Origin of the sequence: Campylobacter coli LMG 9860 (assembly GCF_000254135.1) — a bacterium.
Classification (GTDB): domain Bacteria; phylum Campylobacterota; class Campylobacteria; order Campylobacterales; family Campylobacteraceae; genus Campylobacter_D; species Campylobacter_D coli.
The window spans coordinates 1-57671 of sequence record NZ_AINS01000001.1 but is presented as its reverse complement, the minus strand read 5'-3'; the positions used below and the strand labels follow the sequence as shown (position 1 = coordinate 57671).

The following is a 57671-nucleotide window of genomic DNA, read 5'->3' as shown; positions in this document are numbered from 1 at the left end:
CCCCCCCTTAAAAATAAGCTTAAAAATAAAACTATAAATTTTTAATGAAAAATTATAAAATCCAATATATCAAAGTTTTAAGGGTAATAAATCGATCTTAACTTCATATAAAAAATTCTAAAAATTTGAAATAAACTTATGATTTACTTAAAATTAGCGTGATGGTGGAAGCGAGGGGAATTGAACCCCTGTCCAAAAATAACCCCACAAAGACTTCTACATGTTTAGCAAAGATGACTACTTCACCCTACTTCGCTCATCTTCCAAAACTCAAAAGCAAGGCTAAGACCTTATTTCACCTCAACGCTTGTCAAACGCAAGGCTACACTATCAAAAATGACCGAAAATTAAGCTAGATAGTATGACTTAAATTTCAGGCTCAACTGAACTTACGCAGCTTTAGCGTAAGCAGGAGCGAATTTAACGTTATTTGCGTTTAATTTTATTTGGGCTTTTTACGCTTTGCCCAAAGCGACATGCCATCTAAGCAGACTTACTCCTGTCGAAGCCAAGTCGCTCCCTTATTTAGAAATAATATTTGGAACATTAACAATTAAAGGATTAAAAACCGCTAAAACAGAATCATCATTTTCATATGAACGACAATATTTTTCAAATTGATCACTCATCAAAAGCATCCAATCCGTAAATTCATCACTAGCAGGCCCATTAAAGCGATTTGCTTGCGCCATCATCTCTTCACAAAATACACAAAAATCAGTCACTTCTTCAAGATTTAAGCGTCTTGCTGCCCAAGCGGTATTGTGTGCTAAAGTTTCAAGCTCTTTTATGGCTTCTTTATAACGCACGCTATCGCTTCCAAGCTTGATGATTAAAGGTTCAAACCTATCGCACATGGTTCTAAAAAATTGTAAAAATTTTTCTATATCGTCAATTTCATAATCTAATTCTAATTTTGTTAAAATTCCCATTTTTAAACCGCATTGCTAAAGTTTAATGCAAATTGTAGCAAATTTTAGCTAAAATCTTATTTTAATTTTCCAAAGTATAAGAATGAAAATATGGACAGAATAGTAGAAATAGAAAAATATTCTTTTGACGAAACTTATGAAACTTCTCTGCGTCCTTCAAATTTCGATGGCTACATAGGACAAGAAAACATTAAAAAAAATTTAAATGTTTTTATTAGCGCTGCAAAAAAAAGAAATGAATGCTTAGACCATATACTTTTTAGTGGGCCTGCAGGACTTGGCAAAACTACATTAGCTAATATTATTTCTTATGAGATGGGTGCAAATATCAAAACAACTGCGGCTCCTATGATAGAAAAAAGCGGGGATTTGGCTGCAATTTTAACCAATTTAAGCGAAGGAGATGTGCTTTTTATCGATGAAATTCATCGCTTAAGCCCTGCTATTGAAGAAGTACTTTACCCTGCAATGGAAGATTATAGGCTAGATATCATCATCGGTAGTGGCCCTGCAGCACAAACTATAAAAATCGATTTGCCTAAATTTACACTTATTGGCGCTACAACCCGTGCAGGAATGCTTAGCAATCCTTTAAGAGATCGTTTTGGAATGCAATTTAGACTTGAATTTTATAAAGATGAAGAGCTTGCTATCATACTTCAAAAAGCTGCACTAAAGCTCAATAAAAGCTGTGAAAATGAAGCTGCACTTGAGATTGCCAAAAGAAGTCGCTCTACCCCTAGAATCGCACTTAGACTTTTAAAAAGAGTGAGAGATTTTGCAGATGTAAATGACGAAGAAACGATCACCAAAGAAAGGGCTAAAGAAGCATTAAATTCTTTAGGTGTCAATGAGCTTGGTTTTGATGCGATGGATTTAAGATATCTAGAGCTTTTAACAGAGGCTAAAAGAAAGCCTATAGGACTTTCTAGTATAGCGGCAGCTTTGAGTGAAGATGAAAATACTATTGAAGATGTAATCGAACCTTATTTGCTTGCAAATGGCTACATAGAACGCACTGCCAAAGGTCGTATAGCAAGTACAAAAAGTTTTAGTGTACTTAAGCTTAATTACGAACAAACTTTATTTGATGAAAATTGAAGGAAAAAAATGCAAACTGGAAAAATTTTTCTTATCTGTTTTATTTTAGTGGTTTTATCCCTTTTACTTTATCTTTTTAAGGGTTTTTTACTTGTTATTATCATTGCAAGTTTAATGGCAGTTGCTACCTCAAATGCAAATGCTAAATTTTTAAGCCTAACAAATGGGCGTAAATTTTTAGCCTCTATGCTAACAACTGCATGTATGGTTTTACTTTTCTTCGCTCCCTTTGTCTATGCGATGATCGAGCTAGCTAAGGCTTTAAAGAATTTTGATATCAATCTTGTCACACAAACGCTCAATTATGTTAAAAATTATCAATTTACCCTACCCGAAAGCCTTAGCTTTTTAGAACCTAAAATCAAAGAATTTCTAGCTTCTATAGACTTAAATAGCATTTCTAAACAAATTTTAAATTATGCTTCAAGTTTTACAAAATCAGGAGCTAAATTTCTTATAGATATGGTGTTAATCTGTATATTTTATTTTTTTGCTAATCTATATGGAACAGAATTAGTAATCTATATAAAATCTGTCATTCCTATCGACAAACAAGAACTTGATGATATTTTAAGCGAAGTGGGTAATGTTATGGCCGTGGTGCTTTATTCTATGATCATTATCGCCATACTTCAAGGAGCACTTTTTAGCATCATTGCTATGTTTTATGGATATGATGCCATCTTAATGGGTGTAATTTTTGCTGTAAGCTCTCTCATACCAGCTTTGGGTGGAGCTTTGGTGTATATCCCTATAAGTCTTTATGAATTTGCTTCAAGCGGTCTTGGTTCTGCACTTGTTATTTTTATTTATTCTGTTGTTGTTATCTCTTTTATCGCTGATACCCTAGTTAAGCCTTTAATCATTAAATGGATTAATGAAAAACTCGTAAAAACACCCGCTAAAATCAATGAACTTTTGATTTTCTTAGCCATGATAGCTGGAATTTCAACTTTTGGTTTTTGGGGTATTATTTTAGGACCTGCAATTTTAACTTTTTTTATTTCAACAATAAGACTTTATATGATTTTAAAAGATAAGAATTTAATTTAAAATAAAAAATGTTTCTCTCGCGTAAGAGAGAAACATCAAACTAGATTTAAGCTTTTGGTCCTATCATTTTAGCAGGATCAACGAATTTAGCAAAGTCTTCTTCGCTAACCAAACCTAACTCCATAGCACTTTCTTTTAAAGAAATACCTTTTTTATGTGCATTTTTAGCTACCTTAGCAGCATTTTCATATCCAATGTGTGGGTTTAATGCAGTCACTAGCATTAAAGAATTGTGTAGATTGTATTCTATTTTTTCACGATTTGGCTCTATACCTACAGCACAATGAATATTAAATGAATGCATAGAATCAGCAAGTAAATCAAGACTTTGTAAGAAATTATAGATAATCACAGGTTTAAATACATTAAGTTCAAAATTTCCTTGACTTGCAGCAAAACCTATAGCCGCATCATTTCCCATCACTTGAACCGCAACCATAGTAATAGCTTCACATTGTGTAGGATTAACCTTACCTGGCATGATAGAACTTCCTGGTTCATTCTCAGGGATATTAAGTTCACCAAGTCCGCATCTAGGACCCGAAGCTAACCATCTGATATCATTTGCTATTTTCATTAAATTTGCAGCCAAGCCTTTCATAGCTCCATGAGTAAAATTAATAGCATCATGGCTTGTTAAAGCATGGAATTTATTTGGACTTGAAACAAATTTTGTACCTATAAGCTTACTAAGTTCTTCGCTCACTTTTTCACTGAGTTCTGGATGAGCATTAAGTCCTGTTCCCACCGCTGTTCCGCCTATTGCCAATTCTCTTAAGGTTGGTAAAGAAGCGATAATTTGCTCTTTTGAATGTAAAAGCATAGAAAGATAACCGCTGAATTCTTGCGCTAAAGTAAGCGGTGTAGCATCTTGTAAATGCGTGCGTCCTATTTTGATAATTCCTTCAAATTCTTTTACCTTTTTTTCAAAAGTAGCAATAAGCTCATCAAGTGCAGGAATAAGCTTTTTCTCCACTTGTTCTACTGCAACTATACTCATAGCAGTTGGGAAAGTATCATTAGAACTTTGAGACATATTTACATGATCATTTGGATGTACAAGTTTTTCTTTACGAAAATCTCCGCCCATGATTTCAGTTGCACGATTTGCAATCACTTCATTCATATTCATATTGCTTTGTGTGCCTGATCCTGTTTGCCAAATTGCAAGTGGGAAATTATCATCAAATTTACCTGCGATAATCTCATCGCAAGCTTGAACTATAGCACTTTTTTTAGCATCATCTAGCTTGCCAAGTTTATTATTTACCAAAGCCAAGGACTTTTTAAGATTTGCAAAAGCATAGATTAGCACCTTTGGCATCTTTTCGCAACCAATTTTGAAATTTTCAAAACTTCTCTCTGTTTGAGCACCCCAATATTTGTCATTTGGAACTTTAATTTCGCCCATGGTATCATGTTCAATTCTATATTCCATTAGGTTTCCTTTCTAGAAAATTGTTATGCAATTATTTAAACAAAAATAAGCATAAAATTAGCTTATAATTTAAAATTTATTTATTTTTTTGGAATTTATGAGAGTTTATGTGCAGTTTTATAACTGCACGGGGTTTATTCAACGGTTACACTTTTTGCTAAATTTCTTGGCATATCTACATCATTGCCAAGTCTTATAGAAATTTCCATCGCTAGAAGTTGAGTGATCACCATCATTTCAAAAAATTCACACATATAATGATCTTGCTCGTTGGTTTTTATAAAATCATCACTTAAATCAAAATCCAAAGGAGAAACGCAAAGAACAGTAGAATCCCTAGCTATCAATTCCTCAACATTTGATTTGGTTTTTTCATAAAGTAGGGTTTTAGGCATTAAAGCTATAGTATAAAGCTTAGAATCAGCCAAAGCTATAGGTCCGTGCTTCATTTCTCCTGCAGGATAACCTTCAGCATGCAAATAAGAGAGTTCTTTTAATTTTAAAGCTCCCTCTAAAGCCAAAGGATAGAACACATCTCTACCTATAAAGAAAAATCCATGGCCGTCTAAGTAACGCTTAGATAAACGATGAATTTTTTCATGTAATTTAGCACTTACCGCAACGCAATTAGGAGTATGTAAAAGAGCTTTGATTTGGGCACTCATATCAATTTTTTTCTTTTGAGCAATAAAAATTGCCAACATCCAAAGTGTTAAAACTTGAGTTGCAAAAGCCTTGGTTGAAGCTACACCTTTTTCAATGCCTGCGCGCGTTAGAAGACTTAAGTGTGCCAAACGGACTATATTGGAATTATCCACATTACAAATAGCAAATGTTTTAGCTCCTTGCTCTTTTGCAATTTTTAAGGCTTCTAAAGTATCTGCGGTTTCTCCGCTTTGAGAAATTACGATAAATAAAGAATTAGGCTTAATAATGGCTTCTCTGTAGCGAAATTCACTAGCAATTTCTACCTTAGCCTTAACCCTAGCCAAACGCTCAAACAAATACGCGCTTGCCATAGCAGCATGATAGCTAGTTCCACAAGCACAAAGTGTGATTTCATCAACTGTACTTAAATCCTCATTTTCAAGCTCATCAAAAACCACCTCATCACCATTAATGCGCCCCATCAAAACCTCGCTCATTACGCGACTTTGCTCATAAATTTCTTTTTCCATAAAAAAGCGAAAACCATCTTTTTTTGCATAAGCTTTATCGCCTGAAAGCTTGGTAAAGGAATTTTGTTTTAATTGATTATTTTCATAAATAACAAGTTCCTTTTCATTAGCATAGCCTAAGCTTAAATCCTCAAGATAAATTACCTCATCGCAAAGCCCTATCAAAGGCGTATCAGCACTTGCAAAATAAAATTCATTATTTTGAGATTTTCCTACGATTAAAGGAGCGGCATTTTTAGCAAAAAATACACGAGTAGGATCTTTTTTACTCACTAAAAGTGTGGCAAAAGCACCTCTAAGTTCTTCTATTGTTTTTTTCCAAGCCTCGAAAACTTCCATTTTTTCTGCATAAAATTCAAAAAGTTGAACTATAACCTCTGTATCTGTTTGGCTTAGAAAACTCACTCCTTGGTCTTCAAGCTTGTTTTTAATCTCTTTATAATTTTCTATAATACCATTATGAATCACACAAGAATACTGACCCAAATGAGGATGTGCATTGATTTCAGTAGGTTTTCCATGGGTTGCCCAGCGTGTATGACCTATAGCAAAACCAAATTCCTCACTTGTAAAATTTGCACATTTATTGGCCAAATTTTCAAGCTTACCTACAGCTTTGAAAAAATCAAGCTCTCCATTTTTCATCACTGCTAAACCCGCACTATCATAACCGCGATATTCAAGCTCTTTAAGCCCACTTAAAATGGTATGTTTTTTTTCATTTTTTCCTATATAACCTACAATTCCACACATGATTTACTCACTTATTAAAGAAATTAACAATTTTTCTTCATTTTTCTCCAAATTTTCATTTTTTTGAAAAATAAAGGTATTACGCGTTCTTTGGCGTATGGTTTGAATTTTTGCTGCAGATAAAACCAAACCTAACTCGTTAAAAATATTCATCATATATGCCATCAAACCTTGTTGATCTTTAGTATTTAAACTAAGTTTTGCATAAATTTTAGAATAATTTAAATCCAATTTTAACTCATCTTTTTTAATGATTGGCTTTTTGATCTTTCTTGAAGAAAAACCACTTAAATTTGAATTTAAAAGCTCGCAAAGTTTGTTTTTTTGCTCATCTGTAATGATATTATCATACTCAAATCTTAAATAAATTTTATCATCAAATAACTCAAATAAATTCATAAAAACTAAATTTAAATTTGCTAAAGCGGTCAAAACAATTTCTATTTTAAAATCCTTAAAAGCAACAATTTGAAGACTTAAATTTGTACTATTGCTAAACCAAAATTTAAAATCATTTTCCTTTGCAAATCGTGCAATTTCAACAATATCTTCAAAAGTATTTTTGATGATAAAAAGATTGGATTTTATATGAGTGATCTTATCTTGTAAAATAGCATTTTGCTCCAAGAAAAGCTTTGTTCTTTTGAGTGTTAATTCTTTTTTTACACGCCTTGCGGTTTCATCAAGTAAATTTTCATCATCAAAACCTTGTTTAGCATTTTCTAAAATTCTATCTATAACCTTATAAAAAAATGGATTACGATTTAAAGCTTTTGCTTTAAGCCAAGTAAGAGTATGTAAAAGCTCTAAGGTTTTTAAATTTTCAACCTTAGAAAGCAAAGCACATATAATGATAGGATTATAAACGTCTTCTTTTTCGGCAAGCTCTTTTAAAGCATTGTGATTTTTAAAAATCCTAAGCCCAAGTTCAAAAATATCATTTTTTAGATTAAATTTAATACAATAAGCCCTATATATACTCGCTAAAGAAATTTCATTTTCATTGTTAATTGCGCTTAAAAGTATGACTAATTTTAAAATCATTTTCTCATCTGTATTTAAATTTTTCAAACTCTCAAGTTCGTCTTCGTATTTTTCAAATTCTTTTAAAAGCAAAAATGCTTGCTCATCAAAACTATAATCCCCCTCCTCATCGCTTAAAAAACGCACCATACCAAAAGGCTTGCATAATTCTTTTAAAATTCCACTATCAAGTAAAAGTTTTAAAATACAAAAACTATGTCTTTTATAAAATATTTTTTCAAAAAGAGCTAAAGCTTTCTCTAAATCCTTTTTTCCATAACTTAAATTTTTAAGAGCAAAAACCAAATCTAAATCAAAAGCAATATCTTGATCTTTAAAACCCAACAAAAAAGTTAATGCTTCTGCTAAATTTTTAAATCGGTATTGTTTTTGTGCAATATTTTGTAATTCATTTTGAATTTTATAAGCTAAAAAATGGGTATAAAAACCTATAGTATGCATACTTTGCAAGGCTTTTTGCGCTAAGATTTTTTCAGCATCTAAATTTTTCTTGCCCTTTCTATACATCAATTCTGCAATCTCGTGAATATTGCTAAATAAAAATTCGTCTTGATCTTTATTGCTTTGCAAATTTATAGCAGATTTTAAGGACAATAAAAAATCCGCCGCTAAGCGCAACTCGCTTACATTTTTTTCATCCATAAAATTTAAAGCATAGTTTTTAGGGGAATTTTTAAAAAGAGTTAACAAGCTTTCTAAAGCTCGTAAGTGATCTAAGCCCCCAAAATCTTTTTTTATGTTGAATTCTTGCTTGATAAAAGGAAGGTTAAAATCTTTAAAATTAGCAAGTAAAATTTGAGCAAATTCATTTTTATTTGTTTGGAGTATGCTATCAAATTTTTCCTTGACTGGTTTAAATAAAATTTTAGATCCACATATAAAGCGAGCACCTATTATGGTTGTTTTAAGCTCATTGCTAGCATTATAAAGTCCATTTAGTTCTAAAACCACATAATCAATTTGCAAATGCACATCATTTAATATCTCTATAAAAGCTTTAATCATAGGTTTTAAATGATAAGCTTTAATATCCTTATAAACAAAAATCAAAGAAACGCTTTCATTTGCGCAAAGATTATTTTTTGCATATCCTTTGCTTGCCAAAACACAAAAGGGTATATTATCGCTTGTAGGCAAAAAATTTTCAAAACATTCCTTTAATACTATATCATAAGTTTTTTTTAAAAAATTATCCATATTTTTAGAATGATACAGACTAAATGATCCTTGTTTTAAAAAAAATTTTCTATAGTTTTGCGCATAGGTATTGAGATTTTTCTCAAAAAGTTCTAATTCTTTATTTAACAAATCTTTACTCTCTTTTAAAATTTCATTTATAAGATTTTAACAAAAATATCTTTTATTTTGGCTTTGCTATAAACTCTTTTTCAGTAAGCAAAATTTATAATGTTTTTTCAAAAATTCTAAAAATTTATAGAAGTGAAAATCAATGAAAAATCTACTTGAAAAACTAGAAAATGAAGAAAGATTAAATGAAAATGAAGCAAATGCTCTATGGGATTTAGATCTTTTTACCTTAGCTAAATTTGCTCACAAAAAACGCACTAAGTTTCATGGAAAAAAGGTGTATTTTAATATAAATCGCCATATAAATCCTACAAATATTTGCACAGATACATGTAAATTTTGTGCTTTTTCAGCGCACCGAAAAAATCCAAATCCTTATCTTATGAGCCATGAAGAAATTATGAAAATAGTTGACGATACTATCACTCGTGGCACCAAAGAAGTACATATTGTTTCAGCACACAATAAAGACACAAGTTGGCAGTGGTATTTAGAAATTTTTAAAATGATTAAAGAAAAATACCCCCAAATGCATATAAAAGCCATGACAGCAGCAGAAATTGACTTTTTGCATCGCCGTTTTAAAATGAGCTATGAAGAAGTGATAGAAAAAATGCTTGAATACGGCGTGGATTCTATGCCTGGGGGTGGAGCAGAAATTTTTGATGAAGAAATACGCAAAAAAATCTGCCATGGAAAAGTAAGCAGCGAAAATTGGCTCAAAATTCACAAACTTTGGCATGATAAAGGCAGACAAAGCAATGCTACTATGCTTTTTGGACATATCGAAGAAAGACACCATAGGATAGACCATATGTTAAGACTTCGTGCTTTGCAAGATGAAAGTGGAGGTTTTAACGCATTTATTCCTTTGGTTTGGCAAAGAGATAATAGCTATATACAAACAGATAAGATAATGGATAGTGAAGAAATTTTAAAAACCATAGCTATTTCTCGCTTAGTACTTGATAATATCAAAAACATTAAAGCTTATTGGGCGACTATGACTTTAAATTTAGCCATGGTTGCGCAAGAATTTGGTGCAAATGACTTAGATGGCACTATAGAAAAAGAAAGTATACAAAGTGCAGGAGGAGCAAAATCTGCTAAGGGTACTAACCTAAAAACCTTTATCGAAATGATAAAAACAGCAAATTTAACTCCTGTAGAACGCGATAGTTTATATAATGAACTACAAACCTACTAAGGATTAAAAAAATGGATTTTTTTAAACTCAAAGAAAATGGTACCAATGTTCGAACTGAAGTTGTAGCAGGATTAACAACTTTTTTAGCCATGGTTTATATCATTCCTGTAAATTCAAGCATAGTAGGCAATACAGGCATGCCGATAGAAGCTTTAATTACTGCAACTGCTTTAATTACTATTGTTGCAACTGCTTTTAATGCCTTTTTTGCTAATACTCCAGTAGCCATGAGTGTTGGAATGGGTTTGAATGCTTATTTTACTTTTGCAGTTTGCTTAGGACAAAAAATACCATGGCAAAGTGCCTTAGGGGCAGTCTTTATCTCAAGTATTATTTTTCTAATCCTTTCTTTTACCCCCTTTCGCCTTTGGGTTATACGCAATATACCTAAAGATTTGCGCTTAGCCATTTGCGCAGGGATTGGATGCTTTATCGCTTTTTTAGGCTTAAGTCAAATGGGCATTATAACGCCAAATAAAGATACTTTAGTCAGCATAGGAAATTTTAAAAATCCCCGTGTGCTTTTTGGAATTTTTACCCTCATTTTAATTGTATTTTTTTGGGCTATAAAACTAAGAGGGGCTTTTATTTTAGGAGTTTTAATAAGCTCTATTATAGCTTGGATTTTTGGGATTGATAATGCAAGTTTTCCTAAGCAAATCCTTTCTTTACCTAATTTTAGTAGTGACAATGGCTTAGGAGCTATTTTTTTAGAACTTAATATCAAAAGTGCTTTAAATATCACTATGATACCTATTATCCTTACTTTTTTTATCACTCAACTTTTTGATAGCATAGGCACTATCACGGGTATAGGCGAGAGGGGTAAAATTTTTGATGATGCAAAAGATGGAGAGAAAAAACTAGGTAAAACCCTTATGGCAGATGCTACAGGTTCAGCTCTAGGTGCACTAGGCGGAACTTCGACTGTAACTGCTTTTGTAGAAAGTACAACAGGGGTTGAAAGTGGAGGTAGAACAGGACTTACCGCTTTAGTTGTGGCTATTTGCTTTGCTTTCACACTTTTTTTGCTCCCACTTTTTAAAGCTATTCCCGCAAATGCTATATATCCTGTACTTGTAATGGTAGGAATTTTAATGTTTATGGAAGTTAAAAATATAGACTTTAAAGACAGTGCTATTGCAGTAGCTAGCTTTTTTACTATCATTATGATGCCTTTTACTTATTCGATTACCACAGGTTTTGCCTTTGGTTTTCTTTCTTATTTATTGGTTCGAATTTTTAAGAGAGAATGGGATAAGATTAATCTTGGTATTATAGTTTTAAGCTTAATTTCCTTAGGAAATTTCTTACTCATTGCTTTGCAATAAAAAAAGGGGGACAAAAATGATTTTTTATTCTTATGAAGAATTTAAAGAAGATGTAAAAATTTTGGCTAAAGAAATCAAAGAAGATTTTAATCCTGATGCACTTTTAGCCATAGCAAGAGGAGGAATGAGTTTAGGACATTCTTTAGCAGTTGCTCTTCAAACACGCAAGCTTTTTGCTCTAAATTCTATCCACTATGATGATACAAAAAAACTTGATACTATTGAGATTTTTAATATTCCTGATCTTAGCAAGTACAAAAAAATTCTACTCATTGATGATATTGTAGATAGTGGGGAAAGTTTGGCTGAAATTAAAAAGGTTTTACTTGAAAAATTTCCACATATAGAACTTAAAGTTGCTACGATTTTTTATAAAAAAACTGCACTTTTAGAACCCGAATTTAAGGTAAAAGAAGCTAAAGAATGGGTTGAATTTTACTGGGATATTCATATTGATTAGAATCTGCTATAATAACGGCTTTTAATCTTAGGAGTTTTATTTGAAATTAAAATTAATATCCTGTATTTTACTCTTTAGCACAATCTTTGCTTTTGCAAATGAGCTTGATTTAAATGATTTTGAAGAAGAGTATCAAAGCTATAAAGTAAATGACCCACTTTATGGGTACAATAAAGCAATGACAAGCTTTAATGTAGCTTTGTATGATTATAGCCTTCGTCCTATTCTTAAAGGCTACAATGCTATCACTCCTGAATTTATTCGCACGGGCGTAAGAAATTTTTTTGATAATTTATTTGCACCCCTACGCTTTGTAGGCAATGTCTTGCAATTTAAATTTGAAGAAGCAGGAGAAGAATTTAAAAGATTTAGTGCTAATACCATTATGGGTTTTGGTGGGATTATGGATCCTGCAAGTAAAATGGGACTTAAAAAACACCCTGCTGATTTAGGAACTGTTTTAGCGCATTGGGGAGTGGGAAGCGGTTTTCATATCGTTTTGCCCATACTTGGACCTAGCAATTTAAGAGATACATTAACCCTACCTGCAACTTGGTATGCAAGCCCAACAGCTTATATCGATCCCACTTGGGCAAGCATAGCCATAAGCGCCTATGGCTTTGGAAATGAACTTAGCTTTAGACTTGATGAGATTGATGAGATTTATTATAATACTCCTAACTTATATCCGTTTATACGCGATGCTTACGAGCAAAGACGCAATGAACTTAGTAAATAAAGGAAAAAAATGAAAAAAATATTTTTAATTCTAGTTTTATCTTTAAATATTTTTGCCTTACAATTAGATGAAATTTCTAATACCATGCAAAAAAATATCAATAAAAGCCTACAACTTCTACAAAACAACAAAGAAGATAAAAAACAAGCTGCTGATGGAATTTTTCTAATTTTTGATCATATAATTGATTATAAACTCATGGCTCAACTGAGCCTTTCTAAAGATTATGCTAAATTAAACCCTAAAGAACAAGAAAAATTTGCTAGTGCTTTTGAGGCAAGCCTTAAAAAAAGCTTTACAGATAAACTCGATCTTTATAAGGATCAAGTTTTAATGGTAAAAAATGGAGAATTAAAAAACGCAAAACGATATTTTTTAACCTCTTCGATGATAGTAGATGGGGAAGAAAAAAATATCATCTTTAAATTTTATAACAATAATAATGATTGGCTTATCTACGATATCGATGTTTTGGGTGTTAGTATAGTTCAAACCTATAGATCTCAATTTGGGGATATTTTAGCAAACCAAGATTTTGATACTCTACTTCAGAAACTTGAGAATATAACCATAGAATAATGTTTGCGAAATTCTTAAAAATTTTTATTTATCATCCAAAAAGTACTTTTTTTGCTACTCTTTTTATATGCTTATTTTTAAGCTTTTTCGCTTCTAAATTAAGCGTAGATGCAAGTGCTGAAAGCTTGCTTTTAGAGGATGATAAAGATTTAAAAATTTTTAGAGAACTTTCTAAACATTATAAAAGTGATAATTTTTTACTTTTAGCTTTTAAACCTGAAGATGAAAACCCTTTTTCAGGTAAAAATTTAAACAAATTAAAAGAGCTTCATCAAGAATTAGAACAAGTTTCATTAGTCGAGCGTGTTTTTAGCATTATCAATGCTCCTTTGCTCCAAAGTTCAGAAAATACAGACTTAAAAGAACTTTTAAAAAATATTCCCAATATACAAAGCAAGGATATTAACCTCACCAAAGCTCAAAATGAAATTTTAAACAGTCCTTTTTATAAAAACAATATCATTTCAAAAGATGGCAAAACAACAGGACTTATCATCTATCTTAAACCCGATACAATCTATAATGAACTCATAGAAAAACGCGATCTTAGCACAGATGAGAATAAAAAAGAGCAAATTCGCTTAGCAATTAAAAAACACCAAGAACAACAAAAAATCATTACAAAACAAGGCTTAGATACAATCAAAAATATCATCAAAAAATATGAAAAAAATGAGGATAGATTCTATCTTGGCGGGGTGAGTATGATTGCTGATGATATGATAACTTATATAAAATCTGATCTCATGCTCTATGGAATTTCTCTTGTGTTTTTATTAGCATGTGCACTTTATTGCTTTTTTCGTGCGTGGCGTTTTGTATTTTTACCTCTCTTTATTTGTTTTATAAGTTTAAGTGCGGCAAGTGGCGTTTTTGCTCTTTTAAATTTTCAAATCACGGTTATTTCTTCAAACTATGTTGCTTTGGTCTTAATCATCACTCTAAGCGTAGTCATTCACCTCATCACACATTTTATAGAAATTAGCAAGCTTTATCCAAAAGCTAAAATCGAACGCCTTGTACTTCAAACCCTACTTGCAAAAGCAAATCCTAGTTTTTATGCCATCATTACAACCATGATAGGCTTTTTCTCCCTCATGCTTTCAAATATAGAGCCTATCATAAAACTTGGTATTATGATGAATATAGGTATAGGACTTGCACTTATTTTTAGCTATTTATTTTTAGCAAGTATTTTAGTGCTTCTTAAACTCAAAAAATATTACAAAAAAGAATTTAAATTTAATTTCTTAGCTTTTTGTGCTAAAACAAGCCTAGATCCTAAAAAACGCTCTATTATATACATACTCTCCATTACTACTATTATCTTGGCTCTAATAGGAATTTCTAAACTAAGAGTTGAAAATTCTTTTGTAAATTATTTTAAAGATGGAAGTGAAATCAAAAAAGGCTTATTGGTTATTGATAAAAATTTAGGCGGAACCCTGCCTTTGGATATTATCATTCGTTTTCCTGATAATAAAAACAACCCTAGTTTAAATGATGTATTTGATAGCTTTGAAAGCGAATTTGATGCTCTAGCAACAAAGGATACTTATTGGTTCAATTCTCAAAAAACGCGTATTGCAAAAAAGGTGCATGAATTTTTAGAAAATAAAGAATTCATAGGTTCGGTTTTAAGTCTTAATAGCCTTTTAAGTCTAGGAAAAAATATCAATGATGGCAAGGATTTAGATGATTTTACTCTTGCGTTTTTAAACGAAAATTTACCCCCAGAACTTAAGCAAGAACTTCTTTCACCCTTTGTTAATATAGAAGAAAATGAGTTAAGATTTAGCATACGTATTATAGATTCTGATCCAAAACTAAGGCGTAATGAATTTCTAACAAATCTCAAGCAAGAGCTCGAAACACTTTTAAAAAATGATGGTGTGGAAATTCAAATCACAGGCATTATGCTACTTTATAATAATATGCTTCAAAGTCTTTTTTCATCACAATTTGATACACTTGTTTTTGTTATCTTAGTTATCTTTGTATTGTTTATCATTATTTTTAGAAGCTTGAAATTTTCAATTATTGCCCTACTGGTTAATATCATTCCTTTAAGTATGGTTTTTGCCCTTATGGGAATTTTAGGCATACCTTTAGATATGATGAGTATTACCATAGCTGCTATAGCCATAGGTATAGGCGTGGATGATACCATACATTATATCTATCGTTTTAAAGAAGAAATAAAAACCAAAAGCGTAGAAGAAGCGATTTTAGCTTCACATCTTAGCATAGGATCGGCACTTTATTATACAACCATTGGTATAGTTTTAGGTTTTAGCGTTATGATGAGTAGTAATTTTATTCCTACGATTTATTTTGGAGTTTTAACTGTATTTGTGATGATTTTACTTTTAAGTGGAAGCTTATTTTTGCTTCCAAGTCTTTTGGTTACAATTTATACTAAGAAAACCAAAGCTTTAAACCCGCATAAAGCACATAAATAAATATAACCGCTAAAATATACTTGATAAAATTTCTCACCCTTTTCCTTTATTTAAAACTTTTAAAACAATCCTTGTAAGTTCCAAAGCTTTAAAACGATGCGAAAGTTGGTTTTTTTCATTATGGCTAAGTTCTGCTAAAGTTTTATCAAAGCCTTTAGGGATAAAAAGGCTATCATAGCCAAAGCCATTTTCACCTCTTTCTGTGTTAATTACATGTCCGTGCATAGTTCCATGCATTGTCCATTCACCCTCTAAGCTTACCAAAGCGATAGCAGCTACATAATGAACCTTACTTTTTTCAAAGCCCAAAACTCTCATTTGTTTTACAAGCTCATCACGATTGCTTTTATCATCTCCCTTACCACTAAAACGCGCAGAATAAATTCCTGGCTTACCGCCCAAAACATCGACACAAATTCCGCTATCATCGCTTAAAACAATAAATTCATTTTTTTGATTTTCATCCAAAGCATTAAAAACCGCTCTTGCTTTTATAAGAGCATTTTCTTTAAAACTATTGCCATTTTCTTCTATTTCAAAGGTGGTTAGAATTTCATCAAAGGCATAAATTTCAAATTCTTTTAAAAGTTCTTTTAATTCTATAACTTTGTGTTTATTGCTTGTTGCTAATAAAATTTTCATTATCTTGCTCCAAAAATTGAATTATTTTCGCTAAATTATCATTTTTAATCCCTTGCCAAACTAAGAAAAAATCAAGTATATTCCATATAAAAAGAGCGACGATATTAAAAATCCATACTACAAGCATAGAAGATGAATCAAAAAAACCTGCAATAAGTAAACCTATAAAAATAAAAGCCCACATTGCCATTTTTGCAAAACCAAGCCCCATATCCCCTTTATAAAAACGATCAAAAGTAAGCCCTGATAAAATAAAAGCAGGTACTACGCCTAAAATAAGCCCTATAATAGGATTTTTCAATTCTAAATACCAAAAACGAAACAATGTTTCATCGCTTAAAGTTTCAATTTTATCTTTATAAGCTGCCAGCAGCTCTATATTTACTTTACCTTCCATTGCCAAAGAAAAAGTTTGAAAACGATTCATAAACCCATCCTTTTAAAAAATTAAAATCTTACTTTTTTAAGCCTTTTAAAAAGATAAAATAAAAAACTTAACAATCCTTAATATAATTCATAGTAAAATTATCTTTTTTTGTAAAATTTAAGATTTTTAGGAAACCAAATAATGCTAAATAATGTCTTACCCCTATCTTTTATCGTTGGAACAAGATTTTTTGGACTTTTTATAGTTTTGCCTGTGCTTAGCTTTTATGCTCTTGAACTCCAGGGTGCAAATGAATTTTTAGTAGGACTTCTAGTGGGTGTTTATGCTCTAACTCAAATGGCTTTACAAATGCCTTTTGGAATACTAAGTGATAAAATTGGACGCAAAAAAACCATGCTTATAGGACTGATTATCTTTATCATAGGCTCTTTAATCTGCTCTTGGGCTGATAATATTTATACAATGCTAATAGGCAGAATGCTTCAAGGTGCAGGGGCTATTGGTGCAGTAGCTACAGCAATGATTAGTGATTTTATCACTGAAGAAAATCGCGGTAAAGCTATGGCAATAATGGGATCTTTTATAGGACTATCTTTTGCAGCTTCTATGGTAATCTCGCCTTTAATGAGTGCTAAATGGGGGCTTTCTAGTCTTTTTGATCTTAGTGCTGTTTTATCGCTTTTGTGTATTATCTTGCTTTATACCGTCGTTCCAAAAGAAAATAAACTCACCCATGAAAATACCAAAACTCCTTTTTTTCATCTTATTAAACAAAAAAATTTAGCCCTAATGAATTTTACTAATTTCATGCAAAAAATGCTTATGAGTATAGCGTTTTTAAGCATTCCTATCATTTTAGTAAAACATTTAGGCTTTGATGAACATAAACTTTGGATTGTTTATACAGCATCTATGATAGCAGGCTTTATCGCCATGGGATTTTCAGGAAGTTTAGGCGAAAAAAGAGGCTTAGCAAAGCAAATTTTACTTTTAGGGATAGCTTTTTTTATCCTTTCTTATATCTTTTTTGTTTTTTCTAGCACAATTACTTTCTTTATCGTTGCGGTTGTGATATTTTTTATAGGTTTTAACTTGCACGAGCCCATTATGCAAAGCTGTGCTTCTAAATTTTGTAAAGTACATGAAAAAGGCGCAGCTTTAGGACTTTTTAATGCTTTTGGATATGGTGGAAGTTTTATAGGAGGTATAATAGGAGGTATATTTTTACATCTTAATAAATTAGAATTACTGGCTATTATTTTAGTGATTTTGTCTATTGTTTGGTTTATAGCTTTGTTATATTTAAAAAATCCTTCTGAATTTAAAAATATTTATTTGCCTTTAGAAACGACTTTAAATTTGAGCGAATTTGGTAAAAATTTAGGCGTTGTAGATATATACAAAAACTCAAAAAATCTAGTCATTAAATTTGATAGCAAGCTAACAAATAAAGAAGAATTAGAAAGTAAAATTTAAATCAAAAATAAAAAAAACTTGAAATTTGATCTATAATTTTATTTTCTAAGGAAAGCTGACAACGCTTTTTATCACTAAGATAAGCTGTGCGAGTAAACAAACTCGTTTTTTGCAGAGTATTTTTAAAGCCAATTTGTATATTTACTTGCATGGTATAATAATTTTCAATATACCATTCCCCATTATTTTCAAAAGGATCAAAATCATAAAAAAATCTTCCCGAACTTGTAATTCTTTGAGCGTAGGAATGCTTTTTAAAATCTACAAGATTGATTAAAATTTCATAATCGGCATTCAAAGATACTTCTTTTAATCCTAAATTTTTAAGTCTTAAAGCTAATTCATCTTTTAGAGTACTTTGAATTTTGCTTGGATTTTGCAAAGTGATACTAAAACTTTGCCCTTGTTTAGCCTTTAAAAAAATGCCTTCATTGCTTGTTTGTATAGAGCTTTGAACAAAGGCAGGCTTTGCGCAAGCACTCAAAAAGAGTGCTAGAAATAAAACTGAAATTAGACGAATTTTTCTCATTATTTGATGATGGTTGGAGTAGCACTAAGGCCTAAAGAACGATATTTTTCATAAAGAGAAAATACTTCTTTTAACTCGCTATCGCTCACCTTTGGATAAGATTTGATATTTGCATCATAATATTTATTTAAAATAGCTATTTTCTCATCATCACTCTTAGCTTTTTTACTCTCTTTGTAAATCAATGCTGATTTTTCAAAAGCTGATTTACCATGCACTGGGGTTAAGATATAATTGACTTGATAATTTTTAAGCTCATCTTTAATCTGTGCCAAATGATCTCTACAATAAGGACATTCTGGATCTGAAAATACATAAATAGCGGGTTTGCTTTTATCGCCTAAAGCTATAAGCATTGTTTCTTTTTGAACTACAGGTTTAACATTTTTAGTGAAATTTGCTCTAGCCTCTTGGAATTTTTTCATTTCATATTCTTGAGCATAAGAAGTTTTAGTTTTTAAATCAATAATATCAGGAACGATAAGATTATCTTTTGTAAAAAGAATTTGCTCTTGCTTTTGTCCTTCAAGCGTTATCGTAACAATTACGCTTTCAAAACCTGTATTTCCAACCTTTTGGCGATTACCTACACTCACTGTTGCATTTGGAAATTGTGCTTTAATGCTTTTGGAATAAAAATCACTGATTTCAGAATTGCTAGCAGCAAATAAAGACATTGAGCAAGCAAGGATTAAGCTTATTTTTTTCATTTATTTTCCTTAAAATCAAATATTAAGATTTTATTTTATAATGATATTCTAAATATTTGTTTTTAAAAATCTTTTTTCATCCTTTTTTTGCACCCTCTCATCTTTATCAAGATATTCTAAATAAGCTATGGCATATTTTCTTGAAAGATTAAAACGCTCTTTCATACTTTGTATATCAAGGCTTTGACTCTTTAAAATTTCTAAGCACTCTTGCATAAGCTTATCTAAGGCATTTTTTTCTATAAAAAGATTATGAGAAAGTCTTATAACGCGATTTTGCTTGGTAAGTTTTTTTAAAATTTCATCTCCACTTTTTCTGTCTAATTCTAAAAATTCGTATAAATTATAAGGTGCTTGAGGTTTTATGCCTTGTTTTTTAAGTATATTGTATAGCTCATCGTTGTTTTTTTCCCTAAGCTTTTCATAATCAATTCCTTTTTTAAAATACACTCCCTTTTCAAATTCAAGTAAATTTGATAGATTTTGAAGTCCAAATTCACAAAATTCCGCACTAGCCCAAGGAAGTCTTAGAGCTAAAGAGCTTGCTGAAAGCATGGCATAAGGATTTTTTTCAAGTATAAAAGAAATGAATTTTTTAAGCTCATCTAAGGCTAAGAGATTATAAATATTAAGATTTTTTTCATCTATAAAAACTCCATTTAATTCTTTGGCTAAATTCAAAGCTTCTTCATGACTTAACTTAAATCTTTGATAACTTGAAAGCAAGCCAAAGCCATATTTATGCGTATTTTTTAGAAATTTGAAAGCTTTTTTTAATTCTTTATTTTTCAAAAGCATTAAAAATTTGTTTTTTTGCTCCTTTTTCAAAGGCTCACTCACAGGATTTAAAACCTCTCCTCCGCCCACAACACGATTATTTTGCAATAAAATAAATTTTTCATTAAAACATAAAAAAAGATTTTTTTCAAATTCAAGATGAGCAAAAAATTCATTATTTTCTAACTCTTTTAAAATGCTTATCTTGCACTCTATGCTTTTTGCACCCACGCAAAAAAGCATTTTTTCATTTTTTAATCTTTTAGCTTTAATCAAAACATCACATTCTTTAAAGCCCTTAAAAAAACCTTTTTTACTTAAAACATAACCTTTTTTTAATTCTTTATAATCACAATTTAAGCTCAAAGCCACACGGTTAAAAGCTGAAATTTCAGCAAAATTACTTTCATGATTTTGTATATTTTTAACCACAAGTTCTTTTTGATTGTCAAGACAAATGATTTTTTCATTGAGGGAAATTTTGCCCTCATTAAGGCTTCCAGTAACTATAGTTCCTATACCTTTTAAAGAAAAAACCCTATCGATATAATAACGAAAAACAAGATTTGCATTAGCATTCTTACATTCTAAATTTAAAAGATAATTTTTTAAGCGCTCAATGCTCTCTTGATCCTTTATCGAAGTGTGAAACACTTTCATAGGTATAAACTCAAGTGAGTTTAGAATTTTTTGCTCTTGTTCCTTAGGATTTTCACATAAATCGCATTTGCTAAGCACCAAGATAATATCTTTGACACCTAAAAGTTCAAGTACTTCTAAATGCTCTATACTTTGTTCTTTTAAGCCCTCATTGATATCAACTACAAACAAACAAGCACTAAAACCAAAAGCCCCGCTTATCATCGTTTTAACCAAGTCTTTATGACCTGGCACATCAATAAAAGAAAGGTGTTTTTGCTTATAGTTTAAATTAGAAAAACTTAAATTAATGGTAATTTGTCTTTCTTTTTCCTCTTTTAAACTATCTCCTTCAAAACCATTTATAGCTTTAATCAAAGAAGTTTTTCCATGATCAATATGCCCTGCAGTACCAATTAATAGCGAATTCATAAATTTTCCATAGTATTGATAATTTGAATTAATTTTGATAAATCTTTTTCTCTAATTGTCCTAAAATCCAGCACAAAAGCTTCATTTTCTATGCGACCTATGATATTTTTTGCTCTAAATTTTTCTTGCAGTTTTAAAGCATTGCCATTAAAAGCTAAAACATAAGTTTCTAAAGTTTTATCAGGCATAGAACCACCCCCTACCAAACTTTTACTCATTTTCAATTCACTTTTAATCTGAATTTCATTTTGTACCCTTAAAGCTTTTTCTTTAATATGAGCGATTTCATCATTTAAAAGCTTTAAACTTGTGATTTTTTCATAATCTTTTTCAAGATAAATCTTAAGACTTTCATTTAACAAAGCAAGTGTGATTTTATCTACTCTTAGCATTCTTAGCAGTTGATTTTCTTTAATTTTATCAATCAATTCTTTTTTACCCAGTATAATTCCAGCTTGCACACTACCAAAAAGCTTATCCCCACTAAAGCTCAAAATATCGCAATGCTTTATCAAATCTTTGATTTTAGGCTCATTTTTTATTAGTTTTGGATTTAAATTCTCACACCAACCCGAACCTAAATCATAATAACTCAAAAGTCCTTTTTCTTTTGCCAAATTTCCTAAATCCTTGATGCCAACCTCGCTATGAAAACCAATCAAAGCAAAATTAGATTTATGGGTTTTTAAAAGCATTTTAGTATTTTCGTTTATAACTTTTTCATAATCTTTTAAATGCGTTTTATTGCTCGTACCTACTTCACAAAGCTTTACTCCTGCAGCTTTAATCACTTCACTCACACGAAAACTTCCGCCAATTTCAACAAGCTCACCCCTTGAAGTTACAAGTTCTTTGTCAAAACAAAGAGAATGAAGTACCAAAAAAACTGCTGCGGCGTTATTATTTACAACCAAAGCATCTTCGCATTCAAAAAGCATTTTAAGTTTTTCAAGCACCAAGGCATAACGACTTCCTCTTTTACCGCTTTCTAAGTCAAATTCGATATTAGCATAATTACAAAGCACATCTTTGGACTTTTCAAAAATACTCTCATCAATAACACTACGCCCCAAATTTGTATGAATAACCACACCCGTAGCATTAATGACACTTTGTAAATCTTTGCGTAAATGTTTTTGAATTTCTTGCTGTATTTTTTCTAAAATAGTATTTTTATCTAGCAAATCTTCGCTTATATTCGCCTTGAGTTTAGCGACAACACTTTTGCAAAAATAAGATCTTAAATAAAAAGGATATTCTTTTAAACTCTCATCATCAATCAAGCTTCCAATTTGTGGAAAAGTTCTAAATTTGTTCATCTTAAGCCTTAAGAAAATATTTGGTTATTTTACCATAGAATTTGGCAAATTGACCATCAAGGAAAATCAATGAAAGACTTTGTTTTCATACAAAATGAAAATCTTATTCCCTTGCCCGATGAGATAAATATTTGGGAAAATTGCAAAGATGAAGAAGTTTTAATTTCTAATGAAAAAGCACAAAAAGCACAAATTTATGCTCCAGAAATCAATTTTTATCTTAAAAGTTCACAAGATGAAATTTTAGAAAAAAGTAAAAATATATTAAAACTTTATGAAGCTAGGGCAAATGTCTATGATTTAGGGCTTGATTTAGAACAAAACAAAGAAGTAAAAAACCGCATTATTTTAGTAGATTCTGATGATACTATGGCTGATTTTTTAAAAAAACAAAACTTTAAAATCATAAGCTTAAAAAATGAAGAAATTCTAGCAGTATTTGGCAGCATAGGCGAGCTTTGTGCTGTGATTTTAAATCAAGGAGAAGAAGTAGAAATTGATTTTGATATTTTACTTTTTAATACAAATTCTAACGACATTCGCAAGGATTTTACAAGACAAAGTGGCTGTTATAATATTAGCAATTTTAAAAATCAAGAAAGTTTACTGAAATTTTTACAAGATAAAAGCCCAAAATACACATACAAAACCTATATTACCTATGATTCTAGCGTATGTCAATACCACGAAAGACGCAGTGAGCATTGCGCAAAGTGTGCTGAAATTTGCCCTACGATAGCTATTTTAAAAGATGATGAAAACAAGCATTTAGAATTTTCTCAAGTAGATTGCCTAGGCTGTGGAGGCTGTATCAGCGTGTGCCCTAGTGGTTCGCTTGATTATGCACCCATGCCTAGGGAAAGTTTTTTTGAACTTTGTGAATTTTATAAAGAAAAAAAGATTTTAATCATACCTAAAAAAATGTCTTTAGAAAATTTAAATATAAAGCTACCCAAAGATGTTTTGCCTTTTATGATAGAAGGTGAAAAGTGGCTTTCTTCTATGCATTTTCTAACTCTTTTGCAAAGCAGTGGTGCAAATTTGGTTTTTTACACGGATTTTATTTCACGAGGAAGTGCTGAAGCAATAGATCTTTTAAATACTTTTTTTGAAAGAAAATTTCAAAAAGAAGCTATTTTTACCGCTAAAGATGAAAAAGAATTGCAAAATGCTTTAGGAAAGCAAGAATTTATAGAAAATTTAAGTTTTGATTTTCACAATAACACTCTTACTACTAGAGAAAATTTTGCCAAAAGAATGCAAAATTTGATCCAAAATGATGATTTTGGCGTAAAAGAAAGTGGCGAATGGTTAAGATATGGAAAAATAGAAATCAATGCAAATACCTGTACTCTCTGCCTTTCTTGCGTAGGAGCCTGTAATGTAGGAGCTTTGATTGCTGATACTAAAGAAAATGCACTTAAATTCAATGCTTCATTATGCACTACCTGTGGATACTGCGAAGTAAGTTGTGCTGAAAAAGATACTCTAAAACTTACGCGTAGTGGAATGGAATTTAATCCCAACTATTTTGAATACCAAACCATGGCAAAAGATGAACTTTTTGCTTGCATAGAGTGTGGAAAAGAGTTTGCCACTAAAAAAGCGGTAGAAAAAATTGCGAATTTGATGAAGCCTAAATTTGGCAATGATGAGAGCAAGATAAAAACCCTTTATTGTTGTGCAGACTGCAAAGCAAAGGTAATGATAGAAGCAATGAGAAAAGGATAAATAATCAATCAATTGGCTCTGATTTGATATTTTCTATAGCCCAAATCATAGCCTTTTCTATTACACTCCCATGAGTTTCATTCTCAAAAAGTTTAAATTCAACTTCACAAGCACTATGATTTAAAATTTGCATACCAAGTTCTTTAACACTTATTTTAGCTTTAGCTTTCTTAATGCTAGAATTACTCTCAGCCGAACCTAAAGCCATATAAATTTGAGGACAATTTGATAAAGAAATTCGTTTAGGTATAAATTCACTACCACCCCACCACAAAGAAGGTGAAATAATAAAATAATGGCTAAAAAGCTTTGTATCATTAAATAAAGTATCTAAAGCAAAAAGTCCGCCAAAAGAATGTCCAAAAAGAATTTGAAAATCTTCACTGGTTTCATAATGTGTATTAATATAAGGTAAAAGCTCTGTTTTGATAAATTGTCTAAATTCAAAGCTACCTCCTCCATTTTGAAATTCCAAACCTTGAACCTTAGGAGTATAATCTTTTGTCCTATGGGTAGTATCAAACGCCAAAGGGCTATCATAACCTATACCAACAATTAAAATATCTTCTTTAGGCAAATAATTATAAAGATTTAAAAATCTCGAAAAAAACGCATTGCCATCAAGCAAATAAATTACCTTATATTTTTTATATTTTATTTTACTTTTTGCCACAAAAATTCGATAACTTGTATGATAATGCGTTAATTTTAAATCTTTCTCTATAAAAAAGTAATCTTTTGCTTTTTCTATAATAGGAGTAATTTTTTGATCTGGTTTTGAAAAAAGTGGAATAGTTAAAATTAAAAATACAATACAATATCGGCAAAGAAAGCCGATATTTTTAAAAATTAAGCAAAATGAGCTTTGATTTGTTCTACCCAAGCGTCAATTCTTGCTTCAGTTTGATCTTCTTGATTGTCATTATCAAGTGCAAGACCTACAAATTTTCCATCAACAACTGCATCGCTTGATTCAAATGTATAGCCATCAGTTGAAACTTCACCTACTAAATTTGCGCCTGCATTTTTTAAATTTTCTGCAAGTTTTCCCATACCACCGCAGAAAGTGTCTGAATAGCTTTCACTATCACCCATTCCAAATACAGCTACAGTTTTTCCACCAAGGCTAAGACCTGAAAAATCAAAACCATCCCAATCATCTTGTAAATCACCACTTCCCCAAGTAGAAGTTCCACAAATTAATTTATCATAAGAATTAATTTTAGCTGCATCAATATCTGCAACATTTAAAACATCACTAATTCCTAATTTTGAAGCGATTGTATTTGCTGCTCCTTCTGTATTTCCCATAGCACTTCCATAAATTACTGCTACTGACATTATTTTCTCCTTATAAGTTTATTTGTTATTGAATACGGAACTAATTTTAACATAGTTTTATTTAAATCGCATAAAAAATGTTTTATTTGAATAAAATGTGTGAATTTTTTGTTACGCGGACAAACTATGTAGATTTGTTCAAATTGATTTTGATATATAAATTTAGATATTTTTTGAATTTCGTTATCGATATTTAAATTTTGAAGATCCACTTCCTTGCAAAGAGGTAAAACGGCAATTTTATTATCTATGATAATCAAATTATCATTTTGAACAATGCTTCGATTTTGATTTTGATGAGAAATTTTATCATATACATAAAAATCAAATAAAACTTGCGCATCAAAACAAATTCCTCTAAAATAAGCTCTTAAAAGCCTTAAAATATCGACATTTTGAAATATCTTAGTCTTAAAAATCAAACTCTTTCTTTTTTGAAAATAAGAAATGTTCAAAGTAAGATTTTTATCGATATTTTTTATCTTGCCAAAAGGCGTATGTATCACATCTTGCAAGAAGTTTTGAAAAGGCATTTTTAAATCCTTTGCACTTTTTGCATATGAAAGCGGGATTCTTAAAGCACTATCAATACTAGCATTGTATTGAATCAAAAAAGTTTTGACAAGCTCTTGCTTGCACAAAGAACTATAAACCCGAGGGATAAATTCTCTTTTATCATCAAATCCAAATAGCATTATTCAACCTTAGAGCAAGAAAATTCTTTATCTAAATTAAATATCTTACAATACTCACAATACACGCAACTTACGCTTCTTTTTGCGCAAACTAATGGAATTTTTCGTTTTTTAGCCTCGTTTTTAATTTTTTTCATAGTATTGTGATTTAAGAAACTCGTAAGCATTACTATACATTCTGTATCACAAGGAATAGGTTTGCGATTGACTCTATTTTCATTGCGCGCATCCCAATGCTCTATTTTTTTTGCACCTAAATCATACAAAACAGCCTTAATAGGTGTTATTTCATCTGCACCAATAACCAAAACTGACATAAGCTCTCCTTTGTGATTTTTATTTTAAATTATTTTGATAATTATTATTATAATATAATCAAACTAAATTTATTTTGAAATTTATTATCATTAATATTTTTTATTAATTTATATTAATTCAGCTAATTTTAATTTTTAATAGATATAATTTCTCAACTAATAAAAATTATTATTTAGGAGAAAATAATGAAAAAATTAACTAACGACTTCGGAAACATTATAGCCGATAATCAAAACTCTTTAAGCGCAGGTGCAAAAGGCCCTTTACTTATGCAAGATTATCTTTTACTTGAAAAACTTGCTCATCAAAATAGAGAAAGAATTCCAGAAAGAACAGTGCATGCAAAAGGAAGCGCAGCTTATGGCGAAATAAAAATTACAGCAGATTTAAGTGCTTATACCAAAGCTAAAATTTTTCAAAAAGGTGAAGTTACTCCATTGTTTTTGCGTTTTTCAACAGTAGCTGGCGAAGCAGGTGCAGCCGATGCTGAACGCGATGTTAGAGGTTTTGCTATTAAATTTTATACCAAAGAAGGAAACTGGGATTTAGTAGGAAACAATACCCCAACATTCTTCATCCGTGATGCTTATAAATTTCCTGATTTTATCCACACTCAAAAAAGAGATCCAAGAACGCACTTAAGAAGTAATAATGCCGCTTGGGATTTTTGGAGTTTGTGTCCTGAAAGCTTACACCAAGTAACTATTCTTATGAGCGATAGAGGAATTCCGGCAAGTTATCGCCATATGCATGGTTTTGGAAGCCATACTTATAGCTTTATCAATGACAAAAACGAAAGATTTTGGGTGAAATTCCATTTTAAAACCCTACAAGGTATTAAAAATCTTAGCAATAAAGAAGCTGCTGAACTTATCGCCAAAGATAGAGAAAGCCACCAAAGAGATCTTTACAATGCTATAGAAAATAAAGATTTCCCAAAATGGAAAGTTCAAGTTCAAATTCTTGCTGAAAAAGATGCTGACAAACTAGGCTTTAATCCTTTTGATTTAACTAAAATTTGGCCACATAGCGTAGTGCCTTTAATGGATATAGGCGAAATGATCTTAAATCAAAATCCACAAAATTATTTTAATGAAGTAGAACAAGCAGCTTTTAGCCCAAGCAATATAGTACCTGGTATAGGTTTTAGTCCTGATAAAATGCTACAAGCTAGAATTTTCTCATATCCTGATGCACAAAGATATAGAATAGGAACTAATTATCATCTTTTACCTGTAAATCGTGCTAGAAGTGAAGTAAATACTTACAATGTTGCAGGTGCTATGAATTTTGATAGCTATAGAAATGGTGCTGCGTATTATGAGCCAAACAGCTATGAAGAAAGCCCAAAAGAAGACAAAAGCTATCTTGAGCCTGATTTAGTTTTAGAAGGTAATGCGCAAAGATATGCTCCTTTAGATAATGATTTTTACACTCAACCAAGAGCGTTGTTTAACATCATGAATCAAAACCAAAAAGAACAACTTTTTGAAAATATAGCAGCTTCTATGGAAGGTGTAGAAGAAAAAATCATTACTAGAGCTTTAGGACATTTTGAAAAAATTTCACCTGATTATGCACAAGGTGTTAAAAAAGCTTTGGGAAAATAATTTTTACTTGCCACTTTTTAGGTGGCAAACTAAAGATTATAAACAAAGGAAAAACGATGATGACACTTAGCTTAGAAGAAGAAAAAAGATTTGCCGAGCTTTGCAAAATGGCTTTTAATTTTGCTAGAAATAACGAATATGAAAATCTTAAAATCATGATAGAAGCAGGACTGAATGTGAATTTAAAAACACATAAAGGCGATACCTTGCTTATGCTTGCAGCTTATAATAATTCTTACGAATGCGCAAAAATGCTTTTAGAAAAGGGTGCGCTTGTTGATGAAAAAAATGATCGAGGACAAACACCTTTAGCAGGAGTTTGCTTTAAGGGCTATTTGCCTATGTGCGAGCTTTTAGTAAAATATGGAGCAAATATAGATGAAAATAATGGCTTAGGTATGACACCTTATAGTTTTGCTATCATGTTTGGCCGTAAAGATGTAGCCGAGTTTTTACTCAAAAGCTCTAAAAAAAGCCTAAGTAAACGCCTTTCTTTAGGAATTTTAAAATTATTTAAAAAATAATTTCTATGATTTAAAATTTTTTAAATACCTATAGACACTAGGCTCTGAAATTTTTAAGAGTCTAGCCACTATAGGCACAGAACCCTTGATATTAAAAATACCCTTTTGATATAAAGTTTTTGTAATCTCTTCTTTTTGTGCCATGCTAAGTTGATAATCCGAATTTAAATAATTCATATCAATGCTTTGAGCTAAAATTTCTTCTATAGAATGACTTAGGGTTTCTATATTTCCTAAACTATCTACACTGGTATTATTTTCTTTGTCTTGATTTAAAAATTCACTCATATCGCCTAATTTTTCTATATCTATAATCCTACAAACCAAGTCTCTCATCATGCTCGTATCGTGATTGATACACAAAATTCCTACCAATTCATCAGAATTTTTTATAAAAAATGTCGAACCTCTAACAAGTTTTGATTTTCCAATCAAAGCCTTATAATCACACAAAAAATCTTCTTTTAAATAAGCCTTATTTTGCACAAGTTCACTTGCAAAAGCACTCAAGGGAGATTCAAGAGTTCTACCGCTGACATGACTATTTGCAATAGCTGCTATATAAGCACCCTCTTTAGAAAGAACATGAAAAACCACTTCATACTGCTTACCTAAAACTTGTCCTAAAAAATTCGTGAGCTTTATAAATTGCTCTTTTTGTTTTTCATCCATGAAAATATTCCTAAAATAATAAAATTTAGAATCCAAAGCTTAAATTTTAACTTTAATTTTTTAAAAATATTCTTAAAGATAATATTTTATTATCGTGATAATAAAATATTGACAAATTATTATTATCGTGATAAAATACGTTTATTTAATTTACATTAATAAAAAAGGAGAGAAAATGTCAAATTATCCAAAGGCTATCGGCCCTTACTCAGCTTATAGAGAAGCAAACGGTTTGCTTTTTATCTCGGGACAAATCCCTATCAATCCAGCATCAGGAGAAATAGAAAGCTCTGATATTAAAGAGCAAACTAAACAATCTCTAAAAAATATAGGGGCTATATTAGAAGAAAATGGAATTTCTTACGATCAAGTCATCAAAACAACTTGTCTTTTAGCAGATATTTCAGATTTTGCTGCCTTTAATGAAGTGTATGCGCAATTTTTCAAATCTCCCTATCCTGCAAGAAGTGCATTTGCAGTAAAAGATATACCAAAAGGAGCTAAAGTAGAAATAGAAGTTATTGCTCAAAAAGGATAAAACATGTTAGGTTTAACTTTTTCTTTATTTAGTGTTTTTTTACTTGTATTTATGCTTTATAAAAAAATCAATGCTCACATGGCATTGCTTTTAAGTGGTTTACTTTTGCTTTCCCTGGCTGCTATTTTTGGACTTTCGCCACATATTGTTGCAAAAGGTTCTTTAAATTTAGGTTTTTTTGATATTTTTCAAGTTTTTAACCAAACCATGTCAAACACCTTAGCAGGTCTAGGACTAACACTAATGGCTATAGCAGGTTTTTCTGCTTATATGGATCATGTTGGTGCATCTTACGCACTCTTTAAAGTTTTTGAAAAACCTTTAAAAATGGTAAAATCCCCTTATGTTTTACTTTTAGTTGCATATTTTATCGTGCAATTTTTAGTTCTTTTTATCCCTTCTCATGCAGGCTTAGGACTTTTACTTATGGTTACTATGTATCCTATATTGGTTCGCTCTGGAGTTTCTAAACTTTCAGCTCTAAGCGTAATTGGTATTTGTCAATATATCGATCATGGTCCTGGAAGTGGCAATGTAATCATGGCTTCAAAAGTAGCTGAAATCGATCCTGCTATTTATTTTGTTCATTATCAACTCCCTACAACCCTACCTATCATTGTAGCTGTAGGTATTGCTATATATTTTTGCAATAAATTCTTTGATAAAAAAGATAATTTTGTTTTTAATGCTCAAGAAGTAGAAAAAGAACTCAGTGAAAATAAAGATAAAGAAAATGAACTTAAAAAACCTCCAAAAATTTATGCTATCTTGCCTGTTATACCTTTGGTATTAATACTTGGATTTAGTTCTGTACTTGATAGCATTTTAGTTTTAATGGGAATTAGTAGTGAAGAAGAAGTAAAAGCTGCAGCTAGTTCGGCTATCAAAATGAATGTTCCTGTGGCTATGGTGATTTCAACTTTTGTTGCGATTGTTTTTGAAATGATACGCTATAAAAGCGTAGTAGAAACACTCAATTCTATTATGATATTCTTTAAAGGAATGGGACATTTATTTGTTATCACTGTTTCTTTGATAGTATGCGGTCAAGTATTTGCAAGCGGGCTTTTATCGGTTGGCTTTGTAGATACCTTAATAGAATTTTGTAAAAATGCAGGATTTGGAGTACTTGCTATCATCATCGCAGTTTCAATTTTACTTGCAGTTTGTGCTTTCTTAATGGGTTCTGGAAATGCAGCATTTTTTAGCTTTGCCCCACTTATCCCAAATATAGCAAAACATTTTGGCATTGAAACTATCACCATGATAGCACCTATTCAAATCATGACAGGCTTTGGAAGATGCGTGAGCCCTATAGCACCTGCTATTTTAGCTATCTCAGCTATCGCAAAAGTAAGTCCTTTTGCTGTAGTTAAAAGAACAGCTATTCCTATGCTTGTAGCGGCTATTGTAAATATCATTATGACTTATATTTATCTTTAAAAGGAGACAAAATGAACTCAAAAACCAAACTTATTCATTGCGGTAGAGGTGATCAAAATGTTGAAGTAAGATCAGTCAATCCTACACTTATGCGTGCATCAACCATACTTTTTAAAGATCATGCCACTTGGCAAAAATATAGAGAATTAAGAAAAACTGATCGTGTATTAAGCTATGGTGCTAGAGGAACGACAACTAACTTCGAACTTGAAAAACTTATCTGCAGCTTAGAAGGCGGCTACAGAGCTCAACTTTTCCCAACAGGACTTGCAGCACTTGCTATGGTACTTTTAAACTATGCTAGTAAAGACGCACATTTTTTAATCACTGATGCAATCTATGGGCCTGTAAGAACAATTTGTGAATTATTTTTAGAAAAAATGGGTGTTGAGATTGATTTTTTAAAAGCCGATGCAAGTGATGTAGAAGAAAAAATCAAGCCTAATACCAAACTCATCCTATGCGAAAGCCCTGGTTCTATACTTTATGAAATCATAGATTTGCCAAAGCTTTGCAAAATTGCACACTCTCATAATATTCCTGTAGCTATTGATAATACTTATTCAAGCGGATACTTCCTAAATCCACTTGAGCTAGGCGTAGATATTTCGGTTATAGCTGCGACAAAATATCTTAGCGGTCACTCTGATGTTACCATGGGTGTAGTGGTTATCAATGAAAAAGAATGGAAAAATTTTGACAAACTCCCTGAAGCTTTAGGCTTTACAACAAGCCCTGATGATGCTTATTTAGTTCTTCGTGGTATGAGAACTTTAGATGTAAGAATGAAAGCTCATGAAAAAAGTGCAGATGAAATCGTAGAGTTTTTACAAACAAGAAAAGAAATTAAAACTATTTTCTATCCAAAACTCAAAACCCATCCAAACCATGAAATTTTTATGCGCGATCATAAAGGTGCTAACGGTATGGTTACTATCGAATTTGCAGAGGGTTATAGTAAAGAAGATGCTATTAAATTTGTAGATGAGTTAGAATATTTTTCTATAGGTGCTAGCTGGGGTGGCTATGAAAGTTTAGCAACTGTAACTACTCCACCAAGAACTGCAACAGACTGGAGCAAAAGAGGTCCATTTGTAAGATTTCATATAGGACTTGAAGATACTAAAGACTTGATTGCTGATTTAGCTAAGGCTTTTGATAGTATTAAAAAATAAGGAAATAAAATGACTGGAATTAGCGTATTTGATCATAAATTATTAGCAGATTCATGGAGCACGCAAGATATGCGTGCTGTTTTTTGTGAAGAAAATCGCATACAAAAATGGCTTGATGTTGAAGCAGCATTAGCAAAAGCACAAGCAAAACTTAATATCATCCCCCAAGAAGCAGCAGATGAAATTGCAAAAAAAGCTTATTATAAATTTATGGATATGGATTTTATTTTTAATGAATTTAAAAAAACCAAACATCCTTTAGTTCCTACTGTTAGGGGATTAGAAAAAGCTTGCTATAATAATCTAGGCGAATATGTACATTTTGGGGTAACCACTCAAGATATCATTGACACAGGACTTGTTTTGCAATTTAAAGAAGCTATGACTCTTGTAAAAAGCGAATTAAAAGCCATTGCAAAAGCTTTAGTAAAACTTGCTAAAACGCACAAAAATACTGCTATGATGGGAAGAACTTTAGCACTTCAGGCTTTGCCTATTACTTTTGGACATAAAGTGGCTATTTGGTTAAGCGAACTTGAGCGTCATTTTGAAAGAATACTTGAACTTGAAAAAAGACTTTATGTAGGCAGTATAGTAGGAGCTGTTGGAACCAAGGCTAGCTTAAGTGATGAATGTAATGAAGTAGAAAAACTCACTTTAGAAAATTTAGGACTTGATGTGCCTAATATTTCTTGGCAGAGCGCACGTGATCGCTTTATAGAACTTGGTTTTGTACTAGGCAATATCAACGCAACCTTTAACAAAATCGCTCATGAAATTTTAATCCTTTCACATAATGAAATTGATGAAGTTGCTGAACCTTTTGGCAAAGGACAAGTAGGATCAAGCACTATGCCACACAAAAGAAATCCTGCAGTAAGCGAAAATGCAGTTACAGTAAGCAATGCCTTTAAAGCAAATTTAGCCATTTTAAGTGATATTGAAAGACATGAGCATGAAAGAGATGGACAAGTTTGGAAAATGGAATGGAAACTTTTACCTGAAATGTTTTTAATGCTTTCTGTGGTTTTAGCAAATATGAAATTCGCTCTTAGTGATTTAGAAGTAAAAAAAGACAAAATGCTTAAAAATTTAAATACTCTTAATGGTTTTGTTTTAGCAGAGCGTGTTATGTTTGCATTAAGCGATCATTATGGAAAACAACACGCCCATGAAATTGTTTATGAAAATGCTATGCTAGGTATCGAAAAACAAAAAACCTTTAAAGAAGTTTTACTTGCAGATAAAAGAGTATCTAAGGTATTGAAAGAAAAAGAAATCGATGCTTTGCTTGATGCAACAACCTATGTAGGATATGCACCTAAACTAGTGGATGAATTTTTAGAAAAAATTCAAAATCATGCTATTTTACAATAGGAAAAACGATGTTATATAGCGAAATTTTAGCGGATTTTATTTTCAATCTTCAGTATGAAAATATCCCTAATACAGTTGTTCAAAGAGCTAAAGAACTTATGCTTGATAGCCTTGGAACAGCTATAGCAGCAAGCAAGGAAGAATGCATTTTAAACGCCTTTAAAGCTTTTGAAAATTTAAGCACAGAAAAAAATACCCCTGTATGGGTAAATGATAAAAAACTAGATCCTATTTATGCAGCCATGCTAAATGGCATTGCTTCTCATGCACTTGATTTTGATGATACACATACAGAAGCGATTTTACATGCAAGTGCGATTTTAACTCCTCTTTGTTTAAGTTATGGTTTTCATATCAGTAAAGATGCTAAAAAAATTATAAAAGCTTTTATTGTTGGCTGGGAAGTTGCTGCTAGAGTAGGTATTGCAAGTAAGGGAACTTTTCATAAGCGTGGTTTTCACACTACAGCTATCGCTGGGATTTTTGGAAGTGTGAGTGCGAGTGCAGTTTTACTTGATTTAAACAAGCAACAAATCATCAATGCTTTAGGACTTGCTGGAAGTTTTGCAAGTGGGATTAATGAGTTCTTATCCAATGGTTCTAATTCAAAAGTCTTACATATAGCAAATGCCATTAAAAATGGAATTTTAGTCGCTAACTTTGCTAAAAATAACATGAGTGGACCTCTAAGCATTTTTGAAGGTAGGGATAATATCTTTAAATGTTTTGGTATAGAACAAGAATGCGATAAAACAGAACTTGATAAAGGCTTGGGTGAAATTTGGCAAAGTATGCAAGTTTCTATAAAGCCTTATCCAAGTTGTCACTTTGCTCACGGTCTTATTGATTGTGCCATAGCTTTAAAAAATGATGGCTTAAAAGCAGATGAAATCAAAAGCATTCGTTGTTTTGTAGATGAAGTTCCTATTTCTTTTATTTGTGATCCTTTAGAAGCAAAATACACTCCAAACAGTGCTTATGAGGCCAAATTTTCTATGCCTTTTTTAATGGCTTTAGGTTTTTTTGATGGTAAGATTACTCTTAAATCCTATCAAGATTTAAAACGAAAAGAAGTACTTGAATTTGCACAAAAAATCACTTATGAGAAAAGAAAATCTCAAGGTTTTCCAAAATATTTTCCTGGACACATGGAAGCTATCTTACAAGATGGAAAAGTGATTTGTAAGGATGTTTTTATCAATAAAGGCAATTTTGACAATCCTTTAAGCTTTGAAGAATTAAAAGATAAATTCATCAATAACGCAAAAGAAAATCTTACCATGGATAAAATTCACGATATTTTAGAACAAATAAAACATTTAGAAAAGCAAACTGCTCTTTCATTGTAAGTCTTAAAAAGACTTACAAGACTTCTAAACATTTTTTTAGTGTATATTTTATACAATTTCACCAAAGGAAATATATCAATGACGCTTAATGAATTAAAAGATGGACAAAGTGCAATTATCAAAGAAGTCAAAGCTTATAAAGAACTTCATTCTAGACTTTTGAGCTTTGGTTTTATGAAAAATAAAACATTAAAAAAATACACTCTTCTTTAAAAAATGCGACCATTATGGTAGAGTTTGAAAGCACTTGCGTGATTTTAAGATCAAATGAAGCTGAAACTATACAAGTGGAACCCCTATGAAAAAAATTACTATTGCGCTAGCAGGCCAACCTAATGTTGGCAAAAGCCTACTTATCAATACACTTTGCAAAGCCAATATGAAAGTGGGAAATTTTAGCGGAGTTACCATAGAAAAAGCCGTAGCAAAAACACGCTATAAAGATTATGAGCTTGAATTTATAGACTTGCCTGGGACTTATTCTTTAGATGGCTATAGCGAAGAAGAAAAAATCGCTCGTCAATTTCTAGAAAGTAAAAATTACGATATCATAGTTAATGTTTTAGATGCTACCAATTTAGAACGCAATCTCATCCTTAGTGCAGAACTCCTAAGCCTCAATAAAAAAATGCTTCTTGCTCTAAATATGTGTGATGAAGCCAAAAAAGAAGGTATAGAGCTTGACACTTCGATTTTAAGCAAAGAATTTCAAATCAATGTTGTTGAAATTTCAGCTAAAACAAAATTTAGAACTTTTACTTGAAAAAATCATTATTTTATTTGAAAATAAATTTACACCCAAATCAAGATTTTCTACTCCACTTTGCGAAAAGAGCTTAGAAAAAGAAGATATACTAACCCTAGTAAATGGGCTTTCAAGAAAGATCATCACCTACAAAAAAGAAGAAAGAAATCTTACTAAAAAAATTGATGCATTGCTTATCCACAAATTTTTTGGTTTGCCTATATTTTTATTTTTAATGTGGCTTTTGTTTCAACTCACTTTTACCCTAGGGCAAATTCCTATGGATTATATAGAATCAGGCTTTAATACTTTAGGCGAATGGGTCAAAGGCAATATTCAAAACACTTTCATTGCGTCAGCTTTAGCTGATGGAGCTATTGCAGGTGTTGGAGCTGTGGTGCTTTTTTTGCCTAATATCATTATTTTATTTTTAGGCATTGCTCTTTTAGAAACTACAGGCTATATGTCAAGAGTGGCTTTCTTACTAGACGGAATTTTACATAAATTTGGTACATGGAAAAAGCTTCATTCCGCTCATCACTGGTTTTGGCTGCTCTGTGCCTGCTTTTATGGCTACGCGCACGCTTAAAAATAAAAGAGATAGACTTTTAACACTCTTTGTGATTAATTTTATGAGTTGTGGGGCAAGACTTCCTGTTTATGTATTGTTTATCGGTGCATTTTTCCCAAGTGAAGAAGCGGGGAATTACCTTTTTGGAATTTATCTTCTAGGTGCTATTTTAGGGCTTATTGCGGCCAAATTCTTAAGATCCACTGCATTTCGCGGTATTGATGAACCCTTTGTGATGGAAATGCCAAAATATCGTATGCCAAATTGGCATTTAGTATGGTTTATGGTCTTTAATAAAGCTAAAATGTATCTTAAAAAAGCAGGGACCTTTATACTTGTAGCTTCCTTACTTATATGGTTTGCAAGCAATTTTCCAAACAATGAAAGCAATTTAGATGATTTTAGCGCTCAAGAAAGAGCTGTTGAGCAAAGTTATCTAGGGCAATTTGGCAAAACAATTGAGCCTATTTTTTCTCCGCTTGAGCTTGATTGGAAATTAAGCGTATCTTTAGTCAGTGGTTTGGCCGCAAAAGAAGTAATGATTTCTACCATGGGGGTGCTTTATTCTCTTGGAAAAGAAGTGGATGAAACAAGCAGTGATTTAAAAGGTATTATTGCTAAAAATATTCCTTTGCCTAGTGCGGTGGCGTATATTTTATTTGTAATGATTTATAATCCTTGCTTTGCTGCAACCATAGTCTTTTCAAAAGAAAGCGGAAAAATAAAATATACTTTTTTCCTTTTTCTTTTTACTTGCATCAGCGCCTATATAGTGGCTTTTATAGGGTTAAATATTACAAAATTTGTAATCAATTAACCCGCTTTTTGTTTATTAAAGTCTATCACGCTTTTAATATTTTTTTCAAAAGCCTTCAAAACGCTATAAGCAAGAGCTTCAAAATCAAGCCCTCCGCAAAGATAAATCAAAGGCATACGAAAAGATTTACTCACATCAAGTTTTGATTTTTCATTAAGAGTAAGTTTAAAATCATAAGGACTTGCATGCTTAAAGCTATAATTTTGCGCCGCTTTTAAAAAATCGTTTTTATCTTGTAAAAACTCACCCTTTGCCAAAATAAAATTGATCTCAAAATACTTCCAAATATCACTAGAAGGCATAGGATTTTCATCAAAATTTTGCTCTATAAAAATAAAGTTTTTTTCAAAAGATGTTTTGTAATTTTCTACAAGTAAAGCACCTAATTTATTTTTAGCAATGTTTTGCAAGATAAGCTTTAAATTACTTTCAAATTCAAAATCCATCGAAGATAGGATTTGAATTTGCTCTTCTAGGGCAAATTCTGTACTAAATTCCTGATTTACAAGCTTAGCATAAGAAAAAGGATTTGCCATAGGTTTTTCATAATTCCCAAACTCATCCCAAAAATTTTTCTCACTACAGGCTATACAACCATGTCCTGCAGCCACAGGCCAAGAAGTTTTAGCATTAAATTTTACTTTAGGACAATTATTATAAGTATAAGGACCTTTACAGCCTATTTTAAATAAACAAGCTCCACTTTTAGCCTTTTCATCATCAAAATGTTCAGCAAAAATCCCACTTTCAAATTTTGCCTTTCTTTCACACATATCATGCAAACATTTACCATAAGCCCACACGGGACGATTTTGCCCATCAAGTTCAGGCAAAACTCCAAATAAAGCAAAAAAACTTAAAGTCGCAATGATATTTATATCACTTGGAGGACAACCTGGGATATTTACTACTTTCTGACTTAAAACTTCGCTAATACCACAAGTTTTACTAGGATTTGGATAAGCAGCTTGAATACCACCATAACTTGAACAAGTACCCACTGCAAAGATAGCCTTGGCTTTAGCGGCTAGTTTGTCTAAAATTTCATAGCCACTCTCTCCTTGCGCTCCTATAGTAAGAAAAAAGGTATCAATGGCTGCAACACCACCTTCAACCGCTAAAATAAAATCTTCTTCTAAAACATGTTCTAAAAGCTCTTCAGCCTTAGTGCCATTTGCTGCCATTAAAGTTTCATGATATTCTAAAGAAAAAAAATCAAAAATAAGCTCATCAAAACTTGGCAACTCAGAACGCAACAAACTCTCACTACACCCTGTACATTCACAAAGATGAAGCCATACTAACTTTGTTTTAGGTGCGATTTGAAAAAATCTTTGTGCAAGAACTGGAATTTCATTACCTAAAGATAAATGCTTAGCAAGAATTTTTACACTTTCTTCATTGATAACCTTATCCTCTTTTAAAGTAGAATTTTCAAGTTTTTTAATGCGATCTTCAAGTATATTTTTTAATTCTTCATTGCTAAGCTTTGCCATCTTTTATCCTTTTTGATTATCCCAACAAAGAACAGTTTGCCCTTCTTCATTTTTTTCAACATCACCCATACCCATGATGTTATATCCTGCATCAACATAATGTATTTCACCTGTAACACCATTTGCCAAATCGCTAAGTAAATACATAGCCGAATTTCCTACATCTTCTATACTAACATTGCGTTTTAAAGGAGAATTGATTTCATTGTATTTTAATATCATTCTAAAATCACCTATTCCACTTGCTGCTAAAGTTTTAATAGGCCCTGCCGAAATCGCATTTACACGAATTCCTTTGATACCTAAATCTCTTGCCAAATAACGCACAGAACTTTCAAGAGCTGCTTTTGCCACACCCATAACATTATAATGAGGCACATATTTTACCCCGCCAAGATAGCTTAAAGTCAAAATTGCACCCTTTTCTTTTAATACTGGCAATACCGCACGCGTTAAAGAAAGTAAAGAATACACAGAAGTTTGCATAGCTATATCAAAAGCTTCTTTTGAAGTTTCTAAGAATGAATTTTCTAAAGCTTCTTTTGGCGCATAAGCAACAGCATGTACTATAAAATCAATCTCACCTAAATCTTTTTTAATTTTTTCAGCGATAAAGTCTAAATGATCGCTGTTATTTACATCAAGCTCATAAACAAAGTTTGATCCAAATTCTTCTGCTATAGGCTCAACACGCTTTTTTAATGCATCATTTAAAAAAGTAAAAGCTAAACTTGATCCTTGCTCATAACAAGCTTTTGCTATACCATAAGCTATGGATTTATTATTGGCTACGCCTACTATAAGGCCTTTTTTGCCTTTCATTATCATCATTTATCCTTTAATTAGTTTTATAAAATTTTCAGCTTTTAATGCAGCAGATCCTATTAAAACACCGCTGCAATGTTTTATATTTAAAATATCTTTGATATTGTCCTCATTTACACTTCCGCCATAAAGCAAAGGAGCTTGCGTAAGCGAAGAAAGAAATTCAAGCACTTTAGCAATATCTTCTTTTTTAGCACTCACACCACTTCCTATAGAGTAAATAGGCTCATAAGCGATAATGAGATTTTTATAATCTAGGTCAATAACTTCAAGTTGTTTTTTTAAAAAATCTAAGGTTTGATTTGAGTTTTTAAGCTTTAAATCCTCGCCTATGCAAAAAACGATTTTATAAGCATGCTCTTTAGCAAAATCAAATTTAGCTTTGATTAAATTTTCATCACCCAAAGCCCTTCTTTCAGAATGCCCTATCAAAACACATTTGATTCCAAATTCATCCAAATGCTCTTTTCCAAGTTCACCTGTAAAAGCTCCATTGACACAAGGATAAAAATTTTGCGCCCCTTGTATAAAATTTAATTCATTTTCTAAAAAAGCTATACTAGGTGGAAAAACGATAATATCATCACATTTTGCTCCCATAGTTTTATTTAAAATTTCAGCATAAATTTTAAAACTTGCTCTTGTGTGATTGCATTTTAAATTTGCAGCAAAGATCATTCATTTTCCTTAGATCTTAAAGCTTTTACGCCTGGAAGTTCTTTACCTTCTATAAGTTCAAGAGAAGCACCACCCCCAGTGGAAATAAAAGTCATTTCATCTGCATCTCCAGCACGCGCGACAACATCAGCCGTATCGCCACCCCCTACAACAGTAGTAGCATGTCCATCGCTGATAGCATGGCTCATTTTTATGCTGCCTTTTGAAAATTTATCGATCTCAAAAACACCCATAGGTCCATTCCACCAAATGGTCTGTGCATCAGAAATAACCTCTTTAAAAAGTCTCACACTTGCAGGACCTATATCTAAGCCCATCCAGCCACTTGGAATTTCTTGCGAAGGTACAAATTTCATTGGTGATTCTTGAGAGCAAGCAGGAGCAGCAACTACATCCACAGGTAAGTAAATTTTAACACCTAAATTCTTTCCTTTTGTAAGAATTTTATTGGCTTCTTCTAAAAGCTCTTCTTCTAAAAGTGAATTTCCTATATCAAAACCTTGCGCCTTTAAAAAAGTAAATGCCATACCACCACCAATGATGAGTTTATCAACTTTTGGAAGTAGATTTGTTAGAGCTTGAAGCTTGCCACTTACTTTTGATCCACCCACAACAGCAACAAAAGGACGTGCAGGACGCTTGATAAGATTTTCAGCAAATTCAATCTCTTTTTGTAGTAAAAATCCTGCACCCTTATGATTTTCATCAAAAAATTTAGTGATAGCCTCTACACTAGCGTGTGCTCTATGACATACCCCAAAAGCATCGTTGATATAAACCTCGGCCATAGAAGCAAGTTCTTTAGCTAAATTTTCATCATTTTTAGTTTCGCCCTTTTCAAAACGCAAATTTTCAAGCATTAAAATCTCACTTGCTTTTAAATTTGCTGCTTTGCTTTTTGCATCTTCTCCTATAACATCTTTTGCCATAACAATTTCTTTATCTAAAAGCCTTGCTAAACGCTTAGCTACAGGCTCTAAAGAATATTTAGAACTGATCTCTTTTGGGCGACCCAAATGCGAAGCTAAAATCACACTGCAACCATTATCTAAACAATATCTTATCGTAGGGATAGCCGATCTGATGCGTCTGTCATCAGTGATATTTAAAAAATCATCTTGAGGGACATTAAAATCACATCTTATAAAAACTTTTTTTTTGCTTAGATCAATATCTTTTATAGAAATAATATCACTCATTTTTAAGCCTTATTTGCAATATATACTGCCATATCTACTAGGCGGCTTGAGTATCCCCACTCATTGTCATACCAAGCAACAACTTTAACAAAATCATCTGCTATAACTTGGGTCAAATCACTTACCACAACCGCTCCATAAGAACAAGTGATAAAATCGCTCGATACCCTTTCATCATCATCAACCATTAAAATGCCTTTTAAATTTGTAGCTGCAGCTTTTCTAAAGGCTTCATTAAGCTCCTCTTTGCTTACTTTTTTGCTAAGTTGAGCGGTTAAATCCACGCTTGAAACATCAATAACGGGCACACGCATACTTTGCCCGTGAAGCTTGCCATTAAGTTCAGGCATAACAAGCTTCATCGCTTTTGCTGCGCCTGTAGAAGTTGGAATGATATTTTGAGCAGCAGCACGCGAGCGGCGTTTATCTTTAGTCTTTGCATCGATAATGCTTTGTCCATTAGTATAAGCATGTATAGTTGTCATCAGTCCTTTTTCTATGCCGAAATTATCTTGTAAAACACGACAAACAGGACCTAAGCAGTTAGTCGTACAACTTGCATTAGAGATGATATTTTCACCTTTATAATTTTGTGAATTTACACCTAAAACATAAGTAGGAGTATCATCTTTTGCAGGAGCACTCATGATCACTTTTTGCACTCCCATATCTAAAAATCCTTGGCATTTTTCTATTGTCAAATGAGCCCCTGTGCACTCTAAAACAATTTGTGCACCGTATTTTGCAAAATCAAGTTCTTTTATATCGCGGCTTTTAAACACTTTGATTTTTTTACCATTGATAATTAAATCATCCCCTTCATTTTCCACACTGCCTTCAAATTCTCCATGCACTGTGTCATATTTAAAAAGATATTTTGTAAGTTCGATATCTGTAGTATCATTTATCGCTACAAGTTCGATATCATCTCGTTTTGAAATAATTCTTGCTACACACCTTCCTATGCGACCAAAACCATTTATAGCAACTTTTACAGCCATTTTGTTTCCTTTTGCGAAGTTTTTTATGCTAATATTTTACTAAAAAAAGGTTAAAATTTTAATGAAAATTGCACTTTTTGGTGGCAGTTTTGACCCACCACACAAAGGACATGACGCTATTGTCAAAGAAGCTTTGGCAAAACTTGATATCGATAAACTCATTATTATGCCTACTTTTATCAATCCTTTTAAAAAAGGATTTTTTGCCGATGAAAAACAAAGATTTGCTTGGGTAAATAAACTTTGGGGAAATTTAGAAAAAGTAGAAATTTGCGACTTTGAGATCAAGCAGAAACGCCCCGTACCAAGCATTGAAAGCGTAGAATATCTTTATAAAATTTATCATCCTAGCAAATTTTATCTTCTAATCGGTGCGGATCATTTAGAAAAACTTCATCTTTGGCATGATTTTGAAAGACTTAATTCTTTAGTAGAATTTATCATCGCAAATCGCAATGATATAGACATTCCAAAAAATTTTAAAGATTTAAAAACCAAGATAAAAATCGCCTCATCTTTCATAAGAAGCACCCTAGATACCCATGAAGTTTGCGATGAAATTAAAAATGAAGTGAAAAATTACTATGAAAAATTACAAAAAAACTGATACAATTTCAAAAATTTAAAGGAAAAAAATGCAAGAAAGAGTAGATTTAATCGTTAAAATTTTAGATGAAAAAAAAGCTGAAGACATAAAAACCTTTGATATGAGCGAGCAAGATTATTTTGTAAAATATGTCATCATCGCAGCTACCTTGGGTGAAAAACATGCCTTATCTTTAATCGATGAACTTAAAACCAAACTCAAAGCCAAGGGTGAAGAATTTTTAAATATAGAAAGCAGTGAAGAATGGAGTGTCATTGATCTAGGTGATATACTTATCCATCTTTTAACACCTGAGCACCGAGGAATTTACAATATAGAAGAATTGTTAGAAAGTCTTAAAAAAATCAAGGCATAAGCTTAAAATGCAAAAAATACACTAAAAATTTCAAAAAAATAAACAAATTTTATGATTTTTTTGAGTTTTCCAATGAGCTTTTTTGCCCTCATTGTCAAGCAAGATATCGTTTAAATTTCAATTCGGCCATGTTTTGGGCGGATATCTCTTCTTTTTTGGTTTAATTATCTTATTTGCTTTATTTGATAGTGATTTTTGGGAATTTTTTAAATTTTTCCTTCAAATAAGAATGATTTTAATCCCACTTAGAGTAGTCTTTATCATCCTTGTGCCCTTTCATTTAGAAAATTCTTTTTTAGGCAAAACTTTTTATTTTTTAGAAAATCTTTTTTGTTTGGCATTTGCAATTTTACTAATCGTTGCAATTATTATGCCATTTTTAGAACGAATCTCCAAAATATTTTTCTAAATATCCTATGCGTTTTTCAAGGCTTGGATGTGTGGCAAAAATACCATCAAAGGCTTTTAGGAAAAATGTACACACAATTTTGTTTAAGTTTTTTATCATAAAAGTGGATCTTTAGTGTATATTTTTACTACATTCTCACACAAACAACGCGTTATATAAATGAGAAAAAGCTCTTGTTTTCGTGCTTTTCTCTAAATTTACAAATAAACCTAAAATACTTATTAAACCGATTCTTTAATATCATTAAAAAGTTTAAATACTTTAGCTTCAAGTTCTTTTGCTTGCTCCAAAGAACTTGCTTCAAAACGCGTGATAAGATAAGGGCTGGTATTAGACGCACGAAGTAAAGCCCATCCATCACCAAAATCAATCCTGGCTCCATCGATTTCACAAAGACTCTTTACTCCTTCTAAGTCACCCTTTTCTATCGCTTTTTTAAATTCATCCACAAGTTTGAATTTTTCTTCCTCGCTTACTGGAATTTTAATCTCAGGCGTAGTGTAAAGTTTTGGCAAGGCACTGATCATACTTTCTAAATCATAGCCCTTATAAACAAGTTCTAAAGCTCTTAAAAAAGCATAAATTCCATCATCATATCCAAAATATCTGTGTTTAAAGAAAATATGCCCGCTTACTTCAGCTGCTAAGTCAATATCTTTTTCTTTCATCATTTTTTTAATATTTGAATGTCCTGTTTTTCCCATAAAAATAGTACCAAATTTTGCCACCTCATCAAAAAGATTTTTAGAGCATTTTACCTCGCCTAAAATTCTAGGATTAGGAATATTTTTTGCAAACAAATAACAAAGCTCATCCCCACAAAAAATATGAGTTTTACTCAAAGCAACCATTCTATCAGCATCCCCATCAAAAGCAAATGCTAAAGGATATTCTTGATTTTCATTTAAAAAATTCTTTATAGCGTGCAAATTTTTTTCTTCTGTAGGATCAGGTTCGTGGTTTGGAAATTGTCCATCAGGATTTGAAAACATAACATGAGCTTTTAAATTTAAAGCTTTTACTAAAGGCTCTATAACAACCCCAGCGGCTCCATTGGAGCAATCGATTGCAAATTTATAATTAAAATCCTTTAAAAAGTTAAATTGCTCACACATAAAATTCACATAAAGACTTAAAATATCGTATTTTTGAGCCTCTAAATTTTCTTCAATCTCATCCTCTAAATGCTTATAAACTTCTTTTGAAAATTCTTTAAGTTCAGCTCCAAAAAAACTTTCCTTACCTATGGTGATTTTAAAGCCGTTATAATCTTTTGGATTGTGCGAACCTGTGATCATAATATTTGCATCAAATTTCATACCCTCATAAAGGCTAAAATATCCAAGTGGAGTGGGGACAAGTCCTATGTTGTAAACTTGTATGCCTGCTTTATTAAGCCCGCTAACTAGATATCTATAAAGCTCATCAGCACTATATCTTGCATCATAACCCACGCTTACATTTTTACAACCTTTTGCAAGCATAGTTTGTCCCAAACAAAAACCTATAGCTTTGACACTTTTTTCATTGAGTTCTTTGCCATAAAGTCCGCGTATGTCGTATTCTCTAAAAATCACATCTAGCATAATTTTTCCTTAAATCTTTTTAATAAATTTCTTTTTATAATGTAAAATTTGGATAGAAAAGAAAATTTTGCTACAATTTTACATTAATTTCACTAAATAAAGGAAAAATTAATGGATGAAGAATTAGAAAATAACGAAGAAAAAAAGAAAAAAGGCGGTTCGCTTGTTATCATTATAGTGATTTTACTTTTTGTTCTACTTCTTAGCATCATGGGTGTGATTGCATGGCTTATTTCAAGTAGCTCAAGCGATGAGAGCGAAGTCAAAGCAGCTCCAAAAGAAGAGGCAAAAACCGATAAGGCTAAAGTGACAGCACCGGCGCAACGTGGAAGTGATTTTGCAAATATAGGACCTATGTATCCTCTTGATCCTTTTACTTTAAATTTACTTAGTGATAGCGGCTCAAGATATGTAAAATGCACTATAGAATTAGAGCAAAATACAGAGCTTTTAAAACCTGAGCTTGATAAAAAAGTAGCGGTAATTCGCGATATCATTATCCGCACCTTAACTGCAAAAACCTTTGAAGAGGTTAGCACGCAAAAAGGCAAAGAAAGACTTAAGGATGAGCTTGTTGGAAAAATCAACGAAATTCTTACCGATGGCTTCATCAAAAATGTTTATTTTACTGATTTTGTAGTTTCTTGATGCGTATAGGTTGCGATATAGTTGCCATTTCTAGGATAGATACAATCTATCAAAAGCATGGCAACGCTTTTCTTGATAAATTTCTAAACCAAAATGAGCAAAAATTGATAAAATCTAGCTCAACTTTAGCAGGTTTTTGGGCTGCAAAAGAAGCAGCAAGTAAAGCTTTAGGCGTAGGAATTTCAAAAGAATGTGGCTTTTTGGATATAGAAATTTCAAAAGACAGCAAAAATGCTCCTCATTTAAAACTCGCTTCTCATGTATTAGAAAAATTTAAAATCAATTCTACCTCTCTTAGCATCTCACATGATAATGGTTTTGCTATTGCAGTAGTTGCTTTGGATTAATTTTATCTCTTACCTATAGTTTGTTTATCTAAATTTCTTGAAAGTATAAAATCAACGACAGGTTGTTCTCTTTTATTGGCTCTTTTGCAATGATCTTTTTGAAAAAAATCTGTGATTTTAATCACTACCCTTGCCCATTTTTTTCTATTTCTTTCGCGCCACGCGTGTGAAGATACACTTTCCCAAGCATAGCCATTAAACAAACTTGCATTTACGAAATGATCCAAAGCCCTTACACCTTGCCTTGCTCTAGCTGTATTAAAAAAAGTTCCCACTATCACTATGAGTAAATATCCACAAATTGCCAAAGGCACTATGGCGCAAAGTAAGATCGTCCCTGCTAGTTTTTCTTTTAAACTTCCTTTTAGATTGCGCTTAATGCGGTTGCGAAAATTGGGACGAATTCTTGCTTTGACTCTTTTCATGGCTCTCTTTTACTAAATTTTATCCTCATTCCATTTGCAGAACGCACCGTTAAACGACCCACCACATCTGGAACAAAACCCTCTTCAAGCTCTAATTTGTATTTTTTTAAGATATTGGCCAAAATTAAAATAGCCTCTTGCATCGCAAAACCTTGACCTATACAAATTCTCTCTCCTACTCCAAAAGGTAAATAAGCATCCTTTTTATACTCGCTTTCGAAACGAGAAGGTTTAAATTCATGCGGATTAGCCCAAAAGCCTTCATGTCTGTGTATCAGCCAAGGTGCTATAACAACACCCGAACCTTTTTTAATCATCTTATCTCTTATTTTTGTATCTTTTTTTGCTTCTCTTGCAAAAAAGCCTACAGGAGGATAAAGTCTTAAAGATTCTTTAAAGATATTGGTCAAGTATTTAAACTGTCTTAGATGTGAAATTTGTATATTTTCACCTTGTAAAACTTGAATGATTTCTTTATAAGCTTTTTCTTGTTCATCAGGATAGAGGCTAAGCAGATAAAGAGTCCATGTTAAAGAACTTGCTGTTGTTTCATGGCCTGCCAAGAAAAGCATAGCCACTTGATCTAGAATTTCCTCAAAAGAAAAGCGTTGATTAGTCTGCGCATCTACTACTAAAAGTAAAGATCCTAAAATATCCTCAAAACTTTGTGCTTTTTCACTATTCACCGCATCATATCTTGGCTTTATAATATCGCTTAAAACTTGCCTGATCACATCGCCCGCTTTAGCACGCTTACGATCACCCAACACATAAGAAAGCCATTTAGGGAAACGAAACATACGACGCATAGCCGTATGTACGCTTTGTTCTTGAAAAGTCACAAAAGCATCTAGGATTTTCTTTCCTTGCTCTTCATCTAACTTAGAAGACATGATGGTACGAAAAATGACATCAGCAGTGATGAAAGTCATAGCCTCATCCACTTCGATAATAGAAGCATTAGGGTATTTTTCAAAACGCTTCATCATATCGCTTACTGCTTCACTCATGAGATTGAAAACCTTTGAAATACGAGTCATTTCAAAACTTGGGCGTAAAAGTTCGCGTTGCTTTTTCCAAACCTCACCATTTGTTGTAAAAATGCTCTCCCCTAAAAGAGGGCTTAAAAGCTCATGTAAAAATGCACTTTTTGGAAATTCTTTAACCTCATCAACCATCATTCTTTTAACTTCTTTAGTATCGTTGATCACATAAAGATCAAAATTTGGCATTTTTACATAACCTGTTTGCATTTTATAGCTACGCTCATAAAGACCATCAAGCCATGATCTGCGTTTTAATAAAAAGGTTAAAAGTGTTGAAGCTTTATTTTTATAGGGTTTGGGAAAAAATGGACACTGACTCATATCTTTACCTTTTCTTCTAAAAATTTAGGTGCCACAATAAAAGCAAAAAAATCATAACTCCCTTTAATATGAGGACTATAAAGATATAAAAAATGTGCTTTATTTTTATCTCTTTTAATTTTTTTATATTCATTTTTTTCATACAAAGTATGAAATTTAGCACTTAAAAATGGTGGGGTAAAGTTAGCCTGCACCCCGCTTGTACGGAAAAAATCCACTTGTGGAAAACACGCTCCATCGATTATTGAAGTATAATCATACCATTTTAAATCAAATGCAGAAACAAATTCAAGTTTTTTTCTAAAATCGTCTGCATTTTTTTGATAGCTTGTTAAAGGAATGCATTCTCCTAGTGTAAGAATTTTTAATTTATCTAATACTGCTTTATCTAAATTTTGTTTTAAGATACATTCTAAAACTTCTATGCAAACTATAGTTCCAACACTATGAGCTACCAAGATGAGTTCGTAATCTTGCTTGTTTTCATTTTGCTTTAAAGATTTTAAAATCTCATCTGCAAAAAGCTTTATCCTTTGCTCCATAGCCCCCAATCTTTTCTCTTTCCAAGTAGCACAAAAAGCACATATCCTTGCTATCCAAAATACAGCCAATTTTCTACCTAGCTTGAATAAAAAACGATTGAGTAAAAATCCTAGAACTATACCTATAACAATCGCCAAAAAAGAAGGGATATGATTTTGCAAAAAAACAAAACTTCCCAAAGCTAAGCCTAAAGATAATAACAAAGAAAAAATAACATAAAAGAAAGGATAATAACCTGTGATGAGCTGATAAATCGACTCTTTACCAAATTTAAGAAAAAGCCCCGTAATGGTATAAATTCTAAAAAAACTATAACAATCCATCAAAGCATCTTTATAACTTTGAGACCAATTTTTTTTAACTATATCATTCCAAGTTAAAAAATGATAGCGTGTTTGAACATCTTTACAATCAATCTTAAAAGAAGGAAAGTTTTCATTCTTTTCAATCCCGCTTATCTCTGCTTTAAAATCAAATCTATGAGAATAATCTTTTAAATTTTTCTTAAATAAATCATAATAAAATCTATAACTCTTAGGATCATAGCCCGCTATATAAAATACTTCTCTATCCATAAAAATTCATTTCTTTTTTAGATTGATTATAACATTTTGTTTTAAAAGCTGTCTTAATCGGACTTTTATCAACCTAAAAACGAATTTTTGTAAAAATTGCCGTTGAATTGATTTGTATTTAAAAGATAATTTTTAAAATTTATAACCAAGCTAGGATTGGGTTTATAAGCATGAGCTTCGCGCCAAAAAAATTGAAGTTTTTTTGGATAAGCTAGGCCTTCAAAATCATAAAAAGCATTTCCACAAACCTTAGTAGGACAACCCTCTAAAATAGCACTTAAACCCACTGTAGAATTGATCGTAATACAACCTAAAGCATTTTTTAAAAGAGTAGGCAAATAAGTATCATGTACATAGAAAATTCTTCCTTCTACATGGTATTTTTGACTTAGCTCATTTATAAGTTTAGAATAATTTCTATATCCCCTATCCATAGGATGATGTTTAAAAACAAGATAAGACTTTGCTCTTGCGTGATTTGCAAAAGAAAGGATAAGCTCTTCTATAAATTCTTCTATGCTTTTTTTATAATGGTGCTTAATTTGCGTATCATTATAAACTTGCAAAATAGCCAAAAAGTACTTTTTTTCAAGGCTATAAATTTTTTGATTGAGTTTTTTTTCTGTGAATTTATAAAGGTATTTTCTATATAAAGATCTAAACCAAAATAAAAATTCAAAAGGAAATAAGGTGCGATGATGAAGCTTGTTGTTAAAAAAAGGAGCTAGCAGAAAAGAAAAAAGCCAATACAAAAAAGCACTAAAAGCCATAAATTTAAAACCACCTGGAATTTCTTTTATGCTTTCTTTTGTAAGGATATTGCAAGAAAGATAGAAATTTTTATCGCGAGGCAAGGAGGAGTTTGCATTGACCCCATCTTTTTCAAAAGTGATACAATAAGGCCTTAAATACCCCTCTTCAAAAATCCAAATACCAATGCCAAGCCCCTTAGCTACTTTGATAGCTTTTGCATGGATCAAACGGCAATCATTATACATCACAATAGCATCTATCTTTTTTTCTTTAAAAAAGCTCTCATAAAAATTTTCAAGATCCTTTTCGTCGCACTTGCACCTTTTTCCACTTGGATAGAAAAGAAAATCCCCTCCATTAAAATTAAGCTTAAAAACTTTGGTTTTATTTTTTTTCATCTTTATGGCAAGGCGGTGAAAAAAAGTCCCTACAGGTCCTTGTAAAAGCAAGACAGTTTTACCGCTAAATTCTTTTTTAATCTTATCGCTAAATTTCATCTTTTTATAAAAACTTCACCTATTCTTCTTATCTTTCTAAGCATTAAAATTCTAAAATCAATTAAAATTTTTAGCCATCTTTTTGAAAAATAATCTTTTTGCAAAGCTAACATTGTATCCAAAGCAAGCTCAACTTCACATAAATTTTTACTCTTTGGATGAATATATCTTGGATAAAGGATCAAAACTCCTGCCACAAGCTCTTCTAAACTAAGCACTCTTGTGCGTCTTGAGATGTGGTGCAAATCTTGAGTCAAACCCCAACCTGCATAAAAAGGCTTTCCATAAACCACTACTTTCTTGCCCCGTAAAAGAGCATCAAAACCGCTAGTAGAAGTGATGGTATGTACTTCATCGCATGCATTTATAGCACTGTCTATACTGACATTTTCTATGATTTCATCGCAGTATTTTAAAATGATATCTTTATCCTTTAAACCCTTGCGATTTCCACTTAAAACATCAGGGTGAGGTTTAAAAACTATAAAGGCGTTTTCATTGGCCTTTCTTACGCTTTGCAAAAGCTTTAAGGTGTCAAAATCTGCTCCACCTAAGATCATCGAAGCATCATCTTCTACTTGAGCGGGAATTAAAATGATTTTTTTATTTGTATTAAAGTCAAGTTTTTCATGCTTTAGGCCGTTGTACTTTGAAAATTTATTTTGCGTTATGGTAGTGATGAGCTTTTTGGCTCTTTGTCTTAAAGTATCATCAAATTCATGATTTTGCAAAAGTTCTTCTAAATCGCTAGGGTGATTAGGATCTACATACAAACCTTTACTATCTACTATCAAAGAAAAAGGACGCGTAAGATCTGAACCTAAAAAAACCGAGCGCAAAAAGCCATCTTCTACTAAAAAAATTTCATTGTTAAAATCTTTGGCCAGCAAAGCTTTATCATACTTTTTACCCCAAATGAAGATTTTATCTTCGGAATTTAAATTCGCTTTATAAAGTTCATCAAGTGAGTTTAAAAAAATGATTTTATTATTCTTGGCTTTAAAAAATGGCTTCATAAACCAACGCTTCCATAAAGTAAAGCCTAAAAAATATAAAGTATGAGAATTTACTTGCTCTATCTTTTTATACTTTGCTAAAGTATGAATAGTATCAAAAATATCACTTTTTTGATTTAAGTAGGGGTTAAAATACTCGCTGTATAAGATATAAGCAGCATAAAAAACTTCTTCTAAAGATCTTTTTTTAACTCTTCTTTTGCACTCTAGCTTATCTTGAGTTAGCCCCCATCCTGCGTAAAAAGGCATACCATAACACACACATTCGCATCCTAATATCAAAGCTTCAAAACCCATACCTGAAGTCTTAGTATAGACTTTTTTAAAATGACTTAGCAGTTCTATGGGATTATAATTTTCTTTTAAAATCACGCATCTACTGGGCAAATCCTGCATGCTAAAATCACTTTGTTTTTTACCACTTAGCACATCAGGATGGATTTTGATATATATTTTAGCATTTGGATTTTCTTTTAGGGCGTCATTTATGATATCTTGGGTCGAAAAATCACTTGCCAAACCAAATCGAAGTGAAGCGTCATTTGCCACTTGAGTGATGATTAGAACGCGCTCTTCGTTGGCACTGAAAAGCTCTTGAGGTATGCAAAGATTGTTATTATACTTGCTGAGTTTTTCTTTTTTAATAAGCTCTATGGCTTTTTTTGCCCAAGCTAGCTCTTTGGGGCTAAACTCATAGGTATTTAAAATATTTTCAAGCCTTGAAGGAGTGCTCGCATCATAATAAATCCCCACATCATCTTTAACTATAGAAAAACTCGGACTATTTTCTACGCCTAAATTTAATGAGCGCAAAAAGCCATCTTCTAAAAGCATAAATTTAGCATGATGTTTTTTGGCTAGAGCTATAGCTTTTAAACCTGAATTTTTTCTGCCCCAGCCTACAAAAACATCTTCTTTACCTATGCTTTTATAGGCCTTATACAAGACTATCTTGTAAAAATCTTTAACATTTTTTATAAGTTTTTTTGAAGTGGTGTGGAATTTCATTCTAATTAACTTAATACATCAAAAATCTTTTCTATATCATCGATAATTGCGATATTTTTGTAATTATATAATTCATTCTTATTTCCAAAACCATAAGAAACACCCACAAAATCAATTCCTACATTTTCAGCACCTAAAGCATCGTGTGCAGTATCTCCGACCATTAGTATTTTATCTAAAGCAATATTAAATTTTTTAATACAATGTCGTATTATATCTGTTTTTGTTAACTTGTTATTAGAATTCGAACCTTGAATAAAATCAAACATTTTATCTACTTGCAAATATTTTAAAAGTAACCTACAATAATCATCTTTTTTATACGAAGCAATAGCCAATTTATACCTACAATCTCTCAATCTGCCAAGAGTTGGGGCTACATTCTTATACAAACTAGCATCGTATAAAAAATCCTTTCTATATATATCTCTAAAAATTTTGGTAGCATGCTCAGCACTACAATCATCCATTTTATACCGTTCTTTAAAAGAATTAAAAATAGGAAGTCCAACAAGAGCTTTTTTTTCTTCTTCAGACAACTGTGGTAAACTTAAAAAATCAATAGTATAATCTATGCTTTTAATAACACCGCTAGCCGAATCTACCAAAGTACCATCTAAATCAAATAATATTAATTCATATTTCATATTTTGAAATAATTTCCTGTGCATAAGTAGAATTAAATTTTTCTCCGTAGCCATTTGCTTTGACTAACTTTTGAAGTTTAATATTGTCATAAGTTGAAAATCCTTGCTCAAAAAAATATTCTGGATAAGTTCGATCAATATTTATCACTGCAGAGTGTACATATATAGGATTATATCCCCATTCATTAATCTTTTTATACTCCCTAATAATATCAATTAAAGAATATAAAGAATCTATATGGTAGCGACTATTTTGTAAATGAGAAACTAGTAATTCTGTCGGCAAATTTCCAGGAATTCTCCCCATACCCAATACAGAAGAGTCAATAATAATATTTCTATGAGAAAGTGTCTTTATAGCTTGCAAAGCAAGAGAAAGAGATGAGGATAAATTCTCGTGCAAATGAATACCTATCTCAATATCACTTGGGATTATCTCATCGAAAAGTAAAAGAAATTTTGAAAATTCTTCATTCGTTAAAGAGCCAAAAGTATCTACAATTGAAATACCTTCAGGATGCAAAACAACAAGCTCTTGTAATATATTTTTTATTTCCCCCAAAGAATATTTTGTAACACCGATAGGATTTAAATATACAGAATATCCTAGATCTTTAGCTTTAGAAGTGTATTTTTTTATATCTTGTAAATGTTCCTTATATAAAGCCATTCTTATAAAATCTATATTTTTAGTTTTTTTTATTTTTTCAAAATCACACCTGTCTGTTCGAAGCATCACCCCAAAGCTACTTTTGACCTTATTTATCTCTTCTAAAACTTCATCAATATACTCAATAGAATCAAATATGGATGAGTCTTTATCAAAAATAGCATTTTGCAGAAAACCAACCTCAATCAAATCGATGCTTGCCTCTGCTAATTTTTGCAATATCAAAAGGATATTTTCTTTGCCAAAATTACCCTTATTAACATGCGCCCCATCCCTTAATGTACAATCTAATATTTTAATTTTATTCATTGTTTATCTTCCTTATTTATCTAAAATTTGTTTAAAAAATAAAAAATCATTTGTATCTTTAATTTCAAAGGTAAATTTATGTTCTAAAATCTTTTTATATGGTACCTTACCCCAAGGATACCTATATTTTTCCATTAAATTTTTACTTATAATAAAACATCCATTAACAAGATAATAAAATTTGGGCAAACTACTAGAATGAATATGATAATGTCCAGTTTTAAAATTTAAAGCTCCATTTTCATCTAAGATAAATTTATCAAGTTTTCCACAAGTAATTAAAGAATCATAAATAGCAAAATCTAAGTTTAAAAATTCATCTATCGCTTCGGAAAAAATTTTTTCATCTATAAAGGGATTCATGCAAGATGTCCATATAACATATGGATTTTCAATATTTTGAATAAGGTTTATAATAAATTCTTCTAAATTATCTTGTACTTCTTCTTCCTTTCTAAAATAAAATTTTACATCAAAATTACTAACATATTCTCTTATTTCCAAAGAATTACTAGCAACAATGATTTCACTAATAAGGCTATTTTTTTTAAAACAATTAATCTTTCTTTCTAATAAACTGAAATTGTTACATTTGGCAATTTCTAACTGTTCATCTTTTTGTCTAATTGGAATTATTACAGTAAACATCTCTTCTCCTTCAAAAAACACTCATAGCATATATTATTATCGATTTTATTTAAAATTTTAGCATATTGTTCTAGAGGTAAAAAATTAACAGAATTTACATTAAAATAGTTTGACAAATATCTTTCGTTAATCTTTTTTAAAAGCAAGATTCTTTTAGGTTGAACCAAATAATCACATTGCAAAAAACATTTTGGAGATGGGATCGCAAGATGAATTTTAGAAACATCACAATCTTTTAAAATATCGCAAACCACTTTCAAAGTAGCTCCTGTAAAAATAGCCTCATCAACCAAAATAATATTTTTGTTTTTAATCAACTCAGAATTTATCTCCATATTATTATACAAATATCTTTTCCGTGTATCCACATCTTGAATCTCAAAAGCCCTCTCGCTGATTTGAATTTTTTTAAGCGCAGGTAGCATTGGAATTTTCAAGGCTTTTGACAAGCCTACAGCATAAAATATTCCACTAGAAGGCACCGGAACTATGTAGTCAATGTCATTAAGATCGCCTATATTAAGATAATCAGCCAATATCTCCCCTAACTTTATACGAAAATTTCCAACATTTTGCAAAAAGATATTTTCATTGGGATCTCCCTGATATAAAAGCCTTAAAGAACAAAATTTTTGTCTTTGAGATATAATTTTTGAGTTAAAACTATCATATTTAACTAAAATATGACCATGTTTTACACCTTCAACAATGCTTTCTATAAAGTAATCAATCAAAACCTCTGCACTTGCAAAACTTTGAATTTCATTCACCCTATCATTAAAACCAATAAAATTTGAAATTTTAATAAGAGTAATATTTTTAAATGTTCTATAGGTATTTCTTATTGATTTTTGAATAATGATAATTTTAGAAAATCGGGAAAAATAACCTACTATTTTTTTAACATTTTCTTTTTTTGACTCCAAAGAATTAATAATAATATATTCTGTTTTTTCAAAAATATCGTTTCGCATAATGCTCAAAAACTGCTCATCGCAATCAAAAATTTGTAATTGATTGGGAAAATATCTTTTAAAATATTTTTGAAATTTTATTCCCACTAAATCATTACCACTAAGCAATAGAAATTTATAATTATGCATTAATATTCCAAAAAATTATATACATTTTAAAGCCTTTTTTTATTTTTTAAATTATTTTTAATTTTCTCCAAATCTTTTGGTGTGTCTACAGATAAGGATTTAAAATTTTTTACTTCAATACAATAAAAATCTTTACCATACTCAACAAATCTTAAAATTTCTAAACCTTCTATTTTTTCATATTTTGATGGTTTCGATAAGGCAAAAAAATCTAGCATTGATTTCGTATATGCTAAAACTCCAATATGTTTATAATACTCAAACTCTAAACTTTTATAAGGAGTAGGTATAGGGGTTCTAGACATATAAATAGCTTTTTTATTTTTATCAAAAATAATTTTTATATTACTTAGATCTAAAAGTTCATTTGGGGATTTAATCTTACAAATTAAATTTGCAACAAAATCTCTACCGATAACTCTCGGAATAATACGTTCAATTATCCTTGATTCAATCAAAGGCTCATCGCCATTAATTTGTACATACAAATCAGCTTTTATTTTTTGCGAAACCTCATGTACTCTTGAAATACCATTTTCGTGAATATTTGTCATTATATTTGGTATATCAAATTGATCACATGCTCTCATAATCCTCTCATCATCTGTAGCTACAATTAAGTCTGTTAATTTTTTAGCTTTTTTCGCCTGATTATATACCCACCATATCATAGGTTTTCCCAAAATATCTGCCAAAGGTTTTCCTGGAAATCTTGTCGATCCATATCTTGCCGGTATAATGCCTAAAATTTTCATTAGGCAACCTTTAATGTCAATAAACCATAGGGATGAGCTAGATACTGCGTAAAGCATTTATCAATTACCCCCCCCCATAAGCTTATCTTCATCCAGCCAAGCTAAAGCAGTCAAATAATCATACTTTGTATCAATATCTATAGAAGCTTTTTGATCCACTATAAATCTATAAGCATTTGGTCCATAATGATAATGCCATTTGGCCACAGAGATAATTGGAGCCATAATTATACCATTTGTAAAAAAATCCAAAGGAGGTAGATCTTGTGAATTTTGATGTGCCAAACCTAATTTATAATTTAATGGGCCATTTTCATCAAGCATATAATGTTTAAACTTGTAAACAGCAATCAAAGAATCATGACCCTCTGTCAAAGCTTTTAAATACTCTTGTTTTGCTTGCATCATTAATTGTTCATCAAAAAAAGGTGAAGTTGCACAAGCCCAAACTAAATGACCTTCGGGAATCAACTTTGTAATATAATCTAAAAAATCACTAAAAGGTTTACTTTCATCCGCTAAATCTTTCGGTCTTAATATGGCTTCTACGCCCATATTTCTAGCCATTTGTAGCATTTCTTCACTATCGGAACTTACGATAATTCTATCTGCTATATTTGAGATTTTAACCTGTCTTATCTTTCTAGTAAGTAGATTTTCATTGCCAAAAGGCTTGATATTTTTCCTAGGAAGTCTTGAACTATCAGCTTTAACAGGAATCACTGCTGTAAATTTCACTTTTTCTCCTTTTTATTCTTAAATTCTAGTTTGATTCTCCTAATCTCAAACCATAGTTTAACA

The 57671-nt window shown here is 31.4% G+C and carries 54 protein-coding genes, 1 other RNA gene and 2 pseudogenes; 24 read left to right on the top strand and 33 right to left on the bottom strand.

The features are described from left to right. Window positions 1-162: 162 nt before the first annotated feature. Both ssrA and CCO88_RS00280 read right to left on the bottom strand, forming a co-directional pair. Window positions 163-521: a transfer-messenger RNA gene (ssrA, locus tag CCO88_RS10115) on the bottom strand. After that, complete coding sequence (locus tag CCO88_RS00280; protein WP_002783915.1) at window positions 522-932, bottom strand: hypothetical protein; 411 nt, start codon at window positions 930-932, stop codon at window positions 522-524. Window positions 933-1022: 90 nt separating this feature from the next. Here CCO88_RS00280 and ruvB point away from each other — a divergent pair, with 90 nt between their 5' ends. Next, window positions 1023-2033, top strand: coding sequence for a Holliday junction branch migration DNA helicase RuvB (gene ruvB / locus CCO88_RS00275; protein ID WP_002777794.1), 1011 nt, complete (start codon window positions 1023-1025; stop codon window positions 2031-2033). A gap of 9 nt (window positions 2034-2042) precedes the next feature. Next, a complete protein-coding gene (locus tag CCO88_RS00270; RefSeq protein WP_002777797.1) occupies window positions 2043-3086 on the top strand; it encodes an AI-2E family transporter in 1044 nt (347 codons plus the stop codon). A gap of 46 nt (window positions 3087-3132) precedes the next feature. Here the strand turns inward: CCO88_RS00270 and fumC are convergent, their stop codons facing one another. From fumC to CCO88_RS00255, 3 genes are all read right to left on the bottom strand, one after another. After that, window positions 3133-4524, bottom strand: coding sequence for a class II fumarate hydratase (gene fumC / locus CCO88_RS00265; RefSeq protein WP_002777799.1), 1392 nt, complete (start codon window positions 4522-4524; stop codon window positions 3133-3135). A gap of 134 nt (window positions 4525-4658) precedes the next feature. Continuing rightward, a complete protein-coding gene (gene glmS, locus CCO88_RS00260) occupies window positions 4659-6455 on the bottom strand; it encodes a glutamine--fructose-6-phosphate transaminase (isomerizing) (RefSeq protein WP_002780511.1) in 1797 nt (598 codons plus the stop codon). A 3-nt stretch (window positions 6456-6458) separates the two neighbouring features. After that, window positions 6459-8807, bottom strand: coding sequence for a [protein-PII] uridylyltransferase family protein (locus CCO88_RS00255; protein WP_002780510.1), 2349 nt, complete (start codon window positions 8805-8807; stop codon window positions 6459-6461). Window positions 8808-8949: 142 nt separating this feature from the next. Between CCO88_RS00255 and mqnE the strand changes: the two genes are divergently transcribed. Genes mqnE through CCO88_RS00225 form a run of 6 tightly spaced genes read left to right on the top strand, consistent with a single transcriptional unit; the run spans window position 8950 to window position 15585 of the window. After that, window positions 8950-10014 carry an aminofutalosine synthase MqnE gene (gene mqnE, locus CCO88_RS00250; protein WP_002780503.1) on the top strand — a complete coding sequence of 355 codons (1065 nt, stop codon included), beginning with the start codon at window positions 8950-8952 and terminating at the stop codon, window positions 10012-10014. An 11-nt stretch (window positions 10015-10025) separates the two neighbouring features. Next, the gene (locus tag CCO88_RS00245; RefSeq protein ID WP_002780501.1) at window positions 10026-11345 is read left to right on the top strand and encodes an NCS2 family permease; all 1320 of its coding nucleotides are present in this window, start codon (window positions 10026-10028) and stop codon (window positions 11343-11345) included. Between the two features lie 16 nt (window positions 11346-11361). Further along, entirely contained in the window at window positions 11362-11805 is a 444-nt protein-coding gene (locus CCO88_RS00240; protein ID WP_002785706.1) for a phosphoribosyltransferase, read from the top strand. Between the two features lie 40 nt (window positions 11806-11845). Beyond that, window positions 11846-12544 carry an MlaA family lipoprotein gene (locus tag CCO88_RS00235; protein ID WP_002777810.1) on the top strand — a complete coding sequence of 233 codons (699 nt, stop codon included), beginning with the start codon at window positions 11846-11848 and terminating at the stop codon, window positions 12542-12544. A gap of 9 nt (window positions 12545-12553) precedes the next feature. Next, window positions 12554-13123 carry a Tgt2/MlaC family protein gene (locus CCO88_RS00230; protein ID WP_002822438.1) on the top strand — a complete coding sequence of 190 codons (570 nt, stop codon included), beginning with the start codon at window positions 12554-12556 and terminating at the stop codon, window positions 13121-13123. Next, on the top strand, window positions 13123-15585 hold the full coding sequence (locus tag CCO88_RS00225; RefSeq protein WP_002838976.1) for an efflux RND transporter permease subunit: 2463 nt from the start codon (window positions 13123-13125) through the stop codon (window positions 15583-15585). Before CCO88_RS00230 ends, CCO88_RS00225 begins: the two co-directional genes overlap by 1 nt. A gap of 33 nt (window positions 15586-15618) precedes the next feature. Here CCO88_RS00225 and rdgB read toward each other — a convergent pair whose 3' ends face one another. Beyond that, window positions 15619-16227, bottom strand: coding sequence for an RdgB/HAM1 family non-canonical purine NTP pyrophosphatase (rdgB, locus tag CCO88_RS00220; RefSeq protein WP_002780486.1), 609 nt, complete (start codon window positions 16225-16227; stop codon window positions 15619-15621). Continuing rightward, window positions 16199-16654, bottom strand: coding sequence for a hypothetical protein (locus CCO88_RS00215; protein ID WP_002777817.1), 456 nt, complete (start codon window positions 16652-16654; stop codon window positions 16199-16201). The genes rdgB and CCO88_RS00215 overlap by 29 nt, the downstream gene beginning before the upstream one ends. Window positions 16655-16795: 141 nt before the next feature. Between CCO88_RS00215 and CCO88_RS00210 the strand changes: the two genes are divergently transcribed. Beyond that, on the top strand, window positions 16796-18091 hold the full coding sequence (locus CCO88_RS00210; protein WP_002783899.1) for an MFS transporter: 1296 nt from the start codon (window positions 16796-16798) through the stop codon (window positions 18089-18091). Between the two features lies 1 nt (window position 18092). Here the strand turns inward: CCO88_RS00210 and CCO88_RS00205 are convergent, their stop codons facing one another. The 4 genes from CCO88_RS00205 to selA are packed head-to-tail and all read right to left on the bottom strand — an operon-like array spanning window position 18093 to window position 22497. Continuing rightward, window positions 18093-18575, bottom strand: coding sequence for a hypothetical protein (locus tag CCO88_RS00205; RefSeq protein WP_002777825.1), 483 nt, complete (start codon window positions 18573-18575; stop codon window positions 18093-18095). 44 nt (window positions 18576-18619) lie between these two features. After that, window positions 18620-19330, bottom strand: a complete 711-nt coding sequence (locus CCO88_RS00200; protein WP_002777827.1) for a bifunctional thiol oxidoreductase — start codon at window positions 19328-19330, stop codon at window positions 18620-18622. Window positions 19331-19378: 48 nt separating this feature from the next. Then, window positions 19379-21178: a selenocysteine-specific translation elongation factor gene (selB, locus tag CCO88_RS00195; protein ID WP_002838974.1), complete on the bottom strand. Its 1800-nt coding sequence runs from the start codon at window positions 21176-21178 to the stop codon at window positions 19379-19381. Then, window positions 21175-22497, bottom strand: coding sequence for an L-seryl-tRNA(Sec) selenium transferase (gene selA / locus CCO88_RS00190; RefSeq protein ID WP_002787795.1), 1323 nt, complete (start codon window positions 22495-22497; stop codon window positions 21175-21177). Before selA ends, selB begins: the two co-directional genes overlap by 4 nt. A gap of 69 nt (window positions 22498-22566) precedes the next feature. On the opposite strand from selA, the gene CCO88_RS00185 reads away from it, so the two are divergent. After that, complete coding sequence (locus CCO88_RS00185) at window positions 22567-24228, top strand: 4Fe-4S dicluster domain-containing protein (RefSeq protein WP_002780476.1); 1662 nt, start codon at window positions 22567-22569, stop codon at window positions 24226-24228. A gap of 4 nt (window positions 24229-24232) precedes the next feature. On the opposite strand, the gene CCO88_RS00180 is transcribed toward CCO88_RS00185, so the two are convergent. From CCO88_RS00180 to CCO88_RS00165, 4 genes are read right to left on the bottom strand one after another with little or no spacing between them, the layout of a single operon-like run. Continuing rightward, entirely contained in the window at window positions 24233-25111 is an 879-nt protein-coding gene (locus tag CCO88_RS00180) for an alpha/beta hydrolase (RefSeq protein WP_002787799.1), read from the bottom strand. After that, on the bottom strand, window positions 25078-25569 hold the full coding sequence (gene fldA, locus CCO88_RS00175) for a flavodoxin FldA (protein WP_002777839.1): 492 nt from the start codon (window positions 25567-25569) through the stop codon (window positions 25078-25080). The genes CCO88_RS00180 and fldA overlap by 34 nt, the downstream gene beginning before the upstream one ends. Beyond that, on the bottom strand, window positions 25569-26264 hold the full coding sequence (locus CCO88_RS00170) for a hypothetical protein (protein WP_002783868.1): 696 nt from the start codon (window positions 26262-26264) through the stop codon (window positions 25569-25571). Before CCO88_RS00170 ends, fldA begins: the two co-directional genes overlap by 1 nt. Beyond that, window positions 26264-26581 (bottom strand): DUF2325 domain-containing protein, encoded by a 318-nt coding sequence (locus CCO88_RS00165; protein ID WP_002777843.1) that lies wholly within the window; start codon window positions 26579-26581, stop codon window positions 26264-26266. Before CCO88_RS00165 ends, CCO88_RS00170 begins: the two co-directional genes overlap by 1 nt. A gap of 186 nt (window positions 26582-26767) precedes the next feature. Between CCO88_RS00165 and CCO88_RS00160 the strand changes: the two genes are divergently transcribed. Beyond that, window positions 26768-28192, top strand: a complete 1425-nt coding sequence (locus CCO88_RS00160) for a catalase (protein WP_002780467.1) — start codon at window positions 26768-26770, stop codon at window positions 28190-28192. 56 nt (window positions 28193-28248) lie between these two features. Then, window positions 28249-28716 carry a Cj1386 family hemin-binding protein gene (locus CCO88_RS00155; protein ID WP_002777848.1) on the top strand — a complete coding sequence of 156 codons (468 nt, stop codon included), beginning with the start codon at window positions 28249-28251 and terminating at the stop codon, window positions 28714-28716. 3 nt (window positions 28717-28719) lie between these two features. On the opposite strand, the gene CCO88_RS00150 is transcribed toward CCO88_RS00155, so the two are convergent. Next, window positions 28720-29388 (bottom strand): helix-turn-helix transcriptional regulator, encoded by a 669-nt coding sequence (locus CCO88_RS00150; RefSeq protein ID WP_002780465.1) that lies wholly within the window; start codon window positions 29386-29388, stop codon window positions 28720-28722. A 175-nt stretch (window positions 29389-29563) separates the two neighbouring features. Between CCO88_RS00150 and CCO88_RS00145 the strand changes: the two genes are divergently transcribed. The 7 genes and pseudogenes from CCO88_RS00145 (at window position 29564) to feoB (ending at window position 37403) form a co-directional block, all read left to right on the top strand. Continuing rightward, the gene (locus CCO88_RS00145; protein ID WP_002783861.1) at window positions 29564-29926 is read left to right on the top strand and encodes a RidA family protein; all 363 of its coding nucleotides are present in this window, start codon (window positions 29564-29566) and stop codon (window positions 29924-29926) included. 3 nt (window positions 29927-29929) lie between these two features. Next, window positions 29930-31369: a C4-dicarboxylate transporter DcuC gene (dcuC, locus tag CCO88_RS00140; protein ID WP_002838971.1), complete on the top strand. Its 1440-nt coding sequence runs from the start codon at window positions 29930-29932 to the stop codon at window positions 31367-31369. Window positions 31370-31380: 11 nt separating this feature from the next. Continuing rightward, window positions 31381-32544, top strand: a complete 1164-nt coding sequence (locus tag CCO88_RS00135) for a trans-sulfuration enzyme family protein (protein WP_002783851.1) — start codon at window positions 31381-31383, stop codon at window positions 32542-32544. Window positions 32545-32553: 9 nt separating this feature from the next. Further along, the gene (gene purB / locus CCO88_RS00130; protein WP_002838970.1) at window positions 32554-33921 is read left to right on the top strand and encodes an adenylosuccinate lyase; all 1368 of its coding nucleotides are present in this window, start codon (window positions 32554-32556) and stop codon (window positions 33919-33921) included. 8 nt (window positions 33922-33929) lie between these two features. After that, complete coding sequence (locus tag CCO88_RS00125; protein WP_002838969.1) at window positions 33930-35270, top strand: MmgE/PrpD family protein; 1341 nt, start codon at window positions 33930-33932, stop codon at window positions 35268-35270. A gap of 78 nt (window positions 35271-35348) precedes the next feature. Next, window positions 35349-35572, top strand: a pseudogene (locus CCO88_RS00120) (FeoA family protein). Further along, window positions 35569-37403 (top strand): annotated as a pseudogene (feoB, locus tag CCO88_RS10290) (ferrous iron transport protein B). Before CCO88_RS00120 ends, feoB begins: the two co-directional pseudogenes overlap by 4 nt. Here the strand turns inward: feoB and CCO88_RS00110 are convergent. The 5 genes from CCO88_RS00110 to gap are packed head-to-tail and all read right to left on the bottom strand — an operon-like array spanning window position 37400 to window position 42602. Next, window positions 37400-38899, bottom strand: coding sequence for a hydrogenase small subunit (locus CCO88_RS00110; RefSeq protein ID WP_002838967.1), 1500 nt, complete (start codon window positions 38897-38899; stop codon window positions 37400-37402). The pseudogene feoB and the gene CCO88_RS00110 overlap by 4 nt on opposite strands. A gap of 3 nt (window positions 38900-38902) precedes the next feature. Continuing rightward, the gene (gene fabI / locus CCO88_RS00105; protein ID WP_002838966.1) at window positions 38903-39727 is read right to left on the bottom strand and encodes an enoyl-ACP reductase FabI; all 825 of its coding nucleotides are present in this window, start codon (window positions 39725-39727) and stop codon (window positions 38903-38905) included. A gap of 3 nt (window positions 39728-39730) precedes the next feature. Further along, the gene (locus CCO88_RS00100) at window positions 39731-40402 is read right to left on the bottom strand and encodes a triose-phosphate isomerase (RefSeq protein WP_002838965.1); all 672 of its coding nucleotides are present in this window, start codon (window positions 40400-40402) and stop codon (window positions 39731-39733) included. Beyond that, window positions 40399-41601, bottom strand: coding sequence for a phosphoglycerate kinase (locus CCO88_RS00095; RefSeq protein ID WP_002838964.1), 1203 nt, complete (start codon window positions 41599-41601; stop codon window positions 40399-40401). The genes CCO88_RS00100 and CCO88_RS00095 overlap by 4 nt, the downstream gene beginning before the upstream one ends. A 2-nt stretch (window positions 41602-41603) precedes the next feature. Next, window positions 41604-42602: a type I glyceraldehyde-3-phosphate dehydrogenase gene (gene gap, locus CCO88_RS00090; protein WP_002785681.1), complete on the bottom strand. Its 999-nt coding sequence runs from the start codon at window positions 42600-42602 to the stop codon at window positions 41604-41606. A gap of 61 nt (window positions 42603-42663) precedes the next feature. Between gap and nadD the strand changes: the two genes are divergently transcribed. The 3 genes from nadD to CCO88_RS00075 all read left to right on the top strand — a co-directional run bounded on the left by nadD (window position 42664) and on the right by CCO88_RS00075 (window position 43973). Next, window positions 42664-43209 (top strand): nicotinate (nicotinamide) nucleotide adenylyltransferase, encoded by a 546-nt coding sequence (gene nadD, locus CCO88_RS00085; protein ID WP_002795221.1) that lies wholly within the window; start codon window positions 42664-42666, stop codon window positions 43207-43209. Between the two features lie 28 nt (window positions 43210-43237). Continuing rightward, the gene (gene rsfS / locus CCO88_RS00080) at window positions 43238-43564 is read left to right on the top strand and encodes a ribosome silencing factor (RefSeq protein ID WP_002779159.1); all 327 of its coding nucleotides are present in this window, start codon (window positions 43238-43240) and stop codon (window positions 43562-43564) included. 133 nt (window positions 43565-43697) lie between these two features. Continuing rightward, window positions 43698-43973 carry a hypothetical protein gene (locus CCO88_RS00075; protein ID WP_002810438.1) on the top strand — a complete coding sequence of 92 codons (276 nt, stop codon included), beginning with the start codon at window positions 43698-43700 and terminating at the stop codon, window positions 43971-43973. Between the two features lie 221 nt (window positions 43974-44194). Here CCO88_RS00075 and CCO88_RS00070 read toward each other — a convergent pair whose 3' ends face one another. Beyond that, on the bottom strand, window positions 44195-45559 hold the full coding sequence (locus CCO88_RS00070) for a phosphomannomutase/phosphoglucomutase (protein WP_002789591.1): 1365 nt from the start codon (window positions 45557-45559) through the stop codon (window positions 44195-44197). A 111-nt stretch (window positions 45560-45670) separates the two neighbouring features. Here CCO88_RS00070 and fliL point away from each other — a divergent pair, with 111 nt between their 5' ends. Together fliL and acpS are read left to right on the top strand one after the other, a co-directional pair. Then, window positions 45671-46207, top strand: a complete 537-nt coding sequence (fliL, locus tag CCO88_RS00065) for a flagellar basal body-associated protein FliL (protein WP_002779164.1) — start codon at window positions 45671-45673, stop codon at window positions 46205-46207. Beyond that, on the top strand, window positions 46207-46554 hold the full coding sequence (acpS, locus tag CCO88_RS00060) for a holo-ACP synthase (protein ID WP_002779165.1): 348 nt from the start codon (window positions 46207-46209) through the stop codon (window positions 46552-46554). Before fliL ends, acpS begins: the two co-directional genes overlap by 1 nt. Window positions 46555-46556: 2 nt before the next feature. Here the strand turns inward: acpS and CCO88_RS00055 are convergent, their stop codons facing one another. From CCO88_RS00055 to CCO88_RS00005, 11 genes are all read right to left on the bottom strand, one after another. Continuing rightward, the gene (locus CCO88_RS00055) at window positions 46557-46979 is read right to left on the bottom strand and encodes a hypothetical protein (RefSeq protein ID WP_002808696.1); all 423 of its coding nucleotides are present in this window, start codon (window positions 46977-46979) and stop codon (window positions 46557-46559) included. Further along, window positions 46976-48346 (bottom strand): cytochrome P450, encoded by a 1371-nt coding sequence (locus CCO88_RS00050; protein ID WP_002838960.1) that lies wholly within the window; start codon window positions 48344-48346, stop codon window positions 46976-46978. The genes CCO88_RS00055 and CCO88_RS00050 overlap by 4 nt, the downstream gene beginning before the upstream one ends. Next, entirely contained in the window at window positions 48343-49464 is a 1122-nt protein-coding gene (locus tag CCO88_RS00045; protein ID WP_002838959.1) for a hypothetical protein, read from the bottom strand. Before CCO88_RS00045 ends, CCO88_RS00050 begins: the two co-directional genes overlap by 4 nt. Before the next feature lie 68 nt (window positions 49465-49532). Next, a complete protein-coding gene (gene kpsS, locus CCO88_RS00040; protein ID WP_002838957.1) occupies window positions 49533-50714 on the bottom strand; it encodes a capsule polysaccharide modification protein KpsS in 1182 nt (393 codons plus the stop codon). Then, window positions 50711-52738, bottom strand: coding sequence for a capsular polysaccharide biosynthesis protein (locus CCO88_RS00035; RefSeq protein ID WP_002826779.1), 2028 nt, complete (start codon window positions 52736-52738; stop codon window positions 50711-50713). Before CCO88_RS00035 ends, kpsS begins: the two co-directional genes overlap by 4 nt. Before the next feature lie 5 nt (window positions 52739-52743). Then, complete coding sequence (locus CCO88_RS00030; RefSeq protein ID WP_002826780.1) at window positions 52744-53385, bottom strand: HAD-IA family hydrolase; 642 nt, start codon at window positions 53383-53385, stop codon at window positions 52744-52746. Continuing rightward, complete coding sequence (locus tag CCO88_RS00025) at window positions 53375-54364, bottom strand: beta/alpha barrel domain-containing protein (RefSeq protein WP_002826781.1); 990 nt, start codon at window positions 54362-54364, stop codon at window positions 53375-53377. Before CCO88_RS00025 ends, CCO88_RS00030 begins: the two co-directional genes overlap by 11 nt. A gap of 12 nt (window positions 54365-54376) precedes the next feature. Further along, entirely contained in the window at window positions 54377-55012 is a 636-nt protein-coding gene (locus CCO88_RS00020; RefSeq protein ID WP_002826782.1) for a cytidylyltransferase domain-containing protein, read from the bottom strand. Continuing rightward, window positions 55000-56115 (bottom strand): phosphoribosyltransferase family protein, encoded by a 1116-nt coding sequence (locus CCO88_RS00015; RefSeq protein WP_002826783.1) that lies wholly within the window; start codon window positions 56113-56115, stop codon window positions 55000-55002. Before CCO88_RS00015 ends, CCO88_RS00020 begins: the two co-directional genes overlap by 13 nt. A gap of 26 nt (window positions 56116-56141) precedes the next feature. Continuing rightward, window positions 56142-56870 (bottom strand): 3-deoxy-manno-octulosonate cytidylyltransferase, encoded by a 729-nt coding sequence (gene kdsB, locus CCO88_RS00010; protein ID WP_002826784.1) that lies wholly within the window; start codon window positions 56868-56870, stop codon window positions 56142-56144. A 60-nt stretch (window positions 56871-56930) separates the two neighbouring features. Beyond that, the gene (locus CCO88_RS00005; protein WP_002826785.1) at window positions 56931-57608 is read right to left on the bottom strand and encodes an acylneuraminate cytidylyltransferase family protein; all 678 of its coding nucleotides are present in this window, start codon (window positions 57606-57608) and stop codon (window positions 56931-56933) included. Window positions 57609-57671 lie beyond the last annotated feature (63 nt).

Bases quoted from the DNA above. Each gene is read 5' to 3' on its own strand.
- CCO88_RS00280 (WP_002783915.1), bottom strand. From the start codon at position 932: ATGGGAATTTTAACAAAATTAGAATTAGATTATGAAATTGACGATATA.
- ruvB (WP_002777794.1), top strand. From the start codon at position 1,023: ATGGACAGAATAGTAGAAATAGAAAAATATTCTTTTGACGAAACTTAT.
- CCO88_RS00270 (WP_002777797.1), top strand. From the start codon at position 2,043: ATGCAAACTGGAAAAATTTTTCTTATCTGTTTTATTTTAGTGGTTTTA.
- fumC (WP_002777799.1), bottom strand. From the start codon at position 4,524: ATGGAATATAGAATTGAACATGATACCATGGGCGAAATTAAAGTTCCA.
- glmS (WP_002780511.1), bottom strand. From the start codon at position 6,455: ATGTGTGGAATTGTAGGTTATATAGGAAAAAATGAAAAAAAACATACC.
- mqnE (WP_002780503.1), top strand. From the start codon at position 8,950: ATGAAAAATCTACTTGAAAAACTAGAAAATGAAGAAAGATTAAATGAA.
- CCO88_RS00245 (WP_002780501.1), top strand. From the start codon at position 10,026: ATGGATTTTTTTAAACTCAAAGAAAATGGTACCAATGTTCGAACTGAA.
- CCO88_RS00240 (WP_002785706.1), top strand. From the start codon at position 11,362: ATGATTTTTTATTCTTATGAAGAATTTAAAGAAGATGTAAAAATTTTG.
- CCO88_RS00230 (WP_002822438.1), top strand. From the start codon at position 12,554: ATGAAAAAAATATTTTTAATTCTAGTTTTATCTTTAAATATTTTTGCC.
- CCO88_RS00225 (WP_002838976.1), top strand. From the start codon at position 13,123: ATGTTTGCGAAATTCTTAAAAATTTTTATTTATCATCCAAAAAGTACT.
- rdgB (WP_002780486.1), bottom strand. From the start codon at position 16,227: ATGAAAATTTTATTAGCAACAAGCAATAAACACAAAGTTATAGAATTA.
- CCO88_RS00215 (WP_002777817.1), bottom strand. From the start codon at position 16,654: ATGAATCGTTTTCAAACTTTTTCTTTGGCAATGGAAGGTAAAGTAAAT.
- CCO88_RS00210 (WP_002783899.1), top strand. From the start codon at position 16,796: ATGCTAAATAATGTCTTACCCCTATCTTTTATCGTTGGAACAAGATTT.
- CCO88_RS00200 (WP_002777827.1), bottom strand. From the start codon at position 19,330: ATGAAAAAAATAAGCTTAATCCTTGCTTGCTCAATGTCTTTATTTGCT.
- selB (WP_002838974.1), bottom strand. From the start codon at position 21,178: ATGAATTCGCTATTAATTGGTACTGCAGGGCATATTGATCATGGAAAA.
- selA (WP_002787795.1), bottom strand. From the start codon at position 22,497: ATGAACAAATTTAGAACTTTTCCACAAATTGGAAGCTTGATTGATGAT.
- CCO88_RS00185 (WP_002780476.1), top strand. From the start codon at position 22,567: ATGAAAGACTTTGTTTTCATACAAAATGAAAATCTTATTCCCTTGCCC.
- fldA (WP_002777839.1), bottom strand. From the start codon at position 25,569: ATGTCAGTAGCAGTAATTTATGGAAGTGCTATGGGAAATACAGAAGGA.
- CCO88_RS00170 (WP_002783868.1), bottom strand. From the start codon at position 26,264: ATGCTATTTGGATTTGATGATAAAAGAGAATTTATCCCTCGGGTTTAT.
- CCO88_RS00165 (WP_002777843.1), bottom strand. From the start codon at position 26,581: ATGTCAGTTTTGGTTATTGGTGCAGATGAAATAACACCTATTAAGGCT.
- CCO88_RS00160 (WP_002780467.1), top strand. From the start codon at position 26,768: ATGAAAAAATTAACTAACGACTTCGGAAACATTATAGCCGATAATCAA.
- CCO88_RS00155 (WP_002777848.1), top strand. From the start codon at position 28,249: ATGATGACACTTAGCTTAGAAGAAGAAAAAAGATTTGCCGAGCTTTGC.
- CCO88_RS00150 (WP_002780465.1), bottom strand. From the start codon at position 29,388: ATGGATGAAAAACAAAAAGAGCAATTTATAAAGCTCACGAATTTTTTA.
- CCO88_RS00145 (WP_002783861.1), top strand. From the start codon at position 29,564: ATGTCAAATTATCCAAAGGCTATCGGCCCTTACTCAGCTTATAGAGAA.
- dcuC (WP_002838971.1), top strand. From the start codon at position 29,930: ATGTTAGGTTTAACTTTTTCTTTATTTAGTGTTTTTTTACTTGTATTT.
- CCO88_RS00135 (WP_002783851.1), top strand. From the start codon at position 31,381: ATGAACTCAAAAACCAAACTTATTCATTGCGGTAGAGGTGATCAAAAT.
- purB (WP_002838970.1), top strand. From the start codon at position 32,554: ATGACTGGAATTAGCGTATTTGATCATAAATTATTAGCAGATTCATGG.
- CCO88_RS00125 (WP_002838969.1), top strand. From the start codon at position 33,930: ATGTTATATAGCGAAATTTTAGCGGATTTTATTTTCAATCTTCAGTAT.
- CCO88_RS00110 (WP_002838967.1), bottom strand. From the start codon at position 38,899: ATGGCAAAGCTTAGCAATGAAGAATTAAAAAATATACTTGAAGATCGC.
- fabI (WP_002838966.1), bottom strand. From the start codon at position 39,727: ATGATAATGAAAGGCAAAAAAGGCCTTATAGTAGGCGTAGCCAATAAT.
- CCO88_RS00100 (WP_002838965.1), bottom strand. From the start codon at position 40,402: ATGATCTTTGCTGCAAATTTAAAATGCAATCACACAAGAGCAAGTTTT.
- CCO88_RS00095 (WP_002838964.1), bottom strand. From the start codon at position 41,601: ATGAGTGATATTATTTCTATAAAAGATATTGATCTAAGCAAAAAAAAA.
- gap (WP_002785681.1), bottom strand. From the start codon at position 42,602: ATGGCTGTAAAAGTTGCTATAAATGGTTTTGGTCGCATAGGAAGGTGT.
- nadD (WP_002795221.1), top strand. From the start codon at position 42,664: ATGAAAATTGCACTTTTTGGTGGCAGTTTTGACCCACCACACAAAGGA.
- rsfS (WP_002779159.1), top strand. From the start codon at position 43,238: ATGCAAGAAAGAGTAGATTTAATCGTTAAAATTTTAGATGAAAAAAAA.
- CCO88_RS00070 (WP_002789591.1), bottom strand. From the start codon at position 45,559: ATGCTAGATGTGATTTTTAGAGAATACGACATACGCGGACTTTATGGC.
- fliL (WP_002779164.1), top strand. From the start codon at position 45,671: ATGGATGAAGAATTAGAAAATAACGAAGAAAAAAAGAAAAAAGGCGGT.
- acpS (WP_002779165.1), top strand. From the start codon at position 46,207: ATGCGTATAGGTTGCGATATAGTTGCCATTTCTAGGATAGATACAATC.
- CCO88_RS00055 (WP_002808696.1), bottom strand. From the start codon at position 46,979: ATGAAAAGAGTCAAAGCAAGAATTCGTCCCAATTTTCGCAACCGCATT.
- CCO88_RS00050 (WP_002838960.1), bottom strand. From the start codon at position 48,346: ATGAGTCAGTGTCCATTTTTTCCCAAACCCTATAAAAATAAAGCTTCA.
- CCO88_RS00045 (WP_002838959.1), bottom strand. From the start codon at position 49,464: ATGGATAGAGAAGTATTTTATATAGCGGGCTATGATCCTAAGAGTTAT.
- kpsS (WP_002838957.1), bottom strand. From the start codon at position 50,714: ATGAAATTTAGCGATAAGATTAAAAAAGAATTTAGCGGTAAAACTGTC.
- CCO88_RS00035 (WP_002826779.1), bottom strand. From the start codon at position 52,738: ATGAAATTCCACACCACTTCAAAAAAACTTATAAAAAATGTTAAAGAT.
- CCO88_RS00030 (WP_002826780.1), bottom strand. From the start codon at position 53,385: ATGAAATATGAATTAATATTATTTGATTTAGATGGTACTTTGGTAGAT.
- CCO88_RS00025 (WP_002826781.1), bottom strand. From the start codon at position 54,364: ATGAATAAAATTAAAATATTAGATTGTACATTAAGGGATGGGGCGCAT.
- CCO88_RS00020 (WP_002826782.1), bottom strand. From the start codon at position 55,012: ATGTTTACTGTAATAATTCCAATTAGACAAAAAGATGAACAGTTAGAA.
- CCO88_RS00015 (WP_002826783.1), bottom strand. From the start codon at position 56,115: ATGCATAATTATAAATTTCTATTGCTTAGTGGTAATGATTTAGTGGGA.
- kdsB (WP_002826784.1), bottom strand. From the start codon at position 56,870: ATGAAAATTTTAGGCATTATACCGGCAAGATATGGATCGACAAGATTT.